The organism is Paraburkholderia domus (assembly GCF_905220705.1).
Taxonomy (GTDB): domain Bacteria; phylum Pseudomonadota; class Gammaproteobacteria; order Burkholderiales; family Burkholderiaceae; genus Paraburkholderia; species Paraburkholderia domus.
On sequence record NZ_CAJNAT010000022.1, the window covers coordinates 1 to 57,671 of the forward strand.

Genomic DNA, 57,671 nt, shown 5'->3' on the forward strand with positions numbered 1-57,671 from the left:
TGTTACCAGCGACGCACGATCGAGTAGGCTACTGCTGGCAGAACAGCAGGTCTTGTCCAATTACTATCGGCAAGACAGTTGCGATAGCGACCTTCAGGTCGCACCTGTATATATGTACAGTATATCCCGTCTTTTTACGGAAATGCGTAGCGCGCGTTGACTGGCTCGCAACCTCTGCAAAGGGGGGGCGTTAAACCGCTCAGCTGAGCGCGAGCATGATGGTGGTGGAGACCACGATGATGAAAAGACATGTGGCGGTAATCAAATCGTACGGATAGCTCATGTCGAAACCATAACGTGTCAGGCGGAAGGGGCCATCATAGGCATAACCGTTCCGCGTGACTGTCAAGCATTGCAAAAGCGCTTATCCGCATATCAACGTCACGCCCGCAATCGCCGTTGCCCGCAGCGACGCGCGTGAATCGCCCGCACGGGCGCGCAACGCGAGGCTGTGCAAAATCGCCGAAGCGATCTTCGCGAGGAGGGATGGTTGCGCATCGGCGGCCAGTTCGCCGGTGGCCTGCGCCAGCTTGAAGCGTTTCTCGAAGGCCTTGTCGTAGGTACGCAGTCCTTCGGCAAGCGCTGTGCGGACCTCGGCGTCATCCACCGCTTCGACCGCGGCAGTGCCGATCATGAAGCAGCCGAGCGGATCGCCGTCGGCGGGCAGGTACCACGCGAGTGCACCTTCATAAACGCGCAGCAGTGCCTGCGGCAATGGCAGGTCTTCGCTAAGCGCATGGACCATCGCGAGCCGGCCGGCTTCGATATAACGTTCGAGCGTAGTCAGATACAACGCGTGTTTGTCGCCGAATGCACCGTACAGGCTCGGGCGGTTCATACCGGTCGCGGCGCTCAATTGATCCAGCGAGGTGCCCGCATAGCCGCTACGCCAGAACACGTCTCTTGCATCGGCGAGCGCCTGGTCGGAATCATAGGCGCGTGGGCGTCCGCGAGGGCGGACTTCTTTTTTTGTACTGATCGGCATAAAAATATGGCGGAAGTGATTTAAATGCAATATAGTACAAAAACACTAACGACAGGGGATTCCCCATGGATCTGTACTTCTCGCCGCTCGCTTGTTCACTGGCCACCCGAATCGCGTTGTACGAGGCGGGGGCACAGGCTGGGTTCATTCAGGTCGACACGAAGTCGAAAAAGTTGTCGGACGGCTCGGACTTCTATCCGATCAGTCCGCTCGGGCAGGTGCCGGTGCTGCGTACGGACGAAGGCTGGCTGTTGACGGAAAACACGGCGATTCTGCCTTATGTGGCCGATCATTTTCCGGCCGCGCGGCTCGCGCCCGCCGCGGGTACGGCACAGCGCGCGCGGCTGCAGCAATGGCTGGGTTTTATCAGTACGGAGTTGCACAAGGGGGTGTTCGTGCCGCTACTCGATGCACGCGCGCCCGAAGACGTGAAGCGCTATGCGCGCGACAAGGCCGCGTTGCGGCTGGGCGTTCTGCAAGATCATCTGGCGCAAAACGAGTATCTGCTGGACGCGTTCAGCGTGGGCGACGCCTATCTGGTCACCGTGCTGAACTGGGCGTCATATGGCGGCATCGACCTGTCGGAATGGCCGGCGGTTGCTGATTACTACAAGCGGTTGATGCAGCGGCCGAGTGTGGCAAAAGCCGCTGCGGAAGAAGTGGCGCTGTTTCAGGAAGAAATGGCGAAGCGCGCGAAAAGCTGAGGGGAGGCAGCCGGCTGCGCGATTAATCGTCGCTATGTTGGCAGAAGCGGCGCCCCGGAATGTGCGACACGACCGCCTGGGCGATTTCGAGTGGTGTGCTTTCCGCGGGCACCACGCGGCGGCTCGATTCCGGGGTGTGCTTCATGGTCCATTCGACGAGTCTGTACGAGCGTCCCCAAGGGGGTTGCAAGGGGTCTGAGACCTTGCACGAGTGGATCTGGCGCACCCATTCGTTGCCGGGCATCGCGCGCAAATGCTCGAATACCGTGTCTTCCACCATCGTTTGACTCCTTCTTCGCAGGCATGCTGTCCATCTATCGGCGCGTCGGCGACACCCCTCGCAAAAAAAGCGCCGCCGATGTTCTGGCGGCTCAACAGGGGATGTTGTGCGCCATAGTTACAGGTAAGAATTAAGCCAAACTTAAGATCGCGCTCAAAAAAATCCTGCGCTTGATCCGCTGTATCCGATCGCCCCACTGAACCGCTCTTTTGCTTGCGTGGTGATCCAACCCTCAAGACCTCGGGGAATTGGCCGTTATTACAGCGGTTGGGGCCGCCGACCCCGCTTGGCCTCAGGGCCCGCACCCTTGATAACGTGACGAATCTCGCCCAAACGCCGCTTTCAGACCGTCTTCGCTCGCTCGTCGATACCGTGCAACACAACGAGCGGACGCTGCGCCGCTTCCAGAACGTCGAGTTGAAGCTGATCGGCGCGCAGGATTTCGCGTCGTTTCTCGACACGCTGTTCAGCCATCTGCCGCAAGAATTCTCGCTGGCGAGCGTGACGTTGTGGCTCGACGACCGCGCGCCGATGCTGCTCGAACTGCTCGATCCGGGCGCTTTGGACGCCCTCGATCAGCCCAATCTGAAAACGTCGCGCGAAGGCGGTCTCGCTGCCCTTGGTCTATGCGAAGGGGGACGGCCATGGCTGGGCAAGCTGAGCGGGCTGGATGAAACGGCGCGCCGCGCATTCTTCGGCGACGCGGACACGCCGGCGAGCGCGATCTTGCTGCCGCTCGCCGCCGGCGACACCGTCAGCGGCTATCTATGCCTCTGCAGTGACGACCCGGGCCGTTTCGCCGAAGGCATGGCGACGGACATTCTGGAGCGCTTTGCGAGCATCGTTACGGCGAGTCTCGACAATGTCGCGCATCGCGAGCGGCTCAAGCAACTCGGTATGACCGATTCGCTGACCGGCCTCGCCAATCGCCGCTACTTCGATGAACGGCTGCGCGAGGAGATCATGCGTGCCGTCCGGTATGGCGTACCGGTCGCGTGTCTGTTCATCGATATCGACAGCTTCAAGCGTATCAACGACACCTACGGACATCAGACTGGCGACCGCGCTCTGGCCTCGGTCGCGGCCTGCGTGCGGCAGCAGGTGCGGCTGGGCGATACCGTGGCGCGTTACGGCGGCGAAGAGTTTGCCGCGCTGGTGCAGGGCGATCGGACCGATGCACTGACGGTCGCCGAGCGCGTGCGGCTGGCTGTCGAAAGGCTGGACTTGCAGGACGACCACGGGGAACGCATCGCCTTGACCGTGTCGATCGGCGTGGCGGCGCGCACGATGACCGGCACGCCGGCCGATGCGGCCACGCAGGGCCTCGCGATGATGGAAGAAGCCGATCGGGCGATGTACCAGGCCAAACGCAACGGCCGCAATCGCATCGAGGCGCTGGCGAAAGCGGGCAGCAATAACGCGCCACGCTAAGGTGGTTCGTTCACCGACGCATCATGCGAGACCCTTCGATTCGTTTCGACCCGCTCAGGCATCCGGCGGCACCCCCAGCAACTGCAGCGCACCGCCCGTCACGCCGCTGAACACCGGCCCGGCCACCGTCCCACCATAGAATGCCTTGCCGGCCGGGTCGTCGATCATGACGGCGACGATCAGCCGTGGGTCGCTCATCGGCGCCATGCCGACAAACAGTGCACGGTAGCGATTTTTCGCGTAAGTCGCGCCGACTTGTTTGCGCGCCGTGCCGGTTTTGCCGCCGATCCGGTAGCCTTCCACCGCCGCTGCACGCCCCGTGCCGCCGGGGCCGGCAGCCATTTCGAGCATCGAGCGGATCGCGCGCGCGGTGGCGGGTGTTGTGACTGCATGGCCGTTATCCGTGGCCTGCGTCGCCGCACCCGTGTTCCCGTCCGCGTCTCTGTTTTTACGCAACAGACTCACGTGATGCAGGGTGCCGTCGCCGGCATAGGCGGTGTAGACCTGCGCGATCTGCAGCAGCGAAGTGGACAGACCGTAGCCATATGCCATGGTCGCCTGCTCGATGGGACGCCAGCGTTTGTACGGGCGCACCTTGCCCGACGCGACACCCGGAAAGGTCAGCTCGGGTCTCAACCCGAGTCCGTATTCCTGATACTTGTTCCAGATTTTTTCAGCGGGCAGATTCAGTGCGAGCTTGGCGAGCGCGATATTGCTCGACTTCTGCACCGCTTCGGCGACGGTCATCGCGCCATGATTCGAGGTGTCGTGAATCACCGCCGGGCCGATCTTGTACCAGCCCGGCGCGGTATCGATAATGCTTTGCGGCCGGACCTTGCCTTCGTCGATCGACAGTGCGACGACGACCGGTTTGATCGTCGAGCCCGGCTCGAAGGTGTCGACTACCGCGCGATTCCGCAGTTGCCGCCCGGTGAGGCGGGCGCGGTCGTTCGGATCGAAACTCGGATAGTTGGCGAGCGCGAGAATTTCGCCGTTGCGTGCATCGAGCACGACCACGCTGCCGGCTTCGGCGTGATGTTTGGCGATGGCGTCCTTCAGTTGCGCATAGGCGAGTTGCTGGATCCGCCGGTCGATTGTCAGGTGGATGGTGTCGCCGTTCTGCGCGGGAACGAGCGGCCGGGTCTCGGACACCACCCGACCCAGACGGTCGCGGATCACTTCGCGCTGACCGGGCACGCCAAGTAGTTGCTCGTTGACGGCGAGTTCGACGCCTTCCTGGCCGTTGTCCTCGATATCGGTGAAGCCGACCACGTGCGCCGCCGATTCGCCTTCGGGGTAAAAGCGCTTTGAATCCGCAATCTGAGTGATGCCGGCGAGGCCTAGTTTGTTCAGGTGATCGGCGGTGTCGGCATCCACCTGGCGCTTGAGCAACACGAAGGTTTTGTCACCGTTCAGACGCCGGCGCAGTTCCGCCAGCGGCAGGTCGAGCAGCTTCGAAAGCGGCGCGAACGAGGCTTCGTCGAGCAGTTTCGGCGAAGCCCAGATTTCATAGGTCGCAAGGCTGACGGCGAGTAACGAGCCGTTGCGATCGACGATGCGCCCGCGTGTTGCATCGAGCTCGATCGTGCGCTGATAGCGTTTTTGCCCCTGATCGACGTAGAAGTCCTGATTGACCACCTGCACCCAGAACGCGCGCGCCGCCAGCGACGCAAACGCGCTGAACACCAGCAGGATGACAAGTTTCGAGCGCCACATCGGCAGGCGCGCGGCCAGCAGCTGGTTCTTCGCGACGGGCGCGTAGGGATCGTGCGACTGCGATTTCTTCTTTTGGATCATGAGTGCGGATAACGGACAGCAGTGCGTGGCGAACTGAAACCGGCGGGGCCGGCAGCTTGTTGCGCGTGACTGTCGAGCGTGCTCCTCGAGTGAAAGCCGCACGCGCGTGGCGTGCAGCGGGATTAACTTGCGCCGCCCGAATCGGCGGCGGTGAATACCTTGAGTTGCCAACGGAACCGTACGGCCAGCATGCGCACCGCGAAACCGCCGGCCAGCACCACGACGGAGGCCGCCCCCGGCGCCACGGCGCAGGCTTGTAGTGCCACGTACAGTGCGCCTGCGCCGAGCGCGATGCTGGCGTACAACTCCTCGCGCAGCACGAGCGGCATCTGATTGCACAGCAGGTCGCGCAGCATGCCGCCGCACACGCCGGTGATCGCGCCGGCCAGCACGACGATCGCCGGGCTCACGTCCAGCGCCGCGGCAACGTCGCAACCGATGACCGTGAACGCGATCAGCCCGATTGCGTCGACTGTGACGAACAGCCCTTGCCAGTTACGCAGCCATTTGGCGCTGGCCGCCGCAATCGACGCTGCCCCGATTGTAATCAGAACGTAATCTGGATGCGAGATCCATGCAAGGGGATAGTGGCCGAGCAACACGTCGCGTACGGTGCCGCCGCCGAGCGCGGTGACGGTGCCGACGAGGCACAGGCCGAAGCGGTCCATGCCGCGGCGCATGCCCATCAACGCGCCGGACATGGCTTCGGCGACGATCGCAACGAGGTAGAGGAGGTGGAGCAACATGACGGCGAGCCTTGGCGGGACGGCGCTCGCGAGGGGAACGACTCCCCATGGGAGTTCGCCGCGAGGCGCGCGTTTGAAAGCGGCCATTATCGGAAGCGGCGGGTTCTGATGAAAATGCCTTAAGCCGAATTCGGTAATGCCAAATTCGGCTTAACCTGGTTGCGGGATCGGCCGTGGCAAGTGTTTGCTGAACGGCGGGGCTTCGCCTTCTCAGTGCAGATGCGGTTGTAGCCGTAGCGGCAAGACATAGCCAGAGGTACGGGCAGCCACGAAAAAGCCGCGTGGACTTGAAAAATCCGCGCGGCTGGTTCGTTCGATTAATGCGTCGACTCCGACGCGGCGTGTTAAAGAGGCGCTCTCTGCCTGTAGAGCGCCTTCTTTTTCTCGGCCTCTCTTCTGCAGGTGTCGCGCTGCCTGAAAAGAGCTGGCGGCCTCAGGCCGGCAAAGCGAAGCTCGAGATTGCCTCGCGCAACACACCCACTTGATCCTTCAGCGAATGGGCCGCTGCGGCAGCTTCTTCGACGAGCGCGGCATTTTGCTGCGTGACCTGATCCATTTCGCCGACTGCGCGATTGACCTGTTCGATGCCCGCGCTCTGTTCGCGCGACGCGTTGCTGATTTCCTCGAGGATTTCGTTCACACGGCGCACTGACTGCACGATCTCGCCCATGGTCGAACCAGCGTTGGCGACCAGCGACGCGCCTGCTTCGACGGTATGGGTCGACGTTTCGATCAACGCCTTGATTTCCTTCGCGGCCGTGGCCGAGCGTTGCGCGAGGCTGCGCACTTCGGCGGCGACCACCGCGAAGCCGCGCCCCTGTTCGCCCGCGCGGGCCGCTTCGACTGCTGCATTGAGCGCGAGGATGTTGGTCTGGAACGCGATGCCGTCGATCACGCCGATGATGTCGCCGATCTGCCGCGAACTGCTGGTGATTTCGCCCATCGTACGGACCACGTCGTCGACGACGCGGCTGCCGCGCGTGGCCACATCCGCAGCCTGACCGGCGAGTTGCGCCGCTTGCAGCGCGCTGTCCGCGTTCTGCTTCACGTTGACTGTCATCTGATCCATGCTCGACGCCGTCTCGACGAGCGCCGCGGCCTGTTCCTCGGTGCGTTGTGACAGATCCGTGTTGCCGGCGGCGATTTCCGTTGCGCCGATATTGATGTTTTCAGTGCCGAGACGCACGCGCGAAACCGTATCGACGAGACCGGCCTGCATGGTGTGGAGGGCGTGCAGCAGACTGCCGGTGTCGTCCGTTTGTACCGGCACGCGTGTGGCGAGGTTGCCGCGCGCCATCAGTTGTGCAGCTTCCACTGCGACTTCGAGATCGCCGCCGAGCGTGCGGCGGATGCTGCGCAACACCAGCAGCATGACGACGGTGGCGATCGTGCCGAGCGTCACGGTGATGACGAGCCAGCGCAGCAGATTGGCGTAGAACGCGCTCTGTACGTCGTCCATGTACATGCCGGTGACGAGATACCAGTCCCACGGCGCGAAGTGACCTGCGTAACTGGTTTTGGCCACCGGTTCGTTGCTGCCGGGCTTCGCCCACATATAGTCGACGAAGCCGCCGCCATCGCGGCTGCCTGCTTTGACGATATCGACGAACAGATGGTTGCCGGCCGGGTCGGTGAATTGCGCGAAGTTCTTGCCGACCATTTCCGGCTTGAACGGGTGCATCAGCATGACCGGCTGCGAGTCGTTGACGGAGATGTAGCCGTCTTTGCCGTAGCGCATGGCGGCGAGTGTGTCGAGCGCCTGTTTTTTGGCTTCGTCTTCGGTGATCGTGTGCTGTTGTGCGAGGGTGTAGTAGCGGTTGACGATGTGATTGGCCTGGTCGATCAGCGAGGTGAGCTGATCGCGACGGTCCGAGATCATCGACGCGCGGTTTTGCCATGCGCCGAAGCCGCCGATCAGGATCAGGCCGGTCCAGAGGACCGCGATCATTGAGGCTAGTTTTTTGTTCAGAGTCATAGCAATTGGGGGGGTTGCTTTCGCTTGCGCGAGGTGGTCGGTCAGGGGGATTGCTCGTTCACTTTTTCCGCTTGCAGCGATTGGCTTGTCGCTTGCTGTGTTTACGGCTTCTTGGTGTTTGCTCCGCAGGGGAGGGGAAACCCGCTGTCTTTTTGTATGACTATTTGGGGTTTTTTGTTTGTTGTTTGTATGCCGGTGGTGTTGGGATTTCCTTGTTCTGTTTTGCCTGCTCGGCGCGTACTGTCTGTGTGCTTATGGTGTTGGCCTTTCCTTGATTTGTTAATGGTCTATTAGCGTCGCCCCGCACAGGGCAACGCTAATAGACCAATAGCAAAATTAATACAGAAAGCGACTAAACACAGACAACAAAAAACCCAAATAAACCAAACAAGACAAAATAAAAAACCAGCACAAAACCAAGCCACCCGCAGGGCCCAATCACATTCCTCCACATAACGCCAAAAAACCCCAAATCCAAACCGCATTGCATGAAATGCAAAAAACAACACATTTTCACACTTAACAACAACATCAGAAAACCCCAATACCACCCAGCCGCCGAATAAAAACGATTTCAGCTATAGTCGCCATTTTCCAGCCGCCCGCAGGGCAAAAAAGAGCCCTAATAAGCCCGCTATAAGGAGTAAAGAAAATGAACGCCCGCGAACCTGCATTCGTCTGCGCTTCGCGCAGCGCACGCCTGCGCCAGATGCTCGTCAGCAATGAACTCGAATTCATGATGGAGGCCCACAACGGTCTCTCCGCCCGCATCGTCCGCGAAGCCGGCTTCAAAGCGATCTGGGGTTCGGGTCTCGCGATCTCCGCCCAATTCGGCGTGCGCGACAACAACGAAGCCAGCTGGACGCAAGTCGTCGATACCCTCGAATTCATGGCCGACGCCAGCGATCTGCCCATCCTCCTCGATGGCGATACCGGCTACGGTAACTTCAACAACGTGCGCCGCCTCGTGCGCAAACTCGAACAACGCGGCATCGCCGGCGTCTGTATCGAAGACAAACAATTCCCGAAAACGAATAGCTTCATCAACGGCGAAGCGCAGCCGCTCGCGGATATGGATGAGTTCTGCGGCAAGATCAAAGCCGGTAAAGACTCGCAGTCGGATGAAAACTTTTCGATCGTCGCCCGCGTCGAAGCACTCATCGCCGGCTGGGGGATGGACGAAGCCCTGCGTCGCGCAGAAGCCTATCGGCAAGCCGGTGCGGACGCGATCCTGATTCACAGCAAGCTCTCGCGCCCCGATGAAATCCTCGAGTTCGCACGCGAATGGGCCGGCCGCGGGCCGCTCGTCATCGTGCCGACCAAGTACTACAGCACGCCCACCGAGGTATTCCGCGAGGCCGGCATCAGTACGGTCATCTGGGCGAATCATCTGATCCGCGCCTCGACCTCGGCCATGCAGGCCGTCGCCAAGGAAATTCACGCGAGCGAAACGCTCGTCAACGTCGAAGACAGCATTGCCGCAGTCAACGAAATCTTCCGTCTGCAAGACGCCGACGAATACTCGGAAGCCGAAGACCGTTATCTGTCGAGCGGACGCGCGGCCGGCGCGGCCGTCGTGCTCGCGGCAAGCCGCGGTAAGGGGCTCGAGGCCGTCACCGAAGATCGGCCGAAAGTGATGCTGCCGATCGCGGGGAAGCCGCTTCTGCGCTGGCTCGTCGATGCGTTCAAGAAGCAGAGCGTCAATGACATCACCGTGGTCGGTGGTTATCGCGCCGATGCGATCGATACGGCCGGGATCAAGCTGGTCGTCAATGAACGTCACGCGCAAACCGGCGAACTGGCGTCGCTCGCCTGCGCAGTCGACCGGGTCGCGGGCGACACCGTCATCTCGTATGGCGACCTGCTGTTCCGCAGCTACATCCTGCGCGATCTGGTCGAGAGCGAAGCGGCGTTCAGCGTGGTGGTCGATTCGTCGCTGACCGATGCGGAAAACGCCAGCGTGCGTGACTTCGCATGGTGCTCGGCAGCCGACGATCGCGGGCTGTTCGGCAACAAGGTCACACTGCGTCACGTGTCGAGCGGGCAGGAGGCAGCGTCCGCCATCGCTTCGCAAACGCCACACGGTCGCTGGGTCGGTCTGCTGAATGTACGCGGCGAAGGGCGTGGGCGGTTGCAAGCGGTACTCAGCAAACTGCAGGCGCGCCCGGATTTCGATTCGCTCGATATGCCCGCGCTGCTGAATGCGCTGATCGAAGCCGGTGAAGCGATCGAGGTGCAATACGTGCACGGCCACTGGCGCGGCGTGAACGATCTGGAAGACTTCCGTCGTGCGGGCGACTTCGCTCATGCTCAAGCACCGTTCGCGGCAACGGTCGGTAACCAGACGGGGACAGCTAGCGGAGCCGCGCAATGATCGAGGCAGCACAGTTCGTCGAGGCGGCGCGCGAACGCGGCTTCGACTGGTATGCCGGTGTGCCGTGCTCGTATCTGACGCCGTTCATCAATTACGTATTGCAGGACGAATCGCTGCATTACGTCTCGGCGGCCAATGAAGGCGACGCAGTCGCATTGATCGCGGGCGTCACACTCGGCGCGCAGAACGGCCGGCGCGGCATCACGATGATGCAGAACTCCGGCCTCGGCAATGCGGTGAGCCCGTTGACGTCGCTCACGTGGACCTTCCGTCTGCCGCAATTGCTGATCGTGACGTGGCGCGGGCAACCCGGCGTCGCGGACGAACCGCAGCACGCGCTGATGGGCCCAATCACGCCCGCGATGCTCGATACGATGGAGATTCCCTGGGAGACCTTCCCGACCGAAGCCGACGCGATCGGCCCGGCGCTGGATCGCGCCATCGCTCACATGGATGAAACCGGCCGTCCGTACGCGCTCGTGATGCAAAAGGGCAGCGTGGCGCCGTACGAGTTGAAAGAGGGTCACGCAGGTGCTCGTCGAGTGCCTGTGACACCGCGTTCGCAATTCAAAAACGTCGCGGCGAATGAGTTGGCTTCACGTCACGACGCGTTGCAGAAAGTCATCGCGCACACGCCGCTCGAATCGACGGTGGTGCTCGCGTCGACCGGATTTTGCGGCCGCGAACTCTATGCAATCGACGATCGTCCCAACCAGTTGTACATGGTCGGCTCGATGGGCTGCGTGACGCCGTTCGCGTTGGGTCTCGCCTTGGCGCGTCCCGATCTGCACGTGGTCGCGCTCGACGGCGACGGCGCCGCGCTGATGCGCATGGGCGCGTTTGCGACGCTCGGCGCGTACGGTCCGTCGAATCTCACGCATCTGCTACTCGATAACGGCGCACACGACTCGACCGGTGGCCAGGCGACGGTGTCGTCGCAGGTGTCGTTTGCGGGTGTCGCCGCGGCTTGCGGTTACGCATCGGCGCTTGAAAGCGACGACGTCAATGTGATCGACGAATTGTTCGAACCAGCGCTGTCGCCCCATGGCCCGCGCTTTGCGCGACTGGCGATTCGCCGCGGTACGCCCGATGGCCTGCCGCGTCCCACTATCACCCCGCCCGATGTGAAGACGCGCCTGATGCGCCACATCGGCGCTGCTTAAGGAGTGCATTTATGTTGCTGCTCAATCCCGGTCCGGTGACGCTCACTGAACGCGTCCGCAACAGCCTGTTGCAAACGGATCTGTGCCACCGCGAAAGCGAGTTTTTCGACTTGCAGGAAGAGGCGCGCACACGTCTGGTTGATCTTTACGGCCTCGACGCAGGCGAATGGCAAGCGGTCTTGATGACCGGCTCGGGCACGGCCGCTGTTGAAAGCATGACCGCCGCGCTGGTGCCGCAAAACGGCAAGCTGCTGGTCGTGGAAAATGGCGTGTACGGTGAGCGTATTTCGCAGATCGCCACGCAATATGGCATTGCGCACGAGTCGTTGAAGCACGACTGGATGCAGGCGCCGGATCTCGCGAAGATCACCGAACGCCTCGACGCGGACAAAGCGTTCACTCACGTCGCCGTGATTCATCACGAAACGACGACGGGACGCCTGAACGATCTGCAGGCGCTAGGCGCGCTGTGCCGCGAACGCGGCCTGCGTCTGCTGGTGGATGGCGTCAGCAGCTTCGGCGCGGAAGCGATCGATTTCGCCGACGCCAGTCTCGACGCCGTCGCGGCGACCGCGAACAAGTGTCTGCATGGCGTGCCGGGCGCGTCGTTCGTGCTGGTGCGGCGCGCGGCGCTGGCGCAGGCGGCGAGCCGCACGTACTACCTGGACCTCGGGCGCCTCGCGCGGTTGCAGGACCAGCGCAATACGCCGTTCACACCGTCGGTCCACGCGTATTACGCGCTGGTCGAAGCGCTGCGCGAACTCGCCGACGAAGGCGGCTGGCGGGCGCGCCACGCGCGTTACGCAGCGCTGGCCGAGCAGGCTCGCGCGGGTCTGGCCGAACGAGGCATCGGCAGTGTGTTGCCGCCGGAGCAGTCGTCGGTGGTGCTGCGCGCGTATCGCTTGCCGGACGGCGTGTCGTATCCGCAACTGCACGATTCGCTGAAGGCGCGCGGTTTCGTCATTTATGCGGGTCAGGGCGGCTTGTCAGCCGAGCTGTTCCGGATTTCGACGATGGGTAACATCCACGCCGCCGACATCGACCGCCTCCTGCAAGGCTTTACCGAGTTGACACGCTAAAGCACGCGCTCAGTCACACGCTCACTCACGCGTGCGCTAGCCACCGCGCGCGGCGTCACACCGGATCTTTGTCCGGCGGCCCATCGGGCCGCTGCGGCTCCTCGGTGTGATGACCGGGCGACGGCGGCACTAGCGGATCGGCCTCCGGGTCCCGGTTCGGATCGGCGTTCGGATCGGGAATCGGGCTGGTATGCATGTCGTAGCTCATTGCATCACCTTTTAGTTGAGACGCGGGCAGTACGGCCGCTGGCGGCGAATCCACCTATACGCCGGCCGTTCCCTTCTAGCGTAGGCGATCCCGCACGCCGCCGTGTGCGTCCCTTACTTTTTCCGGCGGCGGCCCACGCTCAATTGCCAGTAACGTTCGGTGGCGAAAACATCGTCGTAATCGCCCGCGCCGAATACGCGCAGCTGGCTTTCGTAGGCGTTGACCGCTTCGCATTTGAGCAACGTGCGGCGCGTGAGATCAATCGTATGTCCTGCGCTCGGATAGGCCGGCGTCGCAACGATGCCACGTTGCGCGAGGTCGGCGAGCCGCGCCTGCACCACACCCGGTGTGCGGCGATGAATCGCGTCTTCGTAGGCGAACCAGGTGAGATGCGACAGCCGTGGCAGGATTTCGCAGCAGGCCTCGAACACCAGGACGTGATCGTCGTGATGCAAGCCGAGCGGCATCAGCAGCGTGTTCGCGGTCGTGCGGTAGATGGTCTCTTCGAGTACCGCCGCCAATTTGCTGATCGATGGCGAGTCCATGTATTGGCTGTCGCGAAACGGCATGCGCAGCGGAATCGCGTCGAGCACCTCCAGCGCGAGGTTGTCTTCGAGCGTGCGGGCATGGATAGCCTGATGGGCGCTCGTGAAACCCGATTTTTCATCCCATTCGGTATGCATTTCCTGCTCGGGCGGTGCGGCGAACACCGTACACACGGCGGCGTCTGGATGGGCGGCGAGTAATGCACCGCAACTGAAGACGGCGTCGTCGAAGTGGGGCGAGACGACGAAAAGGCGTGGGCTGGTTTCGCTCATGGGACGTGTGGTGGTTTCGGAACGCTCGGGGCCGCATTCGAAGCGTCAATATTGCGCGAGACAATCGTGCTGGATTGGCGGCGTCACATCAGCTTAGGCGGAATTGGCGTGGTTTGCGTAACTGTTGCGATGGGTGCAAGCCGTGTGCCTGACCGGGCAGATGCTGCCGTGGTTTCCCGCAGAGGCTCACCGTTACGCATCGGGCATATCCCGAACTTGCTCGCCTTTGGCCGCCAGCGCCGCCGCGCGGCCGAATGCCGCCGCAATGGTTGCCACGATGTCGTCGCGCAACCTGGCGTCGGCCGTGATTAGCGCATACGACGGATGCCAGGCCGGCACGATCAGGCGCCCGTCGTGGGCGATGGTTTGACCGAGGTATTCCGACAGATTGACGTGCGCGCCGGTCAGCGCTTTCAGCGCAGTTGCCCCTAGCGTGACGACCACGCGTGGCGCAATCCGTGTCAGTTCTTTTTCCAGCCAGTACTGGCAAGCCTCGACTTCGCGCGGCGCGGGCGTGCGGTGGACGCGCTGCTGGTCGAGCGTCTCCCATTTGTAATGCTTGACGGCATAAGTCAGATACAGCGCCTCCCGCGTCAGTCCGGCGCGCGCAAGCACAGCGTCCAGCAGTTGACCGGCCGGGCCGGTGAAGGGCTCGCCGTGCTGGTTCTCGTATTCACCGGGTTGTTCGCCGACCACCATGATCGCCGCATGGGCGGCCCCGGCACCTGCCACCGCCTGCTTCGCGTTGCGCCATAACGCGCAGCGCCGGCAGGTGCCAAGCGGGCCCGTGGGCTCCTGCAAGGGCGGTGTCATCGCCGAATACTCGACTGGCGGCGTGGGCGGGACGGTGACGGGGGCGCTTTGCGCGCCGGGACGGCTGCGCTCGCGTGCGAGCCGCGCGGGCAGCGGCGGCCCAGCGGGCGGCATTCTCCAGTAACGCAGCGGCACGGGCGACGGCTGCGCATTGAAGGCGCTGGCGTAATACGCGAGCCAGAGCGCCTCCGTGGGCGTGCTGGTGATCGCTTCGCCGGTCATGGTGCTTTCCGGTAAAGCATGCGCGGCGTGCTCGCGTTCCTCCGCTGCCGGCCTGCCGATGCGCAGTAGCATGCCGTTCCAGAGCACCGCTCCGTACGGCGTGGCCAGCATCCACGTGGAGTCGCCCATGCGCTCGGCGAACCGCGCGGCGGCGCGCTCCAGCAGATCATGATGCGGCTCGTACCAGCCGACGAATTCGGGCGGCCCCATCGACGGATCACGCCGCCTGAACAGCGTGAGTGTCAGCAGATCTTCGGTTTCGTGTTCGACCGCCCGGATGCGTTGATCGAGCAACGCGCCGTCGGCGTCGTTCAGGTCGAGGACGTGGCGTTCGCCGCGGGTCCAGCGCCACAGGATGCGGTACAGCAGCGCCCAGCGGTCTGGCGCGCGGAAGCAAGCCGCCGTTTTCAGCCAGGAGAGCAGTTCGCGGGGAATCGCGGGCGCGGCGAGGGCGGTGGTGGTGCCTATGCCGGAGGCACCTGTAGTCGCGGGATCGGACTCAGTATCGGGCGCGCCTGGCGTAGCCACGCTAGCAATGCCTGCGGTGCCTGGCGCTTCGCGTTCATCCCCGGACTCAACCCACTCGATCTGCGACGGCTCGACACCTTGCCGCAGCAAGGCCCGTGCGGCGCGCCGCCATGCGGTGAAAGACAGTTCGATCGGAATGCGTTTCATGCTGACGCGCCGTGGATGCGCGCAGCGTCAGATGCGTACCCATGCGGCCAAAATACTGTATGGATATACAGTATGCGCCCAAATGCCGACCTGAATCAAGTGCGCCTGCGCGCAGACGGCGCAGGCGCGCTAACGTTAAACGTTGCGCAGATCTTCCGGCGTATCCACGTCCCGCAGAATCCCGGGGTCGTCGACGTCCAGCCGCATCACCCGCTGCGACATCAACAGCGAGCGTGCGCCCGTGTCGCCGTCGAGTGTCATCAATGCGTCCCGATGCTCGATGCCGAAGCCGACCGGATGGCCGCGCTGCCCCTGGTAAAACGGCGCGACAATCGAAGCGCCGCCATCGAGCGCACGTGCCACCGCTTCGATCGTCGCGGTGGCGATGCGCGGCATGTCAGCGAGCGCGACGATCCAGCCCTCGGCGTCTTCGCTGGCTTCGATGCCCGCGGCGAGGCTCGCGCCCATGCCGCGTTCGGCGTCCGCGGCGAACATGACGTCACAACCGGCGTCGTTCAGGAGGCGCGCAAGGGCGTCCGAGCCTGGCCGCACCACGGCCAGCACGCGGGTGACAACCTTCAGCAGCCGGTGCGCGGCTTCGTGCGCGACCGGCGTGCCGTCGGGCATCTGCGCGAGCAGTTTGTTGTGCTGGCCGTCCGGGTCGAAGCGTGAGCCGAAGCCGGCGGCAAGCAACACGCCAGTAGCGAGCGAGGCGTAGGCCATGGACGGGGACCGGTAGAAAGGATGAGACCGATTGTGCGATGCAACGCATCGGCAGGCAAGCGGCAATCCATCAGCCGAGGTGTGCCGTTGTGCGCGGCAGTGCCCGTACAATGAGCCGCTTACCTCATATCAAAGCGGATCTTCATCGCCATGAAGCGCCTCGACGACAATGCCGCGCTGATCCTGATCGACCTGCAAAAGGGCATTCAGTTTCCGAAGCTCGGCCGCCGCAACAATCCCGACGCCGAACACCATCTCGCGGCCTTGCTCGCCCATTGGCGCGGCAGCGCGCGGCCTGTCGTTCACGTGCGTCACATTTCCCGTGAACCGGACTCGGTATTTTGGCCGGGGCAGAGCGGCGTCGAGTTTCAGACGGCCTTCGAGCCGCAGGATAGTGAGCATGTCGTCGAAAAGAACGTGCCGGATGCGTTTATCGCGAGCGGGCTCGAACGCTGGTTGCGCACGCGGCAGATCGCTCAGGTGGTGATCGCGGGCGTGATCACGAACAACTCGGTCGAAGCTACCGCGCGTACGGCCGGTAACCTCGGCTTCACCACGCTGGTGGCGAGCGACGCAGCCTTCACGTTCGACATGCGCGATCTGAACGGCCGCATGTGGGTGGCCGAAGACGTGCATGCGCTGTCGCTCGCGAACCTCGCGATGGACTACGCGGAAATCGCGACCACCGCCGAGATCCTTGGCCGTGCATCACGCATTTAGCGCCTTCGTCGGACCCACGCATGAGTACGAGCGCATGCACAGGGCGCCGAACCGCCTCACACTTGCATCGTCCCCATCACCTTATCGAGCGTCACCGGCAGATCGCGCACGCGCACGCCGGTCGCGTGATACACCGCATTCGCAATCGCTGCCAGCACCGCGGTGATGCCGATCTCGCCGATGCCGCGCACGCCGAGCGAGTTGATGTAGGGATCAGGCTGATCGATGAACGTGATGTCGAACGAACCGATGTCGGCATTCACCGGCACGTGGTATTCGGCGAGATTCGCGTTGGTGAAGCGACCGTAGCGCGTGTCGAGTGAGCTCTCTTCCTGGAGCGCCGCCCCCACGCCCCACACGATGCCGCCCATCAACTGGCTGCGCGCGGTCTTCGCGTTCAGCACGCGCCCCACGTCATACACACCGACTACGCGTGGCACGCGAATCGTGCCGAGGTCGGCATCGACATGGACTTCGACGAACACGGCACCGAACGAGTGAAACGAATACTTCTGCCTCTCGTCGCCGGGTTTGACCGTCGAAGTGGCTTCGATCGGCTTGCCGCCTGAGCGCGCGATGATCGCCGCGGCCGGATCGCGCTTCGCCGGTTGCGAGCGGCTCATGACCCAGCCATTCTCCACGGTGATGTCGTCGAGCGCGATGCCGTGCACCGGTGAGGCTTCGTCGGCGAGTGCCAATGCGATCAGCTGGCTGCGCGCCTGGGTCGCGGCATCGCGCACCGCCGGCGAGACGCTCGCTGCCGATTGCGAGCCGCCCGATCCCGGCGCTCTCGGCAGCGACGAATCGCCGAGCGCGAAGTGGATGTTTTCCGGCGCGAAGCCGAGTGCGTCGGCGGCGACCTGGGTCATGACGGTGTAAGTGCCGGTGCCGAGATCCTGGGTGCCGGAGGCGACCATTGCGCTGCCGTCCGGCAGAATCCGCGCGACGGCCGCGGCTTCGCTGCGGTTGGCCGGATACGTCGCGGTCGCCATGCCCGTGCCGATCAGCGTGTTGCCGTTGCGCATCGAACGTGGTGCGGCGGTGCGCCGCGACCAGCCGAATTTTTCCGCACCGATCTGATAGCACTCGCGCAGGGACTTGCCCGACCACGGCTTGTTTTCCTGCGGATCGGCATCAGCGTAATTCTTTAGACGCAGCGCGAGCGGGTCCATCTTCAACGCCACGGCGAGTTCGTCCATCGCCGATTCGAGCGCGAACGAACCGGTTGTCTCGCCGGGCGCGCGCATGAAGGTGGGCGTGCCGAGATTCATCGGCACGATCCGGTGCGTCGTGACCTGATTAGGCACCGTGTACAACATGCGCGTGACCATGCAGCAGGTCTCGGTCCAGTCTTCGAACATTGACGTGTTCGAAATACTGTCGTGGCGCATCGCCGTCAACGTGCCGTCGTGCCTCGCGGCAAGCGTGAGATGCTGCTCGGTATGTGGGCGCGCGCCGACCGGCCCGAACATCTGCGGCCGCTCGAGCACGAGCCGCACCGGACGCCCGGTCTGTTTCGCCGCCATCGCGCACAACGACACGTGCGACCAGGACGATCCCTTGCAACCGAAGCCGCCGCCGATAAACGGCGAAATCACGCGCACGTCGACGGGTGACATGCCGAACGTTCTGGCGACCGCCTGCGCCGCATTGCTGACGCCTTGCGTCGAGTCGTAGAGCGTGAGTTGCGGGCCGTCCCAACGCGCCATCGTGGCGTGCGGCTCCATCGGGTTGTGATGCTCGATCGGGGTTGTGTATACGGCGTCGACGTGGACCGTGCCGCTGCGCATGCCGTCCTCGAAGCTGCCACGCTGGGTGTCGGTGATGCGGCCTTGCGGTCTGTCAGGCGCATGTCCGTTCGGCTTCGCCTGCGCGAAGTCGAGTGTCGCGGCGCTGCTCTGATAGATGATGCGCAACTGGCGCGCGGCATCGGTGGCATGTTCGAGCGTATCGGCGACCACCACCGCAACCGGTTCGTTGTTGTAGTGAATCTGGTTGTCCTGCAGCAGAGACAGGCGCCTGCCGGCCGGCGGCGCCAATGCTGGTTTTCCGCCATTCGGCAGGCGCGGCGCGTTCTGATACGTCATCACCAGCAGCACGCCTGGCAATGCCTGCGCGCGGCTCGCATCGATCGACGTGATCGTGCCGTGTGCAATCGTACTGGTGACCAGCACCGCATGCGCGAGCCGTGCCTCGGGGAATTCGGCGGCATAGCGCGCTTCGCCGGTGACTTTCAGCAGACCGTCGATGCGGTCGAGCGGTTGACCGATCAGATTCATGCGACACCTCCGGCACGGCCCGCGGCCTGGTTCACTGCGCGCACGATCGCGCGTTGCGCGAGTTGCACCTTGAAACGATTGTCGTGCTGCGGTCTGGCATCGCGTAACGCGGCGGCAGCGGCGTTGTGCAGCGTCGCCTGTGTGAGCGGCTGGCCGTTGAGCATCTGCTCGGCGACGCTCGCGCGCCAGGGTTTGTGCGCGACGCCACCCAACGCGATACGCGCGGTTTTCACGTGGTCGCCGTCCATCTGCAATGCGGCCGCCACCGAGACCAGCGCGAATGCGTAACTGGCCCGGTCACGCACTTTCAGGTAGTGGGCGTTTGCGCTGAACAAAGGTGGCGGCAAATCGACGGCGGTAATCAACTCACCCGCCTGCAATGTCGTATCGACATCGGGCCGGTCACCGGGAAGCCGATGAAAGTCGGCAAACTGAATGGTCCGCTCGCCCGCGGGGCCACTGACGCGCACGACGGCGTCGAGCGCGGCGAGCGCCACGCTCATGTCCGATGGGTTCACGGCGATGCATTGCGGACTCGCACCGAGAATTGCCTGAGTGCGATTATGGCCTTCGAGCGCTGCGCAACCGCTGCCTGGCATGCGTTTGTTGCACTGCGTGAAGGCTGTGTCGTAAAAGTAGCCGCAGCGGGTGCGTTGCAACAGATTGCCGCCGACCGTCGCCATATTGCGCAGTTGCGGCGAGGCACCGGCCAATAATGCTTGCGAGAGCAACGGGTATTGTTCGCGCACCAGCGCGTGATTGGCGGCATCGCTGTTGCGCACCAGGGCGCCGAGGCGGATGCCGCCGTCCGGCAGCGTGGTGATCGTATCGAGTCCGCTGATGTGCGTGATATCGATGAGCCGCATCGGCCGTGCCACGCCGCCTTTCATCAAGTCGAGCAGGTTGGTGCCGCCGCCGATGAACACCGCTCCCGGTTGCTGCACCGCGCGTACGGCGCCGGCGACATCGCCGGCGCGTTCGTAAGAGATTGCATCCATGCTGGTCGCTCCGTCAGGCGTTGCCGCGGCTATCGGTGCCGTTGCTGCCGGCGCTTGCGCTGTTCTGCCCGCCGCCCCCGTGCACCGCGCGCACCGCCGCGACGATATTCGCATACGCGCCGCAGCGACAAATATTGCCGCTCATGCGTTCGCGGATTTCGTCGTCGGAAAGTTGCGGCGGGCGGCTGCGGACATCGGCGGTCACGGTGCTGGCCGTGCCGTTACGGAATTCGTTCAGCAGGGCAGTCGCGGAACACAACTGCCCGGGCGTACAGTAGCCGCACTGGAACGCATCGTGTTCGATGAAGGCCCGTTGCATCGGACTCAGCACGCCGTTGCTTGCGAGTCCTTCAACCGTCGTGATGTTCTCTCCGTCGTGCATTACGGCGAGCGTCAGGCAGGAATTGATGCGACGGCCGTCGGCGATCACAGTGCATGCGCCGCATTGTCCGCGGTCGCAGCCTTTCTTCGTGCCCATCAGGCCCGCGTACTCGCGCAGCGCATCGAGCAAGGTCACGCGCGGTTCGAGTTGCAGCGTGTAAGCACGGCCGTTGACGGTCAGCGTGACCGGGCGGGCCGGCACCGGTGCATGGACTTCGGCGGGCGGCGGCGCGGCCGGGGTTTGTGTTTGTGCGCGCAGATGCGGCGCCGCGCCGACGGCAGCAGCAGCAGCGGCAGCCGATTGCAGAAAGCGGCGGCGCGACGGTTGGGGTGGGGCGGCGACGTCGCCCGGATCCTGACAGTCATTCTTCGTTGACATGACGGTTTGCTGACTCCATTGAAAGGTCAATGCAGGCATGGCGACATGCGGGTAACCGACGTGCGGGTATCCGACGTGCGGGTAACCGACATGCGGGTAACCGACATGCGGGTATCCGATGCGTCGACATCCGAAACGTCGCGGTCTACCTCATCACAGCAATTTCGGCGCCGTTGCGAATGCAACGATATCTCGACACGCAGCGCAGCTGGATTCACCGTGACCCGGCAGCGAATCAGGGTGAATTGAATCGTGGAGAGCGTAGCCAAAAAATGCAGCGGCGCGCGTCAGCTACCGACGTTGCGCTTAACGAATAGGAAAGTAAATACGCGGAAGTGCCTTCTTTCTAGGTGCAAAAAGAAAGACTGTTTTGCGCGGGACGAGGAGTCCGCTAAATCAGGCGTCGGCCCAGCGGCGCAGCAGATTGTGATAAATACCGGTGAGACTTACCACGGTTGCATCGTTCGAACCTTTTTCGGCGGCGAGGCGCTGTACGTCGTTGTCGAGTTGAAACAGCATGGTGCGTTCGCCGTCGTCGCGTACCATGCTCTGAATCCAGAAAAACGACGCGACCCGCACGCCACGCGTCACCGGGCTCACGTGATGCAGGCTCGAAGCCGGGTAGAGCACCATGTCGCCGGCCGGCAGCTTCGAGCGATGCACGCCGTAGGTGTCTTCGATGCGGAGTTCGCCGCCGTCGTAGGTATCCGGTTCAGCGAGAAATAGCGTGGCCGACAGATCGCTGCGGATACGGAAGTCGGTGCCGCGCAACTGGCGGATCGCGTTGTCCACATGCGTGCCGAAACCGTCGCCGCCTGCGTAGCGGTTAAAGAGCGGCGGAAAGACTTTCAGCGGTAATGCCGCGGAAAAGAAGCGCGGATTGCGGCCGAGCGCGTCCTGAATCGCATCGCCCACCGCACGCGCGGCGGGGGATCCTTCGGGCAATTGCTGGTTGCGCTTGGCCTGCGCCGACTGTTCGCCGGAAGTCGCATTGCCGTCGATCCATGGCGCCGCGTCGAGAACTTTGCGGCATTGCGCGACCTGTTGTTTGCTGAGTACGCCTTGCAGATGCAGCATCATGCGCGTGACTCCTGAACCAGGGGCATCATCGCGCCTGCAGCGGTGCTTGTGTTCTTGCCTGGATCCGTGCCCGGAACCGCGCTTCTATTCACCCCTTGGTTCATGCCCGGCCCCGAGTTTCCGTGTGTGCCTGGATCCGGGCTCATATTCGCCGCTATGTGCGCGCGTATGCCTGCATTCAGGTCTTCAGCCAGTGCACGAAAGGCACCGACCGGAGAAGCGGCAAGCCACGTCTGCATCTTCGCGATGAACGCTGTTGTTGCCGAATGCGGCACACGTCGCAACCATTCAAGCGCGGCGTCGATCTCGCCGCGCCCCGCCAGTAGCCGGGCATAGTTGAACTGGCCGCGGAAGTCACCGCCCACCGCTGCGCGCCGGTAATAGTCGAGCGCAATGCTTGCGTCGGCATCGACTTCCCAACCGTCTTCGTAAAAACTGCCGATAAAATTGATCGACTTCACGTGACCCATTTCGGCGGCGCGCCGGAACCACTGCAACGCCTGCGCACGATCGCACTCCACACCGTTGCCGAGCGCCAGCGCCGACGCATAGTTATACATGCCCCAGTCGAGTCCCGCCTGCGCCGCGAGCCGGTACCAGTAGACCGCCACCGGCGCGCACGCGGTGGTTCCCCAACCGTGTTCGTAGCACCGGCCCAACATGTTCATCGCCATCGGATGATCGTGCCGGGCTGCATGCTTGAACCAGGTCAACGCTTCTTCGGCATTGCGCTCTACGCCGTGACCATCGAGCAGATACTGACCGTACACCGCCTGCGCTTCGACGATGCCGTTGTGCGCCGCTGCCGCCACCCATGCGGCGGCTTTGGCGGGCGGCCCGGAGAGAATTGCGGTGAGCTCGTCATGCGACACGCTCGCCAGCGCCTTCAGCGTCACCTGTTCCATCGTGCCGTGCTTAGTAATGCGCGTTGAGCGTCAGGAAGGCGGAACGGCCGGCTGCGATCGACGCGTAATGCGCCGGATACGCCTGGTCGTAATACGTCCGGTTGAAGATGTTCTGCACGTTCAGTTGCAGATCGACCTTCTTGTTGATCCGGTACGTCGCCATGCCGTCGAAACGCCAGTACGACGGCACCGCGCGCAGATTCGCCGTGTCGCCGTACACCTGCGACATGTAGAACGCGCCGCCGCCGATCGTGAACTTCGGCAGGACGTCGTAGTTGGTCCACAGGCTGATGCTGTTCTTCGGCGTGTTCGGGAACTGATGGCCGTTATCCGAGGTGGTCTTGCCGTTGTCGCGCAACTGGCTCTTCATGTACGTGTAGCCGCCGAACACTTGCCACTTGTTCGTCAACTGACCGGCCACGCCGAATTCGAAGCCTTGCACGCGCTTGTTGCCGACCATCGCGTACTCGTTGTTCGGCAGCGTGACCCGTGCGTTGGTCGTGTCGATCTGGAACAGCGCGCCCGTCAGCGAGAGGTGGTTGTTCAGCACGTTCCACTTGGTGCCGAGTTCGACGCTGCGGTTTTTCTCCGGGGCGAGTTGATCCGCGTTCGCACCGACACCGCCACGGCCCGGCGTCAACGATTGCGTTTCGCTGCCCTGGCCGAGCAGGGCGCCGGCCGGCGTCGACGAGGTCGCGATCGACGCATACACGCTGCCGTTCGAAGCCGGTTTGAAGACGAGGCCGAACTGGTAGTTGAACAGCGTGTCGTCGCGCGAGGTGCGCTTGATGCCGGTGGTAGCCGCGTTGGCCACCGTGTTGCGGAAATCGGTCGAGTAATCGTCGACGCGCAAACCGATGTTGGCCTGCCAGCGTTTGGTGAGTTCGATCGTATCGAACGCATACAGCGATTTGGTGGTGGTGCGCTGCTCGCTCGGGTCGTTTGCCTGGCTCACCGAACCGGCCCACGGGTCGTTCGGATTCGGCGACCACAGGCTCGTGCAGTTATAGCCCGACGCCGCGCCGATACCCTTGGTTTTGCAGACTGCGCCGGTCGCCGCTGCTACGGCGTATGAATCGTTCACGCTGGTTTCGCGCGACAGTTCGAGGCCGGTGGTGAAGCTGTGCTTCAGGAAACCGGTCTTGAATTCGCCGAACAGCTCGGTCTGGTTCGCGAGGCTGTAGACGTCGCTGGCACGCGTATTCGCGCGGCGCCACACCATGCCGTTGACGACGTTGCCCTGGCTGTCGTCCGGTTGCGTCCAGATGTAGTCCTGGGTGGACTTCGTATAACGCGTGGTGTTGCGGATCGTCAGATTGCTATTGATGTCGTGTTCGATGCGCACCGTGCCGACGTCCGAGGTTGTCTTGCGGAAGTCGCGGTCGATCAGGCCGTAAAAATTGTGGCGGTCCACATTGGCCGGATAGATCGTGTCGACGTTGGCCGGCTTGTTGGTGGTTGTGTAGAAGTACGGAATACCGCTGTCGGGCAGATCGTCGGTCGAGAGGTGGTAGTAGCTCGCCGTGACGCGGGTCGGCGTGCCGAGGCCGTAGGTGAACGACGGCGCGATGCCCCAGCGCTCGTTGTTGACCGCGTCGCGGCCGGGCACGTCGTTGTTGTGGCTCATCACGTTCAGGCGGAAGGCTGCGTGATCGGCCACTTGCCAGTTGCCGTCGGCGGTGAAGCGGCGATAGCGGTCGGTGCCGAGGCCCGCGTTGCCATCGGCGGAATTGCCCAGATGCGGCGTCTTGGTGATCAGGTTGATGCTGCCGCCCGCGCCGCCGCGGCCGCCGTAGGCGCCGTCCGAACCCTTGGTCACTTCGACGCTTTCGATATTGAACACTTCACGGGTGGTCGCGCCGATGTCGCGCATGCCGTCGACGAAGGTGCTGCCCTGGGCGTCGTAGCCGCGAATAAACGGACGGTCGCCGAGAGGATTGCCGCCTTCGCCGGCACCGAAGGTGATGCCCGGCACCGTGCGCAGCGCTTCCGTCAGCGTCGAGGCGCCCGTGCTTTTGATCAACTCCTGCGGAATCACGGTCACCGACTTCGGCGTATCGACCAGCGGCGCGGTGAATTTGACCGAGGCCGAGTGATCGGTTTTGAAGCCGTCGTCCGACTGGCCTTGTACGGCGATCGGCGCGAGCTGGCTTTCCTTGTCGGGCGGCGCCGTACCGGCCGTGCCTTGCGCGAGGGCGGGGCCGGCCGCCAACATGCTGCACAACGTCGTGCTGATTTTGCCGAGCTTCGGTTCGTCGGACCGCAACTTCATTTTTATCCCCGTCGATGAGTGCTGGTGACCGGGTGAACAACGCATTTCTTACCCGGGTATTCCATATTTATTACAAAGTGTTTTCGGCGTGCATTCTATGCAATCCGACTGTAATTGAGAAGCGTTCGCATCAAAAATCTCTAGACACGACATTGGAATTCGCATGCCAATGAATCTGATTGACGGTCGTATCGACGAAGATGGGCGGGGAAGGGGTGGACTTAGCGACTTGCGGGGGAGTGAATGTAAAGTCGTGCGTGCCGTCGCACGAGCGGCCCTTGCAGCGCGTGATGCGCCACTTCTGATCAAAGGGCGTGCTGTTCCTCGCTCGATTTCTTATCGTGCCGCCAACTCGGCCAGCGTCTCCCGCAGCCACACAAGCGCCGGATCGGCCTGATTGCGTGGATGCCATCCCGCGTACAACGTGAAGCCGCGCGCGTCGAATGGCAGCGTAAAGAGATCGAGCTGATCGACGTAGCGTGCCGCGAAGCGCGACGGCAGTGTCGAAACATAGTTGGTTTTCGACAGCAACTCTGGCACCAGGGTGAAGTGCTGGACCGATAACGCGACGTGCCGCTTGCGGCCGAGTTCGTCGAGGTGCTCGTCCATGAAGCCGTGAAAGCTGCCGCCGCTGGTCGACACCAGGACGTGATCGAGCGTGCAGTAGATGTCGAGATCGAGCGGTGCGGTGCCGCGCGGATGGCCCTTGCGCTGGACGAACACGAAATGATCGTCATAGAGTTTGCGGGCTTTCATCGACGGCGGAATCATCCGGTCGGAACCGAGCAGCAGGTCGATCTCGCCGCTTTCGAGCCGCGACGCGGCGGTGGGCTGATCGCCTATTACGAACGCCACGCGCACACCCGGCCCGGCAGAAGTCGGCAAGCACTCCATCAGGCGCATGCCGAGCACCACGGTGGCGTTGTCGTGCGCGGCGATCACGAAGCGCCGTGTGTCGGTCAGTGGATCGAAGGCCGACTGGTGGCGCACCACCACTTCGAGATTCTTCAACGCTGCATGAAGCGGCGCCATCAGCTCCAGCGCCCGGGCCGTGCGCGTCATGCCGCGGCCGGTTTCGGCGGGCAGCAGCAGCGGATCGCCGAAGATCTGCCGCAAGCGCGCGAGTTGTGTGGAGACGGCCGGTTGTGTCAGATGCAGCCGCTCGGCCGCACGCGTGACGTTCGACTCGGCGAGCAGTGCGTCAAGCGAAACCAGCAGATTCAAATCGATGTCGCGTAGATCAACCATGTTGATGGGTCGCATATGAGTAATTGATTTCAAGAATACGTACCGCGCTCCTATAGTTCAACCACCGAAACGAACTGAGGAACATCAACATGAAAGCCTGGATGCTCGATGAACCCGGCAAGCCGCTGGCCTTGCGCGACGTGAGCCAACCGCAGCCGCGCCGCAATGCCGTGCTGGTGCGGATGGAGGCGGTGCCGCTGTTGAGTTACACGCGCGACTATGTCGAAGGGAAGTTAGGGTATGCATGCCCGCCGGGACCGTTTTCGCCGGGTACCAATGGGGTTGGCCGGATCGTCGCGGTCGGCGAGGGCGTGGTGGCGTTTCGCGCCGGTCAGCGGGTCGCCGTGAATCCGTACTGGATTGCCGACGAAACGGTGCGCGAGCCGGCGCAAGCGCTGATAGGGCTCACCGCGATTAGCGCCGACAGCGGTGCGCTGCTGGCTGAGTTTCCGCACGGCACCTTGCGCGAAATGGCCGAATTCCCGGCTTCGACGCTGATCGCGCTGGACGGTCTGGACGAGATCGATGCCGCACGTCTCGCGGTGCTGGGCAAATTCTCGGTGCCGTTCGGTGGTCTGCGACGCGGCCGTCTGTCAGCGGGCGAAACAGTGGTGGTCAACGGCGCGGGCGGCTACTTCGGCTCGGCGGCCGTACTGACGGCGTTGGCCCTCGGCGCAAGCAAGGTCGTCGCGCTCGGCCGGCGCTTCGCGCCACTGCAGGCCTTGGTCGAGCAAGGCCGTGGGCGGATGGTGCCCGTCGTGCTGACTGGCGACGCCGCGCAAGATACCGCGGCGATTCGCGCCGCAAGCGGTGGCGGCGCGGACCTCGCGTTCGACATGGTCGGGCAGGCCACCGACGCAAACGCAACCCTGGCCGCATTGCGCAGCCTGCGCCGCGGCGGCCGGCTTGTGCTGATGGGCAGCATGCAAGTGGACTTGCCGATTACGTACCGGGAGATGTTGCTGAACAACTGGGAATTGATCGGCCACTTCATGTACACGCGCGCCGACTACCTCGCGCTGGTTTCGCTGGTGGCGTCGGGGCAGATTCCGCTCGATGCGGTCGAATTGAAGTCGTATCCATTTGCCGAACTGGAGGCGGCAATCGACGCAGCCGGCCGTATGTCGGGTCTGCAATGCACGGTGGTGGAAGGCCAGTCCCGCGCGGCGTGGGGTTGAGCACGCCGCGCGGCGTGATCAGTCGGGAGCCCGCTCCGGATGGCGAAGGCGCGAATGATTGCGACCGTAGATTCCATAGATGACGAGTCCGATCACGAGCCAGACGAAGAGCCGTAACCACGTGATGAGCGGCAGCCCGGCCATCAGCAGCAGGCAAAACAGGATCCCGAGGATCGGGATCACCGGCACGCCCGGCGCGCGGAACGGCCTCGCGGCGTCCGCGTCGCTGCGGCGTAGATAGATCACGGCGCCGCAGACGAGAATGAATGCGAACAGGGTGCCGATGCTGACCATCTCGCCCAACACGTTGATCGGCGTGAACGCCGCCACGATCGCAACGATGGTGCCAATCATCATCTGGCTCAGATGGGGTGTTTGCAGACGCGGGTGGACTCGCGCGAACAGGTGCGGCAGGAGGCCGTCCTGTGACATCGTGAAGAAGATGCGGCTCTGGCCATACAGCAGCACGAGGATCACGGTCGTCAAGCCGGTCAGCGCGCCGATCTTGATGAGCACGGAAAACCAGGTGACGCCGATCACATCGACACCCTTCGCGATCGGATCCGGGACGTTGAGCTCGGCATAGGGCACGAGTCCGGTCAGCACGCCGGCGACCGCAATGTAGAGCACCGTGCAGATCACCAGTGAGCCAAGAATGCCAATCGGCATGTCGATTTGCGGCTTGCGTGCCTCCTGGGCCGCGGTGGACACCGCATCGAAGCCAATGAAAGCGAAGAATACGACGGCCGATCCGCGCAGAATGCCACTCACACCGAAATTACCGAATTCGCCGGTATTCTGCGGAATGAACGGATGCCAGTTGGTCGGATGCACAAAAAAGGCGCCGATGGCGATGAACGCTACCACCACGGTCAGTTTGATCGCCACCATGATGTTATTGAGCCGCGCCGACTCCTTGGTGCCGAGCACGAGCAAGGTGGTCAGCACGGCGATAATGAAGACCGCTGGCAAATTGACGACGCCGGCCACCATGCTGCCATCGGCGAGCTTCACCGTGGTGCCGGGTGCAGCCGCCATGGTCGGCGGAATGTTAATCCCGACGTTGTGCAACAGGCTCACGATATAGCCTGACCAGCCGACCGCAACGGTCGCCGCGCCCATCGCATACTCGAGAATCAAGTCCCAGCCGATGATCCACGCGAACAACTCGCCGAGCGTGGCATAGGTATAGGTATAACTGGAGCCGCAAACGGGCAGCATGGCAGCCAGTTCGGAGTAGCAGAGTCCGACAAAGGCGCAGGCAATCCCGCCGAGGACGAAAGAAAGAATGATGCTCGGCCCCGCAAAATTGGCCGCGGCCGTGCCGGTCAGAACAAAGATGCCGGCGCCGATGATGGCGCCGATACCCATCGCCGTGATGCTGATCGCGCCCAGCGACTTCGACAACTGGCGTTCACCGCCCTCCGCGCTTGCGACAATATCCGCGACGGATTTGCGCGCCATATAACTCGTGTCGGCCATGATGAGTCGTCCAGTTCGTATGTTGGTGAATCCGGAATCAGATCGATTCGTGACGCACTGCAATAAGCGACTGCTGTTAAGGCGACTGCTTTTAAGGCAACTGACACGGTTGATGTTGCGGTTCAGGAGGGCACTGACGAATTCAGTCTAGTCGGGATTTAATCGGGTGTGTACTGAAGATTTGTCGTCGCGCTTGCTGAAACGGCCTTGCGCGTGAGCTGCAAGGCCGTCTTTCAATAATCGTCGAATCCTGCTCAATCGATGCCGTGAAACACCGCATCGTCCGGACCGAGATAAACGGGCGGGCGCCACGCGGCGTCGCGCATCGAATGCTGGACCAGTTTTTCCACCCCTAGCAGCACCGCGAAAATTGCCATCCGCACCGGAATGCCGTTGTCGGTTTGCCGGAAAATCGCCAGCCGCGGATCGTGATTCAGATCGACGCTCAGATCGTTCGCGCCCGGTCGGCTGTCACGCGGCAGTGGGTGCATGATCAGCGTATCGGCGCCGCATACGCTGTCCATCAGCGCCTGGTTGATCTGGAAATCCGGTGTGTAGCCTTCAAACGACTCGTCGGTGAAGCGCTCTTTCTGGATGCGTGTGGCGTACACCACGTCGGCGCCACGCAGCCCGGCGGTCAGGTCGTGGGTCTGCTCGATCACGTGATCGTTGCGTGAGATCTGCTCGATGATATAGCTCGGCATTTCGAGCATGGGCGGCGAGATCAGTGTGAACTTGATGCCGCGATACAGCGCCAGCAGTTTGACCAGCGAATGCACCGTGCGGCCATATTTCAGGTCGCCGACCAACGCGATATGCGCTCCGTCGACAATCTTGCCCAGCCGCGAGAACTCGCGCTGGATCGTGTACAGATCGAGTAGCGCCTGGCTCGGATGTTCGCCCGGGCCGTCGCCGCCGTTGATCACCGGCACGTTGGTCGCGCGCGCGAATTCGGCCACCGAGCCTTGTTCCGGATGACGGATCACGAGCGCATCCACATAGCCGCTCATCACGCGGCTGGTGTCGTAGATCGACTCGCCCTTGGCCATCGACGAAAATGTGAAGCCGGTGGTGTCGCACACCGAGCCGCCGAGCCGGCAGAATGCCGCGCCGAAGCTCACCCGGGTCCGTGTGCTGGCCTCGAAAAACAGGTTGCCAAGCACCGCGCCTTCGAGCACCCGGGAGATTTTCCGGCGCCGCGCGATCGGCTGCATGATGTCGGCGACGCGAAACAACGCCTCGACCGAGTCGCGCGAGAACTGATCGACCGACAGCAACTGCGGCTTGCCTTCGAACAGCATCTGGCTCGCCAGCGACTGCGAGTCTACGCTTTGCGTATATTTTTCGCCCGGCTCGCCGTGCACCACGATTTCGGACACAAAACGCTCGACGATCTCCGGCATGGCCCGCGATTCCTGCGAGTCGTCCGGCAGCAGCCACGTGTCGAGGGCCCGGCGTGATACGCCGATGCGGCTCGCGAACGTGTCGCGGGTCATGTTCAGGCGACGCATCGCATCGCGTAGGAAGGCTTGTTGTGGGACGCTCATGCGGGCACCTTGTCAGGAGAGGGTTGCGCACTGGTCATGTACGCTGTGCGTATATTAGTTTCCCTGTCATAGAAGTCAAGCGATTTTGCGTGAGTTTTGCAAACCCGCTTTGCAAACCCGCCCCGGACGCGGTTACACTGCGTTTCATGCATCCCGGCCAAACGCTCCGACTCCGTCCGTCAACCACCGCACGTCTCGCTTTTGCGAGCGTCGTGGGTGCACGCGCGAACTTCGCGAGCATTAGCGCCAAAGAAAAAAAACAGCCGCTCATCTGACCGGAGCAGCTGTTCCGTCAGATGTTGCGACGGAACAGCCGGTCAACGCCCGCCTGCGGCATTCCCTGACTTTCCTCCCTCGCACTACTGATCGGAATCGATACGGTCGTCATCGAGGTAAAGACATGTCTATTTTTTCGGGTATCTGGGTTCCGCTCATCACGCCGTTCGCCGACGGCGAAGTGGATCACGCCGCGTTGCGTGCGCTGGTGCGTCGCTATGCCGACGCGGGCATTGCCGGGCTGGTTGCGCTCGGCACGACCGGCGAGCCGGCCGCGCTCGACGCCGCGGAGCAGGACGCCGTGCTGGCAACGATTCTCGACGAAGCGCAAGCCGCTGCCCGCGGCGCAGACGCACAAGCGCTGCCGGTGCTGGTCGGCGTGTCGGGCAATCACACGGCGAGCATGCTCGAGCGTATCGAGCAACTGAACCCACTGCCGATCGCCGGTGTGCTGATGGCCGCGCCGTACTACATCCGGCCTTCGCAAGCCGGCATCGTCGGGCATTTCATGGCGCTTGCCGATGCGAGCGACAAGCCCGTCGTGCTGTACGACATTCCCTATCGAACCGGCGTGCGGCTCGAACTCGACACGCTGCTGACGCTCGCCGCGCATCCACGGATCCAGGCGGTGAAGGATTGCGCCGGATCGCTCGACACCACGCTCGCGCTGATTCGGGACGGCCGCTTGCAGGTGCTGACCGGCGAAGACATCACAATTTTCAACACCTTGTGTCTGGGCGGCAGCGGGGCGATCGCGGCTTCGGCGCATCTGCGGCCAGAGCGCTTCGTCGCGCTGTATCGTGCGCTGTCAGCGGGCCGGCTCGACGAAGGACGGCGCATTTTTCATGAGCTCGCGCCGCTGATCCAGTCGCTGTTTGCCGAACCGAATCCGGCGCCGGTGAAGGCGCTATTGGCTGCGCAAGGCCTGATACGCAACGAGTTGCGCATGCCGATGACGCCTGCCGGCGATGCGCTGGTGGCGCAACTCGGGGAGTTGGAAGGGCTTGATCAGATCGAGCCGCACGCGGGCGCATTGTATTTGAGATGATGCTTCGTGATGCCAGGCGATAATCGGCGCCCTTTGTCCATTATCGCCACCGGCATGTTGTCCGGTTGATGCCGCATGCAGTCAGTCTTGTCCGCCGATCTCCTGTCCCGCTTTAGCACGTTCAGCACGCTGGGCGCGCTCAACACGCCCAGCGTGCTGAACGTGCGTTGTGCCGCCCGTGCGCGGCTTTGCACGTGCCGCATGGCACGCGCCGGGAGCCGCTGATGTCCTCCGTGTTTCGCGCCGGCAGTCAGCTTGCCAGCGGCTCGGTCAGCTTCGTCACACGCCGTACCGCGCTGACCATCGCGGTTGCCACGGCGTTCGGCGCAGCAGCGCTGGCGCTTGCCGCGGGCATCGCGATCGGCGTGCATTGGCCCGCGCACGGCGGCTCCGGCGATCAGGCGGCGAACCGTGTCGAGCACGACTATGCGATTGATCAACTCGGCAAGCTGAACGCGTCTGTGGCGCAGATCGAACCGCGCATCGCGCGCCTGACGATGCAGGTCGGTGCATTGCGCGATTTCGAAGCACGTCTGAATACACCGCGGCCGGCGCCGCGCGCACCGGTCACGCCAGCCATCCCAGCCATCCCAGCCATCCCGGTCACGCCGGGCGGCGCTTCGGAACCCGACATGTCCGCGACAGACGGCGAAGGCGAGGGCGGCCCTTCCTTGCCGCCGCGCCGCTGTACGGATGTCATGCCGCCATCGGCCGGTCATGCGGATGCCGAACGCACCCGGCAACAGCTGGATTGCATCGCCGCGACGCTGTCCGCGCTCGAACAACAAACCGCCGACCACGCGATCGCGTACGCCGCCTTTCCCGGCCGCATGCCGGCCGAGGGTGCGCGTTTCGGCTCGCCGTTCGGCAACCGCACCGATCCGTTCACACATCGTCTGAGTTTCCATCCGGGCATCGACCTGGTCGCCAGAACCGGTACGCCGATTCTGGCGGCAGCGGGCGGCCGGGTGATCTTCGCCGGCGAGAAGTCGGGCTATGGCAACGCAGTCGAAATCGACCACGGCAACGGACTCGTGACACGCTATGGCCACGCGTCGCGTATCGTCGTGCATGTCGGGGATCTGGTGCTGCCGCGCCAGTATGTCGCCGATGTCGGCTCGACCGGCCGCTCCACCGGCCCGCATCTGCATTTCGAAGTGCTGGTGAATGGCGCTCCGGTCGATCCGGCTGCCTACCTCGCGTTATTCGCGCCCACGCCCCATGGTTGAACGACGTTTTTCCCGCGATGCGGGCAGTCTGGCCCACCGCGCCTATACGTTGCAGCCCGCGCGGCCGCTCGCCCTTCGCGTGACGATGTGGGTGCTGGTGTGTGCGCTCGGCGCGGCAGCTGGTGGGGCGGCCGTTGTGGCCTGGCAAGCGCAGCGCGCCGGCACACCGGTTGATCAATGCAGCGCGGCACCGGTCGATGAAGGCAGCGAACAGGCCGAACTCTCCCGTACACGGCTTGCGCTGGCGCAGGAAGCGGCGGCGCGCGCCGCAGTGCAGAAAACCGCGGACGGCGCCGCCGCCGAGGTCGCGCGATTGAACGCCGAATTGCAGTTTCTGCGTGGCCAGAGCAAGACGAAGCCGCCGGCGCCGCGCAGTTGACTGGCCGGCTCGTCGCCCGGATAGCATCACGCGACGAACATGTTCATTTCCAAGAGATACTTATGTTCAGCAAGAAAAAACACGCGGGCATCCAGCAGACCAAGCTCGCCACGCTCATCGCACACGACGTGCGCATCACGGGCGACCTCCTGTTCAGCGACGGCCTGCGCATGGACGGCCACGTGAAGGGCAACGTCAGCGGCGAGGCGGGCACCCAGACACTGTTGGTATTGAGCGACCGCGGCTCGATCGAGGGCAACGTGCATGGCTATGACGTGGTGGTCAACGGCCGGATCGTGGGTGACGTGATCGCCGATCACTTCGTCGAGTTGCAGAGCAATGCCCATGTGACCGGCAACATCTACTACCAGCAGTTGCGGATGGATTGCGGCGCCTCGGTGGACGGCAAGCTGACCAAGCGTGACGCCGCGCAGGCGGCGACGCCGATTCTCGTGTCGGTGGCCGATCCCGCACGCAAGGCCGGCTAACCGGCCGCGCGCTGCGTCAAACCGGCCCCGGCAGCGACTGGCATGGCGCGGCCGCGTCGTGGCCGAGCGCATCGCTGTGCGGCGCCCGCGATTCGCACGGTCCGCGCATTTCGCGAGCTTCGGCGAGGCGCCCCAGCGCGCCGCGGTCGAGCGTGGCGAGCATGTCCCGTTCGACGATCAAATGGTGCAGGGCCAGCACGATCAGGCCGATGGCCAGCAGCAAATCACCTGCAAGCACCACTGCGTAAAGCGCCGAGGTGGTGCGGGGATTACCGTACAGCAGCGTCATGTTGGCGCGGTCGAGCAGCACGAGTACGAGCGGCACGATGGCATTGAGCGTCACGATAACGCTACCCACTGCCACCAGCATCCGTGCCGCGCCGAGTTGCGGACGGCGCCGGCGATACACTTCATACAGCGTCGCCGCGCGGCCCGGCGCGAAAAACAGCGCCAGCAAGCCGGCCCGCGCTACCAGTGGCGCATGCCATGCCAGCATGCTCCCATACAGCAGGCAGAATACGGCGGTGACAACGAGACCGGCGCGCCACGGCGCCGATGCGCCGAACAGATGGCGCGTACCCGACCAGATCAGAATGCGGCTTTGCAACGCCAGCGTCGCGGTGGCCACCAGCAGCAAATCGTTGGGCCAGAACTTATGCAACGCGAAGCATGCAGTGGCTGTTGCAAGCAGGTAAAAGCCGACGGCCCAGAAACGGAAGGCGGTGACCTGCGCAAACATGCGCGAGAGTGCGGTCGTGATAAGGGCGCTGCACAGAAACGTGATCAACCACACCGTCTGGAACGTCGCTACGTCAATTTTCATGAAGTCTCCGGCAGCCAATCTGCCTGTTCCTGCTTATCGGTAAAACGAGGCCACGCAGCGGGGCGCGCCATAATGGACGAGCTGAGTCGCCTGGGTGTACGCGTTTCAATCAGATCTGGATGCTCATGCTGCCACCATTCTTTCGCGGAGGAGGTCGCCGAAGTCGTCGGCGGTGAGCGGCTGGCCTAGCAGGAAGCCTTGCATCTCGTCGCACATCATCGACTTGAGCATGTCGAGTTGCGATTTGGTTTCGACGCCTTCTGCCACCACGTCCATGTCCAGCGAGTGTGCGAGCGCGATGATCGCCGAAACGATCGCGCTGCCTTCCGGTCCGTGCTCGTCGAGTCCGTTGGTGAAAAAGCGGTCGATCTTCAACTGCTTGACGCGAAAGCGTTGCAGGTAGGCGAGGCTGGAATAGCCGGTGCCGAAATCGTCGATGGCGATTTCAAAGCCGCTTGCCTGGAACTCGCGAATCATTTCAATGGTTCTCGGGGCGTCCTGCATCGCGACGGTTTCGGTGATTTCGAACATGATCTGCGCGCATTGCACGCCTTCGGCTGTCACGATCTTGAGCATCGTCGCGACGAGGTTCGGTTGCGACAATTGACGCGGCGACAGATTGATCGCCACTTTCATTGGCGGCAAGCCTTGCTCGACCCAGCGGCGAATCTGCTGGCAAGTTTCGCGCAAGACCCAGTAGCCGATCTGCACGATCTGGCCCGAACGCTCGGCAATCGGAATGAACTCGAGCGGCGCCAGCGAGCCGAGCAGCGGATGATTCAAACGGATCAGCGCTTCGGCACCCGCCAGCGAGTCGCCGCGGCCGTGGAACTTTGGCTGGAAGTGCAGCGAGAAATGGCCGGCGGTGAGCGCTTCGTGCAGTGCACTTTGAATTTGCAAAGTGCGCGTTGCGGCTTCGTTCATGCTTTGGTCGAAGAAGCGATAGGTGCTGCGGCCCGCGCGCTTGGCTTCATACATGGCCGCATCGGCATGTTTCAGCAGCGTGTCGACAGTATCGCCGTCGTAAGGGTAAAGCGCGATGCCGATGCTCGGCATGACCTGCAGCGGTTGCGAATCGGTCCATACGCCCTGGCGCATCCGGTCGAGCACGTTCTCGGCCATCGTGCCGGCGTCTTCGCGTGAAGTCAGGTTCTCGGACAGCACGACGAATTCGTCGCCGCCGAGACGCGCGACGGTGTCGGTTGCCCGCACGCATAGCAGAAGGCGCTGGGCAAACGCGGACAGCACTTCGTCGCCGACCGAGTGGCCGAGCGAATCGTTGATGGTCTTGAAGCCGTCGAGATCCATGAACAGGATGGCGAACAGCGAGCGCTGCCGGTGCGCGCCATGGATCGCGCGTTCGATGCGTTCGGTAAGCGTGCTGCGGTTGGGCAGGCCCGTCAGCGTGTCGATCGTGGCGAGCCGCACGATCTGACCGTTCAGTTTCGACACCGCGCCGGTCAGAAAGCTTGTGCGCGCATCGAAACGCGACAGCAACAGCGTGACGATCAGAATGGCGAACGTGAACAGGATCACCGAGGTGGCGAGCCACTCGGCGTTCACGCCCTTGGCCGCGCCGCACACGGCGCCGGGCGGAAACTCGGCGGCCGCCATGCCGGCGTAATGCATGCCGCTGATCGCGACGCCCATCACCAGCGCCGCGCCGAAACGCTTGCGCACCACGTGGCGTTCATCGTCGTTGCTGAGCGCACGCGCCATCCACAGCGCGGCGGTCGATGCGCCAATCGCGATCGTTACCGAGCCGGCGAACCAAGCCGCGTGATAGTGGATGTCCGGCTCCATTTGCATCGCGGCCATGCCGGTGTAGTGCATGCCGGCGATGCCGAAGCCCATCAGCACGCCGCCGGCCACCAGCCGAACCGGTGTGAGTCGCGCATGGGTAGTCACGACCAGCGCCAGATACGACACACCGATCGCGAGTCCGAGCGAATAAGCGGTCGTCGCGAAGTCGTAGCCGAGTGGAATCGGCAACGAAAAGGCGAGCATCGCGACGAAGTGCATCGACCAGATCCCGACACCGAGCGCCGCGGCGCCGCCCAGACGCCACATGTGCCGCAGACGTGCCGAGGCCAGCAGGAAGATGCGGCCGGTCAGATCGAGCGCCGTGTAAGACGCCAGCGTCGCGACGACGAACGAGATCGCGACCAGCCAAAAATTGTATGAGCTCTGCATGTTAAGTCCAACCGCGAGAGGGAAGCGGCTGAACTTGTTATCGACAGTTGGCGGCGTTTATTTAATTGATTTTCAATATGTTAGCCGTGGGCGTCGAGCATCTCGCGATTGGCCGTGGCTGATGCCAGGGTGAACCCTTCGTCGAGCCAGCCCGTGATGCCGCCGATCATCAATTTGACGGGCCGCCCCAATTGCGCGAGACGCAGTGCGCCGCGTGCGGCGCCGTTGCAGTGTGGGCCCGCGCAGTAGGTGATGAACAGCGTGTCCTGCGGGTACCCGGCGAGCTTCGACGCCACGATCTTGCCGTGCGGCAGGTTCAGCGCGCCCGGCACGTGGCCTTGCGCGAACAGCGCCGGGCTGCGCACGTCGAGCAGCACGAAGCCGGGCGTGCCGCTCGCGAGCGCGGCGCTGACGTCGGAGCAATCGGTTTCGAATTGCAACGATGCCTGGAAGTGGGCGAGGGCGGCGGCGCTATCGGCTGCGGGGATGGCGGTGACGGCGTTGACGGCGTTGGTAGTCGGCATGGCGAGGTTCCGGTAGGACAGTGAGGGTGGTTGCGTGGCGAAGCGATTCATATGGCCTTCATTGTCGCGATGCATCACGCACCGGGTAAGTGGCGTAATCGTCAATCTCCGGTAACATCACGCCATGCACAATCATCTTGTCGTTGCGCTGGCTTATGACCGGCTCTGCACGTTCGAATTCGGCTGCGTGACCGAGCTGTTCGCGCTCGAACGTCCTGAACTCGGTGTGGACTGGTATCGCTTCGCGGTATGCGCGAGCGAACCGGGTCCGATTCGCGCAGCCGGCGGTATCACCGTCGCCGCGCCGTACACGCTCAAGCTGCTCGATCGCGCTGACACGATCGTCATCCCCGGTTGGCGCGATGCGGACGAATTGCCGCCCGAGCCGCTGCTGAAAAAGATTCGCGCCGCCTTTGAGCGCGGCGCGCGCCTCTGTTCGATCTGCTCCGGGGTGTTCGTGCTGGCCGCCGCGGGGGTGCTCGACGGCAAGACCGTCACGACGCACTGGCGCTACGCCGCCAAATTGCAGCAGCGTTATCCGCAATTGCGCGTGCAGCCGGATGCGCTCTATGTCGACGAAGGCCAGATCATCACCTCGGCGGGATCGGCGGCAGGGCTCGACATGCTGCTGCATCTGGTCCGGCGCGATCACGGCAGCGCGGTAGCCAACCGGGTCGCGCAGCGGCTCGTGGTGCCGCCGCATCGCGAGGGCGGCCAGGCGCAGTTCGTGCCGCGGCCCATGCCGCAAGACGAAGGCGGGCGTCTCGCGAAACTGATGGACTGGGTGCGCCGCCATCCCGCGTTGCCGCACACCTTGCGCTCGCTGGCAGAACGGGCGGCGATGAGTCCGCGTACGTTGCAGCGGCAGTTTCACGACGCCACCGGCATGGCGCCCTACGAATGGCTGCTGCGCGAACGCGTGGCGATCGCGCGGGAACTGCTTGAAGCACCAACCCCGTTGCCGATGCCGCGTGTGGCGGAGCTGGCGGGCTTCGGTTCCGAAGAATCGCTGCGACGGCACTTCCGGCGTATCGCGTTGACGAGCCCAGGCGCGTATCGTAAGAAGTTTGGGGTGCAGGCCAGGGTGCAGTCGATCGGGTAGCGGTGCGCCCCTTTCGTCTTGCTGGTCCCGTATGCGCGCACCGTTTCATACCGGCACTTGCCGATGTGCGGGACCCTGTGCGGCGCGTGCGTGACAAGGGGTTTAATGCGCACCGCATGACGCGTCGAATGCGCTTCATGCAAGCCCCCGCTCGTGCTCACGAATCACGGAGCGCCGCGTGCTGGGCGTTGCGGCTGAATCGTACAGCTGGCCGCTCGCTTTGGCGGCCTGCAAGGGTTCGCGCAATCGCCGGTTTTCTGTCAGCATCACGGCCAGCGTCCGTGGCAACCCACGTCAAACGTGCGGCGCATACGGCTTCTTGAAGCGCGTCTTCGAAACGCGTCGTTGCCACCATCCTCTCTTTCTCATGAACGTCAAAACCGCCGTCACCGCTGCTGCCGTTGTCGTCTCTGCTGCTATGGCAGGGCTCATGCCCGCGCTCGTCGCGGCGCAAACGGAAGCTGCCGGTTCGCGCGCCGATCTCTATCGACACAACCTGCTGACGGGCAAGGACGTGCCATGCCGCACGAATGCGTCATGCGCGGCATTGGGCGTCGCCGCGCTCGAAGCCGGGCGCGTCAAGGAAGCGCAAACGCTGGTCGCGATGGAGGCCGCGCTCGCCGAGGCCACCGCCATGCAGGCGGAGGAGGGGAACTCGCCGAAAGCAACCAGCTCGGCGCGGGCCCGCGTGGCGATGGCGCTGGTCCATCAGGGTGATGTGCAGGTGAGGCTGGGCGCGTTGCCGGATGCGCGCGCGTACTACCGGACCGCGGTGAGCCGTGGCAACGACTATCCGAACGACGCGCTGCTCGGCCGTGCCGTAGCGGCCGCTCGTCAACGTCTCGAAGCGATTGCCGGCAAGGCGGTGGTGAACGGCGTGCCACCGAACGGTGCGCGTTTTGCCAGCTATATGTTCTTCGGCGCCTGGAACAGTATCGAGGTGAAACCGGTGAAAGGGCGACGCGACGTCTACCGGATCGACGGCGACTTCGTGTATCCGACCGTTAGCGCCGACGGCCAACCGAGCGCGAATATGGGCAGTCTGTCGGCCTACGTGCGTTTTTACGAGGGCGTGGCGCGCGTGCCGATGAGCGATGACGGCGGCGATGCGCCGCTCGACGCCACCGCGAAGATCACCAACCTCGCGCCTTATGACAAACGCAGGGACAAATGCCTGATCGAGTTCAAGCTTTCCGCGCCGGAGACGCTCGACGTAGAGACGCATGGCTCGCCGACGGAATGCGGTTTCGGCTTCAACGTCACTGCGGACGGGCGCTATTATCTGATGACCGGCTCCTGACGGCCTGCATGCTGCAGGTCGCGCGCCTGTATGCCCGCATGCTTCCCCATCCGCGCCGCGTCTCTTATGATGCAATGGCTGTGCACGTTTAATCGCCGCCTAAGCGTTCCTGCCAACAAAACTCTGATAAGAAAGACGCTCGCCCATGCAAAACCTTCTCGACTATCCGGCACTCGTATTCATCGTTTCCTTCGTTGCAATGTGGCTGTCGGCGCGCATCGGCGCGTCCCTGCTGCGACGCTTCAGAAAGATCGACGAGGGTGCACGTGACGACTTCAGCGTGATTCAGGCCGCCACGCTGACGCTGCTCGCGCTGATCATTGGTTTCACTTTTTCGATGGCGGTAGGCCGCTACGATCAACGCAAGAACTACGAGGAAGAAGAGGCGAATGCGATCGGCACCGAATACGTCCGCGCCGATCTGTTGCCCGCCGCCGATGCGGCGACCGTACGCGGCTTGCTGAAAAACTATCTGGATGAGCGCGTGCTGTTCTATACCACGGGCGACGCCGGCGAGCTCGCCCGGGTCAATGCTGAGACATCGCGGCTGCAGAACGAAATGTGGTCGGCAGTGAAGAACGCCGCTGCCGCGCAGCCCACACCGGTGGCGGCGCTCGCCGTCGCCGGAATGAACGATGTGCTCAATACGCAGGGTTACACGCAGGCCGCATGGTGGAATCGCATCCCCTTTGCGGCATGGACGCTGATGGTGCTGATCGCGGCGTGCGCCAACGTGCTGGTCGGCTACGGCGCGCGCGGTTTGAAAGCGGGAGCCGGATTGTTGCTGATCGTTCCGCTGATCGTGTCGCTGTCGTTCATGCTGGTCGCAGATATAGACAGCCCGCGCGGGGGGGTGATTCGCGTGAAGCCGCTCAATCTCGATGCGCTCGCGGATTCCATCCGTCCGCATTGAACCTGTACTTAACCGGCATTGCATCCGCATTGCATCCGCATTGCATCCGCATTGAACCGCATGAAGGAGAAACCCGTGTCCGATATTGCACAGACCATCGCCAGCTTCAATACCGGCCGCGATCCTGAACGGCTCGCGATGAAATACAAGCTCATGCGCAGCTCGCCGTTCGTGTTTCTGCGTGGCACCTGTCATCTGTTTTACGCGCGTCTGCCGCGCGACAAGGTGCTCGACGATGCACCGCCGGTGTGGATTTGCGGCGATATGCATTTGGAAAATTTCGGCAGCTACCGGGGCGACAACCATCTCATCTATTTCGACAACAACGATTTCGATGAAGCCTGCCTCGCGCCGAGCCTTTACGAACTGGTGCGCCTCCTCACGAGCGTGTTGGTCGGCGCGAGCGATCTCAAGCTGAGCCGCGCAGAGGCACTCGCGCTGTGCCACACGGCGGTCGATTCCTACAGTGCGGCGCTCGCCTTCGGCAAAGCGCGCTGGATTGAAGCGGAGACCTCGACCGGTATGGTGCGCGATCTGTTCGACGCACTGGCGAGCCGCACGCGCGCCGAGTATCTCGACCGGCGCTGCACGCTCAAGGGCAAGACCCGCATGCTGAAGGTGGACGGCAAGAAAGCGCTGGCGGTCAGCGAGAAGGCGCGCGCCGCGGTCACCGAGTTCATGCATCAGTTCGCCGCCGGTCAACCCAATCCAGACTTCTATCGCGTCATCGATGTGGCGCGGCGGATTGCCGGCACCGGCAGCCTGGGTGTGGACCGCTACGCGATCCTCGTCGAAGGCAAAGGCTCGCCGGACGGCAACTATCTGCTCGACCTGAAAGAGGCGCTACCTTCTTCGGTGACGCCGCATGTACGTACGCCGCAGCCGAAGTGGCAGAACGAGGCGCAGCGTGTGGTCGAAGTTCAGCGGCGCAATCAGGCGGTCTCGCAGGCGTTCCTGCATGCGGTCGAATTCAATCAGCGCTCGTATGTGCTGCGCAGCTTGCAGCCTTCGGAAGACCGCGTGACATTGAGCGACTGGGACGGCAAGCTGCCGCGGCTCGAAGAGGTGGTCAACAGCATGGCCCAACTGAGCGCGTGGGGGCAACTGCGCAGCGGCGGCCGGCAGAAGTCGTCGATTGCGGACGAACTGATCGCGTTCGGTAATCGCAAGGATTGGCAATTGCCGTTGATCGATCTTGCGACGCAGTGCGAGGCGCAGGTAGGGGCTGACTGGAAGGCGTATTGCGAGGCTTACGATCGGGGTGAGTTTAATTTGCCGGTGAAGAAGTCTTAACGACAGGTCGCGCTGGGCGCTCAATGAGGTGTCCAGTGCCTGGCATCGCTGGTTCCCTGCCTGTCGGACCACACCGGATAGAAAGAGGGTATTGCCGTTTGCCAGCAGGCCACTGCCGCTTCGACTTGGCAGATTCCCGAAAGGAGCCTGTGTCGACAGGAGCCCGACCTGGACGAGCTTCAATCGGCCTGGTAGCATCGGGTGCGGTGAGGGCGTAGACATACTACGGTCCTGCAGTTCGTTTGATGCCTATATAGATAGATGGTATGGAAAAGAAGCGATCGCGGAGTCGTCGAGAAGCGTTGTGCCCGCCGATTGGGGCGCTGCTGCGCTACCGGGCGCGTATAGTGCGCGTCGTCGCCGAAGCCCGCGGACAACGGGCCATGATCGAATCGCTCGACATCACCGGCCGGCAGTTCGTTAGCACCGTCAAGTGGGACAGTCTGCGTGAGCTCGGCGCTCAACTTTTCTGATCCAGGATAGCCAGCGCTGAGTGGCACCTGTGCGACTGACGCTGCGCGGCCGCGACGGATGACTCGCGGAGACCTCCAGCCAGATTTGGTGACGGCGGGCAGGCTGGCAAGTCCCGGCCGGTTGGCAGGCACACAAGATCTCCATTTTAACGTCAGGGAGTGAACGGGCCGTAGCCCATCTCGAAGTCCGGCTCCGTTATTCCGGATTCTGTGTCAGCGCTTTGCACACTGCCTTTGCTGCCACCAATATTGGCAAAAAGCCTGGCTGACTCTTGGGGGCGCCGCGGCGCAGGGCGACGCGTGGTCGGACTGCGAGGAGTACGCCAGGAAGCCGGTATACTGAATTCGCGATGCATCTTGCATGTCATGATGACGCCGCGTGACGATTCACAACTCAAAAATCCGCCCACACGCCCGACTTTGACGACTGGACACGATGACAATCGAGATGACCGCCGTGGCTTGTCTCGCTCGGCTGTATGCTGCTTGTACTCATCTCAGATACTCTGAACGTTTCCTGAAACCGAGTAGGCGCAATACATGACCGACCAATCCCCCACCATTGAAATTGAAAGTGCGCCGAATCCCCGGTTCGCCGTGATCCTGATGCACGGTCTCGGCGCCGACGCCAACGACTTCGTGTCGCTCGTGCCCGAACTGCGGTTGACCGATGCGCCTGCCGTGCGCTTCGTGTTTCCCAACGCGCCGGAGATTGCCGTTACCGCAAACGACGGCTACGTGATGCGCGCGTGGTATGACATCCGGTCGTTTCAGAGCATTAATGAGAAAGTTGACGAAGCGGGGATCGAATTGTCTTGCGCAACTGTGCGTCAGTTAATCGAAGCGCAGAACCAGCGGGGCATTCCAACATCGAACATCTTTCTCGCGGGTTTTTCGCAAGGCGCGGCGATGACCTATTCAGCGGGACTGACGCACCCTGAGGCACTCGCCGGCTTGATCGTGATGTCAGGATATGTGCCATCGCCGAGCTTTATTGACAGCCGCTTGAGCGCCGCGAACCGCAGTACGCCGATCTTTGCCGCACACGGCTTATACGACGAGGTTTTGCCGATCCAGTTAGGGGAGGCTGCGCGCGACTTTGCGATCACGCGAGGTTGCAAGGTCGACTGGAACGCGTATCCGATGCCGCATTCAGTGTGCGCGGAGGAGATAACGGCGTTGCGCGCTTGGCTCGGTGCGCTCCTCGCAGCATCTTCCTGAAGCGTCCCGCAGTTTTTTTTTGTAGAGCACAAGCGGCTCCGGTGCGTCCGGGCCGACGAAAGTGCGTCTACGCCTTGCGGCGGCCGCCAATCGGGCGTGAGGCAGGGCGCCGGAAGACGATCTTGTCGTCCGGGTTCGCAGGTGAATCGGTCCGCCCGAGTTACGGATTACGCCACGAGACCGAATGTAGCCGTGGATTGAGGCGGGCCAATTTCAACTTAAGCATCTTCCGCCGTCGAGCGTGGCGGCAGGTTGATCACCGCCTTCTATCTCCCGCCTCAACTCCCCCCGTGCACCAGATTCGAGCTTAGCTCTTGTATCTGCGGATACTGGTTTTGACTTTTTTAAAAGTTCGTCCAGATCCTCCGGCTTCATCCCCATTTCGCTTCACCGCAATCAAAGCGGCCACGCTAGCTCAATCGAAGCTACGCCAGAAGAAACTAACTAGATCGTACAAATTCGTATAAACCCTGAAAGACATCGGCGGGCGTTTGAACGACACTTCGGGCTGGTTTGCAAATCCAGGCGCAACCCAGTGCTCACCCCTCTTCGCATTTGCACCGGCACGCTGAGCCGGCTAGCTCTGCACACCTTAGATTGCCGGGGCGATTACTGGTGTTAGAGATTGAGAAAAGATTTTACAAAGGAGCAGCAATGAAAAAGGCACTAGCAGCCTCGGCCGTTGGGTTGGTCGCCCTCGGCGCGCACGCTCAAACCAGCGTGACGTTGTACGGTATCGTCGATACGGGGATCGGCTATCAAAGCAGCCAGACGTCGCTCGGTTCAACGACTGGCGGCCGCTCGGTCGTCAAGATGATCAACGGCATCTGGGCGGGCAGCCGTTTCGGCCTGAAGGGTGCTGAGGATCTGGGTGGCGGCACAAAGGCGATCTTCCAGTTGGAAGAAGGCTTTAACAGTGCAACCGGCGCGCAATCCGTCTCCGGTCTGGCGTTCAACCGCCAGGCCTATGTCGGCTTGGCCAATGCCACTTACGGTTCGTTCACCGCTGGCCGCCAGTACACGTCGTACTACTCGCTGCTGTCGCCCTATAGCCCGACCACGTGGCTGACCGGCGCGTACGGCGCACACCCGGGCGATATCGATTCGCTGGATACGCTGTACCGCGCGAATAACTCGCTGGTGTACACGTCGCCGAACATGTACGGCCTGACGGTGAGCGGTTCGTATTCGGTGGGCGGCGTGGCGGGCAGCACCAATGCCGGCTCGACGATTAGCGGGGCGATCCAGTATCTGCACGGTCCGTTCGGGATCGCCGCAGGCTACCAGCGCATCAATAACGCGGCGCCGGGCGGCGGTGCGTGGGATCCGAACTCCACGACGTCGAATAACGGCGCACAGGCGGGTGTGTCGGGCATCAATAACGGCTACCAGACGGCGCAGGCGCAACAGCGGGTCGCAGTGACGGGTGGTTATGCGTTCAGCTCGCAATGGGACGTCTCGTTCTCATATTCGAACGTGCAATACATCCCGGGTATCAACTCGTTCTTCCACGGCGAGGCGATCTTCAACACGGCTGGCGCAGTGCTGCACTTCAAGCCGCTGTCGGCGCTGGACCTGGCGGCCGGCTATAGCTATACCCGCGCAACAGAGTCGAATGGCATTTCGAGCGCGGCCAGCTATCAGCAATTCAACCTCTCGCAGTACTACAGTCTTTCCAAGCGCACCGGCCTGTACGCGCTGGAAGCCTATCAGCGTGCGGGTGGCCAGACGCTCGGGACGAACGGCAAGAGCATCATCAACGCAACGGCGAATATCGGTGACGGTCAGAACAGCGCACCGTCCTCGTCACGCAGCCAGGTTGCTGTGGGTGTGGGCATCATCACGCGGTTCTAACCGGGCAGGATGGCGGTGGCGGCGTAGCGTTAACTCCGCCACCGCAATTCGCTTCCGATATGCGATGGTCGGACTATCGCTACCGTAGCCGGCAACGTAATCTAATAAGGATAACTACGCGTGAGCCGGAGAAGCCAACTACTCCCGTCAACTTGACAGAGCCGTTTCAAGTCATCCCTCTTGTCACAGTAGTGCAGATAGCCGAGGGTTTATCCTGGATCAGGAGGCTTGAACAACGGACCATCGACCTGGTAGCTGCAGTATCGATGGGTTTCAGGTGTCATTGACGTCCACCGGACGAGTCAATCGAGGGGAACGGTGAGCCGGTCGATCACCGCCTGCGTCTGAGGTCGCACGCCGCGCCACCACGAGAACGCTTCGGCAGCTTGTTCGACGAGCATTCCGACACCGTCCGCTATACCTAGCACACCCGCGTTGCGTGCGAGGCGCAAAAAAGGCGTTAGGCGCTTGCCGTAGGCGAGCTCATAAGCTGCTCCCGTCGGGCCGAATACGCCCGGTGGTACTGGCGGGAGTTCGCCGGTGAGGCTCGCCGACGTTGCGTTGATCACCAGGTCAAAGCGCCCCATCGCCTCGAGGTCGCCATACCCGCATGCGACGAGAGAATCCCCTGTCGCGACTTGTGCGGCCAGCGCCTTGACCTTCGCGACATCCCGGTTTGCAACGACGAGTTCAGCGGGACGCGCCGCGATGAATGGCAGCAATGCGCCGCGCACCGCGCCCCCCGCACCGAGAAGCAGCACGCGCTTGCCGGCCATCGGCAGTTTCAGATTGACTTCGATGTCCCGTACGAGACCAACGCCATCGAAATTCTCGGCAATGATCCGGCCGTTCCTGAAGCTCAGCGCATTCGCCGCCCCAGCCAGCGCCGCCCGCTCACTGCGTTCGTCGGCCATCGCGAACGCCTTCAGCTTGAAGGGCGCAGTCACGTTCATGCCTTTGCCGCCTCCGGCGATAAACGACCGGACGGTCTCAGCGAAAGCGTCGTGCGGCTCCAACGGTCCTTCGATTGCCGTGTACGACATGTCTTGCTGCGACTCTTCAGCAAACAACCGGTGAATCAACGGCGATTTCGTATGGCCGATCGGATTGCCGATCACTGCGTACTGGTCGCTCATGACGGCCTCACTTTCGAATACAACACGCCGTCGGTCTGCATGGCGTCTATCTCGGCCGCATCAAAGCCAAGTGACGCTGCCACTTCCGCATTGTGCTGACCGAGGTCCGGCCCGACTTCGCGGATGGTCGTGTCACAGTCGGAAAAGCGGAATGGCAGATTCGGCAGGCGCAACGTTCCGAAGCGCGGGTGTTGCTGCTCGACCACCATGCCGCGCGCGATGATCTGCGGGTCGGCAAGCACCTCGTCGATGCGCTGCACTTTCGCGCAAGGCACGTCGATGCTGTCGAGCAGTTCCAGCACCGCAGCGACTGGTCGTCCGGCAACCCAGGGCTTCACTACCGAAAGAATCTCCAGACGATTGGCATTGCGCCCGTTCGACGTATGGAATCGCGTATCCGCACCGAAACCGGCAGGTCCGCCATGCATCTCGACGAGCGCCGCGAAGCGCTTCCACGCATCGTCGACTTGTGCGGCGATCACCAGGTCACCATCCGCGGCACGGAACACGCCATAGAGCGTTGACGTAGGCATGTCGTGACCGGTCTGCTCAGGGACGATGCCTTGCATCGTGTAGCACTGCACCGCGTATTCGTGCATCGATACCAGCGTGTCGTACAACGCCATGTCGATGTGCTGTCCACGACCGCTCTTTACGCGACCCAGCAGCGCGGCATTGACCGCCGCCACCGCATGAATACCGGTGTACATGTCACCGAGTGAGATGCGCATCAACGGCGGCGGCTCTCCGGGATTGCCAATCATCTGCATGATCCCGCTCTTCGCCTCTGCAATCAGGCCGAAACCGGCACGGTGCGCGTCCGGTCCCGTGTGGCCGTAGGCGGAGATAGAGCAGTAGACGAGACCCGGATTGCGCGCCGACAGTTCGTCGTAGCCGAGCCCGAGTTTGGTCAGCGCGCCCGGCCGGTAGTTTTCGACGAAGACATCCGCCGAGTCGCACAGGCGCTGCATGAACTCCTTCCCACGCGGGTCGCGCATGTTGACGCTGACGCCGCGCTTGCCCATGTTCAGTTGCAGAAAATAAGCGCTTTGCTCATCGTCGAGCACGGTGGCGTGCTGACGTCCTGCGTCGCCGGTGCCTGGACGTTCAACTTTGATAACTTCGGCGCCAAGCGCGGCGAGACAGCGCCCGACATATGGACCAGCGAGAAAATGGCTGTAGTCGACGACGCGGATACCCTCAAGAGGACGTGCTTGCATCAGAATGCTCCCGGTCGGCGCGGCACCATCAGACGGTGCTCACCATGCTGGACGACCTGGCTGTCCTGATTGATCAACTCCGACGGCAGCACGACAATGCCCCAGTCCGGACGGCTTTTGCTTGCCCGCATCGTGCCCACACGGAATTTCACGTGCAGTACGTCGTTCACCTTGATCGGCAGATTGAAGTCCCACGTCCAGCCGAGCGACATGCCCGGCAGAAAACGGTATTCGCTTTGAGTCTTGAGTCCATCGGCAATGGACAAACCGAACAGGCCGTGAGCGACGATCGATCCGAAGTGGCTCGCGTTCGCGTATTCCTCATCGACGTGGACAGGCGTGTGATCGCCAGTGAGGTCGGCGTAGGCCAGAATGCGTTCTTTGGTGACCGTATAGGTGGGGCTCACGCACTCGTCACCTTCGCGGGCGTCATCCCAGTATTTATCGACGATCGTCATCTCAACCCTCCGCGCGCGGGTTGATGTCCAGTGCGCGTGCCACGCACGAGGCGGGTTTTGCCTGGATCAGTTCGACGGCGAGGCCGTCCGGCAAACGCAACCAGTTGCGTCCTTGCGGCATCTCGGTGACGTCGTACCGTTGCGCGGCGACGAGCGCGGCTTCCATGTCTTCGCACATAATCCCAAGGTGGTCGAGCCGACCCTCTGGCGCGTCGTGGTTTGGGTTATGGATGAATTGCAGACCACCGAGCGTCCAGTACTGCCGGGGCTCATTGATGGTGCCGTCGACCTCGCGCATCGTCATGCCGAGCACGTCTTCGAAAAAGCGGATGTGCCACTGGATGTCCTTCACCCAGATGGCCACGTGCTCCAGATAGGCCTTGCTACCGTTCATGGGGTTGTCTCCTTTGTCGACCAAAGTTCGTGCTTTAGTGCTTACTCTGGTTCCATGCAAGATGTTGTGTGTTGTCGGTCGCCCATGGCACGCTCGATGCCCTTGATACAGGCGACCAGCGTCGCGTTGACCGGGGTTGGCACGCCGTGCCGTTGTCCCCAGCGCACGACCGCGCCGTTGATAAAGTCGATTTCGGTAATGGATCCCTTTTCGAGGCTTTGCAGCATCGAAGTCTTGAAGGCCGACGAAAGTCCTTCGCCGGCGAGCGTCCACGCGCGTTCAGGATCGACTGCGGAAAGGGCCACGCCCGCGGCCTCGGCGACCGCCATCGCTTCGGCGACCGCTGCGAGTGCGGCCGCCTTCAAAAGCGGTTCGTCGTAAAGCTGGCCGTATGTGAGTCCGGTTGTGCCGGTCAGCGCGCCGGTCGCGACATTGACCAGCAGCTTGTCCCACATCGTGCCGACGATATTGGCGCTGACTGTCGTGTCTAATCCGGAGGCATTGAACGTTTCGGCGATCGCATTCACGCGGGAGGTAATGCGGCCGTCCAGTTCGCCAATGTGGGTCGCTTTGCCGGCCACGCCAGACTCGATGTGCCCCGGATTGCGCATCACGCCGCCGACGTAAGTCTTGCCAGCCAGTACCCGCTCACGCCCCACGACATCGGCAAGAACATCTTCGTGCCCGAGGCCGTTCTGCAATGACAGGACGAGCGTTTCGGGCCCAACTAATTCCAGTGCGCCGCGCATCGCAGCATCGGTATCAAATGACTTGACCAGCACGACGACCAGATCGACGATGCCGGCTTCAGCAGCCGACGTCGTGGCGTGCACTTTCACGCGACGGGAGCCATTCGTATCGTCTACCTGTAGACCATCACGCCTCATCGCCTCAACGTGAGCCGCCGAGCGGTTCAGCAACCAGACCTCGTTGCCGCCTTCGGTCAGCGCCGCGCCAATCGCACAGCCCAGTGCACCCGCACCTAGAATCGCGATCTTCACTGCCGTCTCCTTAACATGGAGATCAAGATACAAGTCGAGGATCATGCCGGCAATGCAATGAATTCAATGGTGTCATTGCCTGAAGCAATATCGCGGCTGCATTCTCGGTGGTTCCTTCTTGAACTGAAGTTCAAGATACGAGGGGACGTTCATTCTCGCAATGCTATGATCGCAATGACGTCATTGCGTTGAACAATAGTCCTATGAGCTCAACAGAACTCCCCGATCTGAAGCTGCTGCAGTTATTCGATCTCCTTTACGATGTCCGCAGCGTCACCCGTGTGGCCGAGCAACTCGGACAGAGCCAGCCGACGATCAGCATCTGGCTGGGGCGTTTGCGGGAGCATTTGCAGGATCCACTGTTCATACGAACGCCGGCTGGCATGGCGCCGACGCCACAGGCCGATGCACTGATCGGCCCTTGCCGGGAAATTCTGGAGTCACTGCGGCGCTTTGCAGCGTGGGAAATTGCGTTCGATCCCGCCACGGCGAAACGGCGTTTCCGTATCTGCATGACCGACGCCAGTCACATCACGCTGCTACCGCGAATGTTGGCGCACGTGCGCGCGCAGGCACCGGGCATACGCCTGGAAGCGGCGCGTATCGACGGCAACACCGAACGGGCACTGGAATCCGGCGAGGCTGACCTGGCAATTGGTCACGTGCCCTGGCTTGGCGGTGGGATTTATCAACAGCAGCTATACCTGCAGGATTGGGTCTGTTTGACGAATCGTCATCATCCGCGGCTGAAGACCAAACTCGGATTGAAGCAGTACCGCGCCGAGGGACATGTCGCGATCACTGCGGGGACGGGCGCGCAACTGCTTGAACAGGCGCTGGTGCGCGAGCATATCGAACGCGACGTTGTGCTGGAGTTGCCCGGATTTCTCGGACTCGGCGCTATCATCAAAAGCACCGACCTGGTTGCGACGCTGCCTCGACACATTGGCGAGACCTTAGCAAAGGTCAATGATCTGGCAGTGCACCCTTGCCCGGTTCCTGTGGACGGGTTCGCGGTTCGGCAGCACTGGCATGCCAGATACCATCATGAGGCGGGAAACCGTTGGCTGCGTAGTCTGGTCGTGCAGTTGTTCTGCAGTGCGGGTTGACCACGGATCGCCCGAAGTCACATTAGCGTGACAACGCCCTGTGGGGTGGTCATTGGCTGGTTCCTCTGATTGCGTAAGGTAGTGGGTATTCACGCACATCGATGGCAGTCCACGTTGCCTTCGCCCATAACGACGGCCAGTTCAAGCTACCGTTCTGCCCAGATCGTTTGCCAGCAGCGCCGCCTGCGCATGAGAGATCGCTTTAAATCGTTGGACAGCGCCAACAGCCTGTTGAATCCAGGTTCAGGCAATACCTCAATGCACCACGCATCGCGGTGCCGCGCATGCCGGCAAGTTCTCCAGACAAACCCTGATTGCTGCAGCGAATCTCGCACTGCTATCGTTCGCTGGTCGTTGTGGAAGCGCTTCCACTTCGACTTTGAGGCAGCTTCCACATCGAGTTTCGCCGTACCCGGTTCAACGACCTCAGCGCAGGAGAATCCGTGGCAAACGACGCTTCCGCTGTATCCGACGCAATATCCCGCGACCTCGCCGCACTCGCCGATCCCTTCACCCCGCCCGCGGACTCCACGCTATGGCGCAAAAACTTCCTGCTTGGCGCCGCCACGGCTTCGTATCAGATCGAAGGCGCGGTGGATGAAGACGGCCGCCTGCCGTCGATCTGGGACACCTTCTCGGCGACGCCCGGCAAGGTGCTGGCCGGCGACACCGGCGCCGTTGCCTGCGATCACTATCATCGATGGGAAGCGGACGTCGATATGCTGGTCTCGCTCGGTCTCGAAGGCTACCGGCTCTCGATCGCATGGCCACGTGTGATGGACGCTGCAGGCGTGCCCAATCGCAAAGGGCTCGATTTCTACAAGCGGCTCCTGAACCGCCTGAAAGAGAAGGGCATCACGACTTTCGTGACGCTCTATCACTGGGACCTGCCGCAGCATCTGGAAGATCGCGGCGGCTGGCTCAATCGCGATACCGCTTACCGGTTCGCCGACTACGCCGACCTGATGAGCCGCGAACTGGCCGGCACAGTCGATGCATGGGCGACGCTCAACGAGCCGTGGTGCTCAGCGTATCTCGGCTATGGCAATGGGCATCACGCGCCAGGCCTCGCCGATGGACGCTTTGCGACACAGGCAATGCATCATCTGCTGCTCGCGCATGGTCTCGCGGTGCCGGTATTGCGCGCCAACGACCCGGCCTCGCTGAAAGGTATCGTCGCCAACTTCGGTCGCGGCACGGCCAATAGCGACAGCGCTGCGGATCAGCGTGCGGCACATCTGTTCGAAGTCCAGCACAACGCGTGGATTCTCGATCCATTGCTCAAGGGTGCGTATCCGCAAGACCTGTTCGAATTGTGGCCGGGTACAGAGCCGCTGGTGCTCGACGGCGACATGCAAACCATTTCCGCGCCGCTCGATTTCCTCGGCATCAACTATTACTTCCGCACCAGCGTCGCGAGCGACGGCGCGCATGGAATCCGGGAAGTGCCGCTTGAAGGTGTCGAGCGCACGCAGATGGGCTGGGAGGTGTACCCCGACGGCTTACGCGATCTGCTGACCGGGTTCAACAGCACGTATCGCAATCTGCCGCCGATCTACATCACCGAAAACGGCATGGCCTCGGATGATAAGGTGATCGATGGCCACGTCGACGATACGCAGCGCATCTCGTTCCTCAAGCGGCATCTCGCGGCGGTCGATCAGGCGATCAAGGCCGGCGTGGATATTCGTGGCTATTTTCTGTGGTCGCTGATGGATAACTTTGAGTGGGCATTTGGTTATGAGCGTCGCTTTGGTGTCGTACATGTCGACTACAGTACGCAGAAGCGTACGGTCAAACGCAGTGCGGAATTGGTGGCGAAGTTTTTGAAGGAGCGTAAGGCGCAGGTCTGAAAGCAGGTGAAGCTGGTTTGCATGTCGACTTGAAACACGGGAGACGGAATGAACAGCAGAAAAATGGTCTTGCGAGGCGTGGTTGCGGCACTGGCGTTGTATGGCGTCGTCGCGCATGCGGAACCCCTGAAGGCCAACGTGATTCACTGGTGGACCTCCGGCGGCGAATCCGCCGCGATCCGCCAGTTCGCCGATGCGTATAACAAGGCCGGTGGCCTGTGGGTCGACAACGCGGTGGCCGGCGCCGATCAGGCGCGCTCCACCGCGATCAACCGGATCGTCGGCGGCGATCCACCCACCGCCGCGCAATTCAATACCTCCAAGCAGTTTCACGACCTGATCGACCAGGGCCTGCTGAACAACGTCGACGACGTCGCCGCGAAAGAAAACTGGAACGGCGTGTTCCCGCAATCGATCCTCGACAGCATCAAGGTGAAAGGCCATTACTACGCCGCGCCGGTCGATATTCACATGCCGGCCTGGTTCTTCTATTCGAAGCCAGTGTTCCAGAAGGCCGGCATTGCCGGCGAGCCAAAGAGCTACGACGAATTTCTCGCCGATCTCACCAAACTGAAAGCTGCAGGTGTGATCCCGCTCGCGCTCGGTGGTCAGCCGTGGCAGGAAAAGATCACGTTCGACGCGGTATTTGCCGACGTCGGCGGTCCTGATCTTTATCTGAAGGTGTACCGCGATCGCGACCAGAACGCGGTCAAGTCGGATGCGTTCAAGAAGGTGCTCGCATCGTTCAAGCGCTTGCATGACTTCGTCGATCCCGGCTCGCCTGGCCGCAACTGGAACGATGCCACCGCGCTGGTAATTTCCGGCAAAGCCGGTGTACAGATCATGGGCGACTGGGCCAAGGGCGAATTCTCGGCGGCCAACCAGATTGCGGGCAAGGACTTCGGCTGCTTCCCTGGCTTCGGTCCGCACTCGCCGTATCTGGTCGCGGGCGACGTATTCGTGTTTCCGAAAACCGACAACGCCAATGCGATCAAGGCGCAGAATCTGCTTGCCACGGTGATGACGTCGCCGGCCGCGCAAGTCGCATTCAGCGCGAAGAAAGGTTCGATTCCGATTCGTCCCGATGTGGACGCCAGCAGTCTCGACATCTGCGCGAAGGAGGGCATTGCGATCATGAAGGACAAGTCGCGTCAGTTGCCGAATCCGGAAATGCTGCTCTCGCCCGACACGCAGGGCGCGTTGATCGACGTCATCACGAACTTCTGGAACAAGAACCAGTCGGTCGACGATGCGCAGAAGGCATTTGCCAGTGCGTTGAAGAGCTAGGCGCTCGCCATGCACGCGCTCAAGCTGCAAGCCGCCGACGCCAAGCCTCGCAAAAGGCCGCAGAAAAGGCCGCTAAAAAAGCGTTTGCCAATAGCGGCATGGCTGGCGTTGTTGCCGATGGTCCTGACTGTCGTGTTCGCGTATCTCGGCACGATGGTCTGGACCGCGCGCGTGTCCCTCAGCAACTCGCGCACGTTTCCCTCCGGCGACTTCGCGGGCCTCACGCAATACACGCGGCTGTTCAACAATGATCGCTGGCTGCTGTCGCTGCAGAACATCGTGATCTACGGCGCGTGCTTTATCGTTGCGTGCATGGTGATCGGTTTGCTGCTGGCAATATTTATCGATCAGCGTGTGGTGGCGGAAGGCGCGTTGCGCACGGTGTTTCTCTATCCGTATGCGATGTCGTTTGTCGCAACGGGTTTGGTCTGGCAGTGGATTCTCAATCCTGAACTGGGTGCGCAGGCCGTGCTGCACAAGCTCGGTTTCGTGCATGCGCGCTTCGACTGGATCGTCGATCAGGACTGGGTGATCTACACCATCGTCATCGCAACCGTGTGGCAGGCGTCCGGTCTCGTGATGGCGCTGATGCTGGCCGGCTTGCGCGGTATCGACGACGAACTGTGGAAAGCCGCGCGTATCGACGGGATTCCGCGTTGGCGCGTCTATGCGAGTATCGTCGTGCCGATGCTCGGACCTTCGATCTCCACTGCCTTCGTGCTGCTCTTCGTAATGGTAGTGAAGCTTTACGACGCCGTGGTTGCGATGACGCAAGGCGGTCCTGGCACGGCGAGCGAAGTGCCGGCGAAGTTCATCATGGATTACCTGTTCGGCCGCGCGAATATCGGTCTCGCGTCGGCAGCGTCGATCGTGCTGCTGGCCACGGTGCTCGCGATTCTCGCGCCGTTCTTCTATGCCCGCAACCGCGCTGCGTTGCGCAAGGACGTGTGATGAACACGCTCGATCCTCCACTGAAAGGCGGCACGCCGAGCCATAGCCGCCGACGCCGCCGGGCTTTTACACCCGCGCGCCTCGGCGTCTACGCATTTCTCCTGACCGCCGCGTTGTTCTTCCTGCTGCCGTTGTACGTGATGCTCGTCACGTCGGTCAAACCGATGAGCGAGATTCGCCTCGGCAATCTGCTCGCCTTCCCCACGCATTTCACACTCGACGCATGGAGCGCCGCGTGGCAATCCGCCTGTACGGGGCTCGATTGCAACGGCATTCAGGTCGGCTTCTGGAATTCGGTGCGTATCGTCGTGCCGAGCACGGTGCTGTCGATCATGATCGGCGCGGTGAACGGCTATGCGCTGTCGTTCTGGCGCCCGCGCGGGGCCGGGCTGCTGTTCGGCGTCCTGTTGATGGGCGCCTTCATTCCGGTGCAGGTGATGGTCTATCCGCTCGTACGCGTGCTCGCGAGCGTGCATCTGTTCAGTTCGCTGCCGGGTATCGTGGTGATTCACACCATCTTCGGCATGCCCGTGATGACGCTGCTGTTTCGCAACTACTACGCGTCGATTCCGCAGGAGCTGTTCAAGGCGGCGCGCATCGACGGCGGCGGTTTCTGGCGTATTTTCTTGCAACTGATGCTGCCGATGTCCACGCCGATTATCGTCGTCGCGGTCATCATGCAGGTGACGGGCATCTGGAACGACTTCATTCTCGGGCTGGTGTTCGCCGGCACAAAAAACCTGCCGATGACGGTGCAGCTGAACAACATCATCAACACGACGACCGGCGAGAGGCTCTATAACGTCAATATGGCGGCGACCATTCTGACCTCCATGGTGCCGCTTGCGGTCTACTTCATTTCGGGCCGCTGGTTTGTGCGCGGCATTGCGTCCGGCGCCGTCAAGGGATAAGGCGATAAGGAATGACAAACCTGGCTAATGTGGCAAACGCGGAGGCACATGCGGCAGCAGATACGGCAGACGTGGCTAACGCTGGCAATGTGGCGGATGCGGCGGGTCTGTCGAATCCTGCCAACGTGTCGGTGCGCAACCTGAAGATCCAGCTCGGCGCGAATACGGTGATCGAAAATCTCGATCTCGACGTGCGTGCCGGCGAGTTCGTCGTGCTGCTCGGCCCATCGGGCTGCGGCAAATCCACCTTGCTGCATAGCATCGCTGGCTTGATCGACGTGACCGACGGCAGCATCGAAATTGCAGGCGTTGACATGACGTGGGCCGACCCGAAAGATCGCCGTATCGCGCTGGTGTTCCAGTCATATGCGTTGTATCCGACCATGACTGTCGAGCGCAATCTGTCGTTTGCGTTGCGCATCAACGGTACGCCGAAGGCGGAAATCGCGCGGCGGGTGACGCGTGCGTCCGAGATGCTGCAACTCGGACCGCTACTCAAGCGCAAGCCGGCGCAACTCTCCGGCGGGCAGCGGCAGCGGGTGGCGATCGGCCGTGCGATCGTGCGCGAGGCCGACGTGTTCCTGTTCGACGAGCCGCTCTCGAATCTCGACGCCAAGTTGCGCACCGAATTGCGCCGCGAACTCAAGCAACTTCACCAGCGCCTGGGCGCGACGATGATCTACGTGACCCACGATCAGGTCGAAGCCATGACGCTCGCCACGCGCATGGCGGTGATGCGCGGCGGCGTGATCCAGCAGTTCGGCACGCCCGCCGAAGTCTATGCACGGCCGAACAATCTGTTCGTCGCAACGTTTCTGGGTTCGCCCGCGATGAATCTGCTCAAGGGCACGCTTGAGGTGCGCGACGGCTCACACCACTTTTGCACAGCGCATTTGCGGCTCGATGTGACGCAATATCCTTTCAAAGACCTGCCAACGGATCGTCTACCTTGCGTGCTCGGCGTCCGGGCCGAAGACGTGCGTGTCGGTGAGGGATCGAGCACGGAAATGAACGAACGCGCGAACATTTCGTTAATCGAGCCGATGGGCAACCACCGTGTCATTTGGCTCGACTATCATGGAGTGCAAATCGCGTCGATCGACCAGACGAAGACGCCGGTGGCGGTAGGCGATACCGCGGCGTTCGCGTTCGATAGCGCGCATATTTCGCTGTTCGATGAAGAAGGCGGCGCGCGTCTATAGTGACTGGACGCCGCGTCGTTGAATACAACAGGCTTGACGGAGAACCGCGTGGCAACACTCAAAGATGTCGCGGCACTGGCCGGCGTCGGCATGTCGACTGCCTCACGAGCCATTTCCGGTAAGGGACCCATTTCAGCCGATGCCGCCGCCCGTGTGAAGGCTGCTATCGAAGCGCTGAATTTCCGGCCGTCGTCCATCGGCCGCGCGATGGCGACGCAATCGCTCGGCATGATCGGTATTTTCGTGCCGACCTTCTTCGGCTCTTACTACGGCACGATTCTCAAGCAGACCGACACCGAACTGCGCGCGGTGCGCCGCCACGTGGTGGTTGCGACGGGTTGCGGGGAAGTGTCGCCGCGCGAGCAGGCCATCGAGGCGGTGCACTTTCTGATTGGCCGCGACTGCGACGGCGTGGTGGTGATCAGCCACGATCTGCACGACGACGATCTGAACATGCTGCATCGCATGCATCCGAAAATGGTGTTTCTGAATCGCGCGTTCGATCAGTTGCCGGAGGCGTCGTTTTGCGCGGATCATCGGCGCGGAGGCGAACTGGCGGCGCGCACGCTGC

48 protein-coding genes and 2 pseudogenes (1 of these 50 running past the window's edge) are annotated in these 57,671 nt (G+C 62.4%); 24 read left to right on the forward strand and 26 right to left on the reverse strand.

The genetic code is table 11. The annotated features are described in order from the left end of the window. Positions 1–364: 364 nt before the first annotated feature. Positions 365–985 (reverse strand): TetR/AcrR family transcriptional regulator, encoded by a 621-nt coding sequence (locus KHO31_RS28020; RefSeq protein WP_201086631.1) that lies wholly within the window; start codon positions 983–985, stop codon positions 365–367. A 65-nt stretch (positions 986–1,050) separates the two neighbouring features. Between KHO31_RS28020 and KHO31_RS28025 the strand changes: the two genes are divergently transcribed. After that, the gene (locus KHO31_RS28025; RefSeq protein WP_201083334.1) at positions 1,051–1,689 is read left to right on the forward strand and encodes a glutathione binding-like protein; all 639 of its coding nucleotides are present in this window, start codon (positions 1,051–1,053) and stop codon (positions 1,687–1,689) included. 22 nt (positions 1,690–1,711) lie between these two features. On the opposite strand, the gene KHO31_RS28030 is transcribed toward KHO31_RS28025, so the two are convergent. Next, a complete protein-coding gene (locus KHO31_RS28030) occupies positions 1,712–1,969 on the reverse strand; it encodes a DUF2866 domain-containing protein (RefSeq protein WP_120295794.1) in 258 nt (85 codons plus the stop codon). A 315-nt stretch (positions 1,970–2,284) separates the two neighbouring features. Between KHO31_RS28030 and KHO31_RS28035 the strand changes: the two genes are divergently transcribed. Beyond that, positions 2,285–3,400, forward strand: coding sequence for a GGDEF domain-containing protein (locus KHO31_RS28035; RefSeq protein ID WP_211624600.1), 1,116 nt, complete (start codon positions 2,285–2,287; stop codon positions 3,398–3,400). Positions 3,401–3,454: 54 nt separating this feature from the next. Here KHO31_RS28035 and KHO31_RS28040 read toward each other — a convergent pair whose 3' ends face one another. The 3 genes from KHO31_RS28040 to KHO31_RS28050 form a co-directional block, all read right to left on the reverse strand. After that, positions 3,455–5,197: a peptidoglycan D,D-transpeptidase FtsI family protein gene (locus tag KHO31_RS28040; protein ID WP_201083330.1), complete on the reverse strand. Its 1,743-nt coding sequence runs from the start codon at positions 5,195–5,197 to the stop codon at positions 3,455–3,457. 122 nt (positions 5,198–5,319) lie between these two features. Next, positions 5,320–5,943: a trimeric intracellular cation channel family protein gene (locus KHO31_RS28045; protein ID WP_201083328.1), complete on the reverse strand. Its 624-nt coding sequence runs from the start codon at positions 5,941–5,943 to the stop codon at positions 5,320–5,322. Between the two features lie 433 nt (positions 5,944–6,376). Continuing rightward, on the reverse strand, positions 6,377–7,918 hold the full coding sequence (locus tag KHO31_RS28050) for a methyl-accepting chemotaxis protein (protein WP_201083326.1): 1,542 nt from the start codon (positions 7,916–7,918) through the stop codon (positions 6,377–6,379). A 652-nt stretch (positions 7,919–8,570) separates the two neighbouring features. Here KHO31_RS28050 and aepX point away from each other — a divergent pair. Genes aepX through KHO31_RS28065 form a run of 3 tightly spaced genes read left to right on the forward strand, consistent with a single transcriptional unit; the run spans position 8,571 to position 12,534 of the window. Next, on the forward strand, positions 8,571–10,292 hold the full coding sequence (gene aepX / locus KHO31_RS28055) for a phosphoenolpyruvate mutase (RefSeq protein WP_201083324.1): 1,722 nt from the start codon (positions 8,571–8,573) through the stop codon (positions 10,290–10,292). Continuing rightward, positions 10,289–11,455, forward strand: coding sequence for a phosphonopyruvate decarboxylase (aepY, locus tag KHO31_RS28060; RefSeq protein WP_201141591.1), 1,167 nt, complete (start codon positions 10,289–10,291; stop codon positions 11,453–11,455). The genes aepX and aepY overlap by 4 nt, the downstream gene beginning before the upstream one ends. An 11-nt stretch (positions 11,456–11,466) precedes the next feature. Continuing rightward, the gene (locus KHO31_RS28065; protein WP_201083308.1) at positions 11,467–12,534 is read left to right on the forward strand and encodes a 2-aminoethylphosphonate aminotransferase; all 1,068 of its coding nucleotides are present in this window, start codon (positions 11,467–11,469) and stop codon (positions 12,532–12,534) included. A gap of 55 nt (positions 12,535–12,589) precedes the next feature. Here KHO31_RS28065 and KHO31_RS28070 read toward each other — a convergent pair whose 3' ends face one another. The 4 genes from KHO31_RS28070 to KHO31_RS28085 form a co-directional block, all read right to left on the reverse strand. Then, positions 12,590–12,730 (reverse strand): hypothetical protein, encoded by a 141-nt coding sequence (locus tag KHO31_RS28070; protein ID WP_165924003.1) that lies wholly within the window; start codon positions 12,728–12,730, stop codon positions 12,590–12,592. Positions 12,731–12,855: 125 nt separating this feature from the next. Then, a complete protein-coding gene (locus KHO31_RS28075) occupies positions 12,856–13,560 on the reverse strand; it encodes a PIG-L family deacetylase (protein WP_201083306.1) in 705 nt (234 codons plus the stop codon). A 192-nt stretch (positions 13,561–13,752) separates the two neighbouring features. After that, on the reverse strand, positions 13,753–15,270 hold the full coding sequence (locus tag KHO31_RS28080; RefSeq protein ID WP_201083300.1) for a UdgX family uracil-DNA binding protein: 1,518 nt from the start codon (positions 15,268–15,270) through the stop codon (positions 13,753–13,755). A 135-nt stretch (positions 15,271–15,405) separates the two neighbouring features. Next, positions 15,406–15,993 (reverse strand): nucleotidyltransferase family protein, encoded by a 588-nt coding sequence (locus tag KHO31_RS28085; protein WP_201083296.1) that lies wholly within the window; start codon positions 15,991–15,993, stop codon positions 15,406–15,408. A gap of 150 nt (positions 15,994–16,143) precedes the next feature. On the opposite strand from KHO31_RS28085, the gene KHO31_RS28090 reads away from it, so the two are divergent. Continuing rightward, the gene (locus KHO31_RS28090) at positions 16,144–16,713 is read left to right on the forward strand and encodes a cysteine hydrolase family protein (RefSeq protein ID WP_201083294.1); all 570 of its coding nucleotides are present in this window, start codon (positions 16,144–16,146) and stop codon (positions 16,711–16,713) included. Between the two features lie 56 nt (positions 16,714–16,769). On the opposite strand, the gene KHO31_RS28095 is transcribed toward KHO31_RS28090, so the two are convergent. From KHO31_RS28095 to KHO31_RS28125, 7 genes and pseudogenes are all read right to left on the reverse strand, one after another. Next, positions 16,770–18,992 (reverse strand): xanthine dehydrogenase family protein molybdopterin-binding subunit, encoded by a 2,223-nt coding sequence (locus KHO31_RS28095; RefSeq protein WP_201083292.1) that lies wholly within the window; start codon positions 18,990–18,992, stop codon positions 16,770–16,772. Continuing rightward, entirely contained in the window at positions 18,989–19,990 is a 1,002-nt protein-coding gene (locus KHO31_RS28100; protein ID WP_201083290.1) for an FAD binding domain-containing protein, read from the reverse strand. The genes KHO31_RS28095 and KHO31_RS28100 overlap by 4 nt, the downstream gene beginning before the upstream one ends. Positions 19,991–20,003: 13 nt before the next feature. Further along, positions 20,004–20,750 (reverse strand): 2Fe-2S iron-sulfur cluster-binding protein, encoded by a 747-nt coding sequence (locus KHO31_RS28105; RefSeq protein WP_201083288.1) that lies wholly within the window; start codon positions 20,748–20,750, stop codon positions 20,004–20,006. 396 nt (positions 20,751–21,146) lie between these two features. Next, complete coding sequence (locus tag KHO31_RS28110) at positions 21,147–21,830, reverse strand: Fe2+-dependent dioxygenase (RefSeq protein ID WP_201086633.1); 684 nt, start codon at positions 21,828–21,830, stop codon at positions 21,147–21,149. 179 nt (positions 21,831–22,009) lie between these two features. After that, positions 22,010–22,735: pseudogene (locus tag KHO31_RS28115) on the reverse strand (tetratricopeptide repeat protein); the annotation flags it as partial. A gap of 10 nt (positions 22,736–22,745) precedes the next feature. Then, positions 22,746–25,007, reverse strand: a complete 2,262-nt coding sequence (locus KHO31_RS28120; protein WP_201086635.1) for a TonB-dependent receptor — start codon at positions 25,005–25,007, stop codon at positions 22,746–22,748. Positions 25,008–25,343: 336 nt separating this feature from the next. Next, positions 25,344–26,255: a LysR family transcriptional regulator gene (locus tag KHO31_RS28125; RefSeq protein ID WP_201086636.1), complete on the reverse strand. Its 912-nt coding sequence runs from the start codon at positions 26,253–26,255 to the stop codon at positions 25,344–25,346. Between the two features lie 89 nt (positions 26,256–26,344). On the opposite strand from KHO31_RS28125, the gene KHO31_RS28130 reads away from it, so the two are divergent. Beyond that, complete coding sequence (locus KHO31_RS28130; protein ID WP_201083279.1) at positions 26,345–27,433, forward strand: zinc-binding dehydrogenase; 1,089 nt, start codon at positions 26,345–26,347, stop codon at positions 27,431–27,433. Between the two features lie 18 nt (positions 27,434–27,451). Here the strand turns inward: KHO31_RS28130 and KHO31_RS28135 are convergent, their stop codons facing one another. Continuing rightward, positions 27,452–28,915 carry an amino acid permease gene (locus tag KHO31_RS28135; RefSeq protein ID WP_201086637.1) on the reverse strand — a complete coding sequence of 488 codons (1,464 nt, stop codon included), beginning with the start codon at positions 28,913–28,915 and terminating at the stop codon, positions 27,452–27,454. Between the two features lie 254 nt (positions 28,916–29,169). Next, positions 29,170–30,462: an aspartate carbamoyltransferase gene (locus tag KHO31_RS28140; protein ID WP_201083276.1), complete on the reverse strand. Its 1,293-nt coding sequence runs from the start codon at positions 30,460–30,462 to the stop codon at positions 29,170–29,172. Between the two features lie 400 nt (positions 30,463–30,862). Between KHO31_RS28140 and dapA the strand changes: the two genes are divergently transcribed. From dapA to KHO31_RS28160, 4 genes are all read left to right on the forward strand, one after another. Further along, positions 30,863–31,786 (forward strand): 4-hydroxy-tetrahydrodipicolinate synthase, encoded by a 924-nt coding sequence (dapA, locus tag KHO31_RS28145; protein ID WP_201083274.1) that lies wholly within the window; start codon positions 30,863–30,865, stop codon positions 31,784–31,786. Positions 31,787–32,010: 224 nt separating this feature from the next. Continuing rightward, on the forward strand, positions 32,011–33,015 hold the full coding sequence (locus KHO31_RS28150) for a M23 family metallopeptidase (RefSeq protein ID WP_201083272.1): 1,005 nt from the start codon (positions 32,011–32,013) through the stop codon (positions 33,013–33,015). Further along, positions 33,008–33,394, forward strand: a complete 387-nt coding sequence (locus tag KHO31_RS28155; RefSeq protein ID WP_201083270.1) for a hypothetical protein — start codon at positions 33,008–33,010, stop codon at positions 33,392–33,394. Before KHO31_RS28150 ends, KHO31_RS28155 begins: the two co-directional genes overlap by 8 nt. A gap of 62 nt (positions 33,395–33,456) precedes the next feature. Then, positions 33,457–33,882 carry a bactofilin family protein gene (locus tag KHO31_RS28160; protein ID WP_201122049.1) on the forward strand — a complete coding sequence of 142 codons (426 nt, stop codon included), beginning with the start codon at positions 33,457–33,459 and terminating at the stop codon, positions 33,880–33,882. A 16-nt stretch (positions 33,883–33,898) separates the two neighbouring features. On the opposite strand, the gene KHO31_RS28165 is transcribed toward KHO31_RS28160, so the two are convergent. The 3 genes and pseudogenes from KHO31_RS28165 to KHO31_RS28175 all read right to left on the reverse strand — a co-directional run bounded on the left by KHO31_RS28165 (position 33,899) and on the right by KHO31_RS28175 (position 37,422). Further along, positions 33,899–34,705 carry a hypothetical protein gene (locus KHO31_RS28165; RefSeq protein WP_201122047.1) on the reverse strand — a complete coding sequence of 269 codons (807 nt, stop codon included), beginning with the start codon at positions 34,703–34,705 and terminating at the stop codon, positions 33,899–33,901. 123 nt (positions 34,706–34,828) lie between these two features. After that, a pseudogene (locus KHO31_RS28170) lies at positions 34,829–36,904 on the reverse strand (putative bifunctional diguanylate cyclase/phosphodiesterase); the annotation flags it as partial. A gap of 74 nt (positions 36,905–36,978) precedes the next feature. Then, positions 36,979–37,422, reverse strand: coding sequence for a rhodanese-like domain-containing protein (locus KHO31_RS28175; protein WP_201083262.1), 444 nt, complete (start codon positions 37,420–37,422; stop codon positions 36,979–36,981). A 124-nt stretch (positions 37,423–37,546) separates the two neighbouring features. On the opposite strand from KHO31_RS28175, the gene ftrA reads away from it, so the two are divergent. The 6 genes from ftrA to KHO31_RS28210 all read left to right on the forward strand — a co-directional run bounded on the left by ftrA (position 37,547) and on the right by KHO31_RS28210 (position 45,578). Continuing rightward, positions 37,547–38,524: a transcriptional regulator FtrA gene (ftrA, locus tag KHO31_RS28180; RefSeq protein ID WP_201083260.1), complete on the forward strand. Its 978-nt coding sequence runs from the start codon at positions 37,547–37,549 to the stop codon at positions 38,522–38,524. Positions 38,525–38,891: 367 nt separating this feature from the next. Beyond that, positions 38,892–39,824, forward strand: coding sequence for a hypothetical protein (locus KHO31_RS28185; protein ID WP_201083258.1), 933 nt, complete (start codon positions 38,892–38,894; stop codon positions 39,822–39,824). Between the two features lie 145 nt (positions 39,825–39,969). Beyond that, complete coding sequence (locus KHO31_RS28190; RefSeq protein ID WP_201108651.1) at positions 39,970–40,737, forward strand: bestrophin-like domain; 768 nt, start codon at positions 39,970–39,972, stop codon at positions 40,735–40,737. A gap of 75 nt (positions 40,738–40,812) precedes the next feature. Further along, positions 40,813–42,030 carry a DUF2252 domain-containing protein gene (locus KHO31_RS28195; RefSeq protein ID WP_211624602.1) on the forward strand — a complete coding sequence of 406 codons (1,218 nt, stop codon included), beginning with the start codon at positions 40,813–40,815 and terminating at the stop codon, positions 42,028–42,030. A gap of 1,013 nt (positions 42,031–43,043) precedes the next feature. Beyond that, entirely contained in the window at positions 43,044–43,724 is a 681-nt protein-coding gene (locus KHO31_RS28205) for an alpha/beta hydrolase (RefSeq protein ID WP_201083250.1), read from the forward strand. Positions 43,725–44,378: 654 nt separating this feature from the next. Continuing rightward, the gene (locus KHO31_RS28210; protein ID WP_211624604.1) at positions 44,379–45,578 is read left to right on the forward strand and encodes a porin; all 1,200 of its coding nucleotides are present in this window, start codon (positions 44,379–44,381) and stop codon (positions 45,576–45,578) included. A 302-nt stretch (positions 45,579–45,880) separates the two neighbouring features. Here KHO31_RS28210 and aroE read toward each other — a convergent pair whose 3' ends face one another. The 5 genes from aroE to KHO31_RS28235 are packed head-to-tail and all read right to left on the reverse strand — an operon-like array spanning position 45,881 to position 49,787. Further along, positions 45,881–46,714: a shikimate dehydrogenase gene (gene aroE, locus KHO31_RS28215; RefSeq protein ID WP_201080796.1), complete on the reverse strand. Its 834-nt coding sequence runs from the start codon at positions 46,712–46,714 to the stop codon at positions 45,881–45,883. Continuing rightward, complete coding sequence (locus KHO31_RS28220) at positions 46,711–47,934, reverse strand: CaiB/BaiF CoA transferase family protein (protein WP_201080798.1); 1,224 nt, start codon at positions 47,932–47,934, stop codon at positions 46,711–46,713. The genes aroE and KHO31_RS28220 overlap by 4 nt, the downstream gene beginning before the upstream one ends. Continuing rightward, positions 47,934–48,392, reverse strand: a complete 459-nt coding sequence (locus KHO31_RS28225) for a MaoC family dehydratase (RefSeq protein ID WP_201141001.1) — start codon at positions 48,390–48,392, stop codon at positions 47,934–47,936. Before KHO31_RS28225 ends, KHO31_RS28220 begins: the two co-directional genes overlap by 1 nt. A gap of 1 nt (position 48,393) precedes the next feature. Next, positions 48,394–48,786: a VOC family protein gene (locus KHO31_RS28230; protein ID WP_201141037.1), complete on the reverse strand. Its 393-nt coding sequence runs from the start codon at positions 48,784–48,786 to the stop codon at positions 48,394–48,396. Between the two features lie 41 nt (positions 48,787–48,827). After that, positions 48,828–49,787, reverse strand: a complete 960-nt coding sequence (locus KHO31_RS28235; protein WP_211624606.1) for a ketopantoate reductase family protein — start codon at positions 49,785–49,787, stop codon at positions 48,828–48,830. Positions 49,788–49,990: 203 nt separating this feature from the next. On the opposite strand from KHO31_RS28235, the gene KHO31_RS28240 reads away from it, so the two are divergent. The 7 genes from KHO31_RS28240 to KHO31_RS28270 all read left to right on the forward strand — a co-directional run. Further along, complete coding sequence (locus KHO31_RS28240) at positions 49,991–50,896, forward strand: LysR family transcriptional regulator (protein WP_201080802.1); 906 nt, start codon at positions 49,991–49,993, stop codon at positions 50,894–50,896. 443 nt (positions 50,897–51,339) lie between these two features. Continuing rightward, the gene (locus KHO31_RS28245) at positions 51,340–52,749 is read left to right on the forward strand and encodes a GH1 family beta-glucosidase (RefSeq protein WP_201080804.1); all 1,410 of its coding nucleotides are present in this window, start codon (positions 51,340–51,342) and stop codon (positions 52,747–52,749) included. Positions 52,750–52,797: 48 nt separating this feature from the next. Next, the gene (locus KHO31_RS28250) at positions 52,798–54,036 is read left to right on the forward strand and encodes an ABC transporter substrate-binding protein (protein WP_201080806.1); all 1,239 of its coding nucleotides are present in this window, start codon (positions 52,798–52,800) and stop codon (positions 54,034–54,036) included. 9 nt (positions 54,037–54,045) lie between these two features. Then, the gene (locus tag KHO31_RS28255; RefSeq protein ID WP_201139511.1) at positions 54,046–54,987 is read left to right on the forward strand and encodes a carbohydrate ABC transporter permease; all 942 of its coding nucleotides are present in this window, start codon (positions 54,046–54,048) and stop codon (positions 54,985–54,987) included. Continuing rightward, complete coding sequence (locus tag KHO31_RS28260; protein WP_201080810.1) at positions 54,987–55,898, forward strand: carbohydrate ABC transporter permease; 912 nt, start codon at positions 54,987–54,989, stop codon at positions 55,896–55,898. Before KHO31_RS28255 ends, KHO31_RS28260 begins: the two co-directional genes overlap by 1 nt. Before the next feature lie 11 nt (positions 55,899–55,909). Then, entirely contained in the window at positions 55,910–57,100 is a 1,191-nt protein-coding gene (locus KHO31_RS28265) for an ABC transporter ATP-binding protein (protein ID WP_211624608.1), read from the forward strand. 48 nt (positions 57,101–57,148) lie between these two features. Further along, positions 57,149–57,671, forward strand: partial view of a LacI family DNA-binding transcriptional regulator gene (locus tag KHO31_RS28270; RefSeq protein ID WP_211624610.1) — the 5' portion only. 539 nt of this gene lie beyond the right edge of the window; only the first 523 of its 1,062 coding nucleotides appear in the window; it begins with the start codon at positions 57,149–57,151; the stop codon falls past the right edge of the window.

Bases quoted from the DNA above. Each gene is read 5' to 3' on its own strand.
- KHO31_RS28020 (WP_201086631.1), bottom strand. From the start codon at position 985: ATGCCGATCAGTACAAAAAAAGAAGTCCGCCCTCGCGGACGCCCACGC.
- KHO31_RS28025 (WP_201083334.1), top strand. From the start codon at position 1,051: ATGGATCTGTACTTCTCGCCGCTCGCTTGTTCACTGGCCACCCGAATC.
- KHO31_RS28030 (WP_120295794.1), bottom strand. From the start codon at position 1,969: ATGGTGGAAGACACGGTATTCGAGCATTTGCGCGCGATGCCCGGCAAC.
- KHO31_RS28040 (WP_201083330.1), bottom strand. From the start codon at position 5,197: ATGATCCAAAAGAAGAAATCGCAGTCGCACGATCCCTACGCGCCCGTC.
- KHO31_RS28045 (WP_201083328.1), bottom strand. From the start codon at position 5,943: ATGTTGCTCCACCTCCTCTACCTCGTTGCGATCGTCGCCGAAGCCATG.
- KHO31_RS28050 (WP_201083326.1), bottom strand. From the start codon at position 7,918: ATGACTCTGAACAAAAAACTAGCCTCAATGATCGCGGTCCTCTGGACC.
- aepX (WP_201083324.1), top strand. From the start codon at position 8,571: ATGAACGCCCGCGAACCTGCATTCGTCTGCGCTTCGCGCAGCGCACGC.
- aepY (WP_201141591.1), top strand. From the start codon at position 10,289: ATGATCGAGGCAGCACAGTTCGTCGAGGCGGCGCGCGAACGCGGCTTC.
- KHO31_RS28065 (WP_201083308.1), top strand. From the start codon at position 11,467: ATGTTGCTGCTCAATCCCGGTCCGGTGACGCTCACTGAACGCGTCCGC.
- KHO31_RS28070 (WP_165924003.1), bottom strand. From the start codon at position 12,730: ATGCATACCAGCCCGATTCCCGATCCGAACGCCGATCCGAACCGGGAC.
- KHO31_RS28075 (WP_201083306.1), bottom strand. From the start codon at position 13,560: ATGAGCGAAACCAGCCCACGCCTTTTCGTCGTCTCGCCCCACTTCGAC.
- KHO31_RS28080 (WP_201083300.1), bottom strand. From the start codon at position 15,270: ATGAAACGCATTCCGATCGAACTGTCTTTCACCGCATGGCGGCGCGCC.
- KHO31_RS28085 (WP_201083296.1), bottom strand. From the start codon at position 15,993: ATGGCCTACGCCTCGCTCGCTACTGGCGTGTTGCTTGCCGCCGGCTTC.
- KHO31_RS28090 (WP_201083294.1), top strand. From the start codon at position 16,144: ATGAAGCGCCTCGACGACAATGCCGCGCTGATCCTGATCGACCTGCAA.
- KHO31_RS28095 (WP_201083292.1), bottom strand. From the start codon at position 18,992: ATGAATCTGATCGGTCAACCGCTCGACCGCATCGACGGTCTGCTGAAA.
- KHO31_RS28100 (WP_201083290.1), bottom strand. From the start codon at position 19,990: ATGGATGCAATCTCTTACGAACGCGCCGGCGATGTCGCCGGCGCCGTA.
- KHO31_RS28105 (WP_201083288.1), bottom strand. From the start codon at position 20,750: ATGTCAACGAAGAATGACTGTCAGGATCCGGGCGACGTCGCCGCCCCA.
- KHO31_RS28110 (WP_201086633.1), bottom strand. From the start codon at position 21,830: ATGATGCTGCATCTGCAAGGCGTACTCAGCAAACAACAGGTCGCGCAA.
- KHO31_RS28120 (WP_201086635.1), bottom strand. From the start codon at position 25,007: ATGAAGTTGCGGTCCGACGAACCGAAGCTCGGCAAAATCAGCACGACG.
- KHO31_RS28125 (WP_201086636.1), bottom strand. From the start codon at position 26,255: ATGGTTGATCTACGCGACATCGATTTGAATCTGCTGGTTTCGCTTGAC.
- KHO31_RS28130 (WP_201083279.1), top strand. From the start codon at position 26,345: ATGAAAGCCTGGATGCTCGATGAACCCGGCAAGCCGCTGGCCTTGCGC.
- KHO31_RS28135 (WP_201086637.1), bottom strand. From the start codon at position 28,915: ATGGCCGACACGAGTTATATGGCGCGCAAATCCGTCGCGGATATTGTC.
- KHO31_RS28140 (WP_201083276.1), bottom strand. From the start codon at position 30,462: ATGAGCGTCCCACAACAAGCCTTCCTACGCGATGCGATGCGTCGCCTG.
- dapA (WP_201083274.1), top strand. From the start codon at position 30,863: ATGTCTATTTTTTCGGGTATCTGGGTTCCGCTCATCACGCCGTTCGCC.
- KHO31_RS28150 (WP_201083272.1), top strand. From the start codon at position 32,011: ATGTCCTCCGTGTTTCGCGCCGGCAGTCAGCTTGCCAGCGGCTCGGTC.
- KHO31_RS28155 (WP_201083270.1), top strand. From the start codon at position 33,008: ATGGTTGAACGACGTTTTTCCCGCGATGCGGGCAGTCTGGCCCACCGC.
- KHO31_RS28160 (WP_201122049.1), top strand. From the start codon at position 33,457: ATGTTCAGCAAGAAAAAACACGCGGGCATCCAGCAGACCAAGCTCGCC.
- KHO31_RS28165 (WP_201122047.1), bottom strand. From the start codon at position 34,705: ATGAAAATTGACGTAGCGACGTTCCAGACGGTGTGGTTGATCACGTTT.
- KHO31_RS28175 (WP_201083262.1), bottom strand. From the start codon at position 37,422: ATGCCGACTACCAACGCCGTCAACGCCGTCACCGCCATCCCCGCAGCC.
- ftrA (WP_201083260.1), top strand. From the start codon at position 37,547: ATGCACAATCATCTTGTCGTTGCGCTGGCTTATGACCGGCTCTGCACG.
- KHO31_RS28185 (WP_201083258.1), top strand. From the start codon at position 38,892: ATGAACGTCAAAACCGCCGTCACCGCTGCTGCCGTTGTCGTCTCTGCT.
- KHO31_RS28190 (WP_201108651.1), top strand. From the start codon at position 39,970: ATGCAAAACCTTCTCGACTATCCGGCACTCGTATTCATCGTTTCCTTC.
- KHO31_RS28205 (WP_201083250.1), top strand. From the start codon at position 43,044: ATGACCGACCAATCCCCCACCATTGAAATTGAAAGTGCGCCGAATCCC.
- KHO31_RS28210 (WP_211624604.1), top strand. From the start codon at position 44,379: ATGAAAAAGGCACTAGCAGCCTCGGCCGTTGGGTTGGTCGCCCTCGGC.
- aroE (WP_201080796.1), bottom strand. From the start codon at position 46,714: ATGAGCGACCAGTACGCAGTGATCGGCAATCCGATCGGCCATACGAAA.
- KHO31_RS28220 (WP_201080798.1), bottom strand. From the start codon at position 47,934: ATGCAAGCACGTCCTCTTGAGGGTATCCGCGTCGTCGACTACAGCCAT.
- KHO31_RS28225 (WP_201141001.1), bottom strand. From the start codon at position 48,392: ATGACGATCGTCGATAAATACTGGGATGACGCCCGCGAAGGTGACGAG.
- KHO31_RS28230 (WP_201141037.1), bottom strand. From the start codon at position 48,786: ATGAACGGTAGCAAGGCCTATCTGGAGCACGTGGCCATCTGGGTGAAG.
- KHO31_RS28240 (WP_201080802.1), top strand. From the start codon at position 49,991: ATGAGCTCAACAGAACTCCCCGATCTGAAGCTGCTGCAGTTATTCGAT.
- KHO31_RS28250 (WP_201080806.1), top strand. From the start codon at position 52,798: ATGAACAGCAGAAAAATGGTCTTGCGAGGCGTGGTTGCGGCACTGGCG.
- KHO31_RS28255 (WP_201139511.1), top strand. From the start codon at position 54,046: ATGCACGCGCTCAAGCTGCAAGCCGCCGACGCCAAGCCTCGCAAAAGG.
- KHO31_RS28260 (WP_201080810.1), top strand. From the start codon at position 54,987: ATGAACACGCTCGATCCTCCACTGAAAGGCGGCACGCCGAGCCATAGC.
- KHO31_RS28265 (WP_211624608.1), top strand. From the start codon at position 55,910: ATGACAAACCTGGCTAATGTGGCAAACGCGGAGGCACATGCGGCAGCA.